Raw genomic sequence first — 56,189 nt, 5'->3', positions numbered from 1 at the left:
GATCATTTAGGTGGGGCGAAAATTTATTTGAAGCGCGAAGACTTGAATCACCTAGGTTCTCATAAATTGAATAACGTCTTGGGGCAAATTCTCTTAGCTAAACGCATGGGCAAAACACGCGTGATTGCTGAAACAGGAGCTGGTCAACATGGTGTGGCTACAGCAGCTGCGGCAGCTAAGTTTGGTATGGCCTGTGATGTCTACATGGGGGCAGAAGACGTGGAGCGCCAACGTCTCAATGTCTTCCGCATGGAAATGATGGGGGCAACCGTCCATGCGGTTGAAACAGGTACTAAGACCTTGAAAGACGCTGTAGATGCTGCTTTTGGAGCATGGATGGCAGATTTAGATGCTTTTTATGTCTTGGGTTCTGCTGTTGGCCCTCACCCTTACCCAACCATTGTGCATGAATTTCAAAAAGTGATCAGTGAAGAGTCTAAACGTCAAATCTTGGAAAAAGAAGGCCGTTTGCCAGACTATGTGATTGCCTGTGTCGGTGGTGGATCCAATGCCATCGGTGCCTTCTCCCAATATGTAGGCGATGAGGAAGTCAAATTGGTCGGTGTTGAAGCAGCTGGTCATGGCTTGGACACAGACCAGCACGCAGCGACCATGACCAAGGGGACTGTAGGAGTTGTCGATGGGATGAAGACCTACGCTGTCTTTGGCGAAGATGGAAAAGTAGCGCCGGTTTACTCGATTTCTGCTGGTTTGGACTACCCAGGAGTTGGACCAGAACATGCCTTCTTTAAAGATTCTGGTCGCGTCGAATATGTGGCAGCGACAGATGATGAAGCGGTTCAAGCTCTTCTTCTCCTCAGTAAGACAGAAGGGATCCTCCCAGCTATTGAAAGCTCCCATGCGATTGCAGAAGCTGTCAAACGTGCTCCACAATTGGACAAGGACAAGATTATTATTATCAATGTCTCTGGACGTGGGGATAAGGACGTGGCTGCCATTGCAGATTATCTAGAAGCGAAAGCTACAAAATAAGAAATCTTATCTGCTTAAAATTGTAAAAAACAGTAAAGCATGATAACTCAGAAAAAGACAGGGAACAAAAGGAATCCGGTCTTTTTCTTTTTTAAAGAGAAAGGCAAGGAGACCAATGAGGGAAGCCCCTTGCATGACTAGGAGGACTTGGACGGCCGAGAGGGTCAAAGAAAAAGTAGCCAGTAAGAGAAAATCCCCTGCTCCAATGCCGATGGAGTAAACAGCTGACAGGACTCCTAGACAGAGAAAGACTCCCATCAAGAGGGTAGGACTGGTGAAAAACAGGCAAAGAGCGTGGAGCACTAGCCAGAGGAGGAGCGGGTACTCCATGGATCGAAAATCATAGATGGCCAAAACGCAACTGCCAAGAAGAACCAGGAGATGAGGAATGGGAAGAAGACCCTGATAGCACAGCAAAAAAAGGAGACCACTCCAGGCTTCAAAGAGGGCATACCAATAAGGAAGAGAGCTCTGGCAGTAGCGGCAACGGAATCGAAAAAGGCATTGCGAAAGAATAGGAATCAAGTCTAGAACTCCCAAGGTCTGTTGACATTGGTCGCAATGGCTTCTTGGACGAATGATGGAGCTTTCTGGAAAACGGTCGATGACGAGACCTAAAAAGGAGGCCATACAGGCGCTGACTGTAAAAAAATAGAAGTTGATCATACTTATAGTATTCGTAAAAAAGATGACTAATGAGGATTAGAAATGAAACAATTTTCTAACTTTTCTTATTTGAGCATTTTCTCTTGCATTTCTTAATTAGAAGGATTATAATATAACTAAATTAGAATAATTCTAAAAAAGGAGAACTCATTTATGACAACAATCAAAAAAGAAGCAGCAAAAGACGTAGCAACATTTGCAACTATTAGCGAAGTAAGCAAGAGCTTAACCGATACAAAAGCAGTTTTGAATCAAGTGGTGGCAGACCTTTATGTCGCTCATATTGCCTTGCACCAAGTACACTGGTATATGCGTGGTCGTGGCTTCCTCGTATGGCATCCAAAAATGGATGAGTACATGGAAAGCTTGGATGCGACTCTTGATGAAGTGAGTGAACGCTTGATTACCTTGGGTGGTGCCCCATACGCTAGCATGGTTGAGTTCTTGGAACATAGCAACATCCAGGAAGAAAAAGGTTCATTCGAACGTTCTATGGAAGAAAATTTGGGACGTGTCCTTTCTATCTTCCGCTACTTGGTAAGTCTTTATCAAAAAGCCTTGGATATCACAGATGCTGAAGGAGATGACGTGACCAACGATATCTTTGTTGGTGCAAAAGCTGAATTGGAAAAACATATCTGGATGATTGCCGCTGAATTAGGACAAGCACCAGGTTTGTAATCTGAAACTAAACAAACGAGCCTTCCTTGCTTGGGAGGCTCTTTTTTTGGAGGAGATTTTTCCTGTAAATAAAACAGGGACCATCTTGAAAATACTTGAAAGATTTGATAGAATAAGCACATGAAAACCCTGTACGATGTTCAACAATTTCTGAAAAAATTTGGAATCATCATTTATGTCGGAAAACGACTTTACGACATTGAATTGATGAAGATTGAATTGAAAAGGATCTATGACGCTGGGCTGATGGAAAAATTAGATTATCTAGAAGCAGAAGCTGTCTTACGTAGAGAACACGCACAGGAATTACGTTATTTAGAAGAGGAAAAAGAAAAGTGAATGTAACAAGTGTTTTAGTATGGTTGATTGTTTTAGGGATGTTTGGCTGGATGGGCTACAATTACTTCCGTATCCGTCGGGCTGCAAAAATTGTGGACAATGTAGAGTTTGAAGAATTGATCCGCAAAGGCCAATTAGTGGACCTGCGTGATCCGAATGAATTCCACGCTAAGCATATTTTGGGAGCTCGAAATATTCCATCTAACCAATTAAAAGTGAGTTTGGCTGCCCTTCGCAAAGATAAGCCAGTCTTGCTCTATGAGAACAGTCGTGGGTCCCGTGTGACCAATGCGGCCCTCTTCTTGAAAAAACAGGGCTATAAAGATATCTATATCTTGTCCTATGGTTTGGATTCTTGGGATGGGAAAGTCAAGACTAGTTAAGATCAAGGAAAATGTTGCTAAAGATGCTTGATGTGTCATAATATGATGATATTAATGTTAAGGGGGATCTAGAAATTGCAAGAAAAGAACAATTCCTCATTTGTTATGGGTATCATATCTATTATTGTTGCCTTTATATTTCCATTGTTAAGTATTATTTTTGGTATTTTAGGTTTGGCCTTAGCTATTTTAAATCAAAACGAGTCTGGACTAGACTATACGACAGAAAAAATTCTCTCTATTGTAGGGATTGTGCTTTCTGTAATTTTCTGTCTCATGTTTATCTCACAACTTTCGGGAATTAATTAAAACAAAAAAAGCTTTAAAACTAAAGCTTTTTTGTTTTATCAACTGTTTTCTATATAGTTTTTAATAATCTGTAATTCATCTTGGTTCAAAGGGCGGTATTGACCTTCTGCTAGGTTAGGGTCTAATGAAAAATCTCCAAATTTGATTCGCTTGAGGCTAGTTACCTTAACACCGACAGAGAGAAGCATCTTTTTCACCTGATGAAATTTCCCTTCAGATAGGGTGACCAGGGCCTGGCTTTCGGTAAGGCTGGAGCTAAGGATTTCGAGTTTAGCGGGCTTGCATGTTGTCCCATCTAAGAAGGTGATTCCTTCTTGAAATTTCTCTATATGAGCGGGTTCGAGAGGGCCATTGACTGTTGCTGCGTATTCTTTTTCGATATGGTATTGGGGATGAAGGAGTTGGAAACCTAGAGGTCCATTGTCTGTAAGTAAGAGCAGACCGGTGGTATCCCGATCTAGTCGACCAATAGGATAGGTCTTGGGGGTCCGGTCTTCTGTTCGGAGGAGGTCAAGCACTGTAGAATGCTGGGCATCCTTGGTAGCTGTCACCAGCCCTTGGGGTTTGTGGAGAAGAAAATAATGATGGGAACAGTCGGTAAGGACCTGATCCTTCCAGCGAACTTCTTGGAGACCTGTATCGACATTTTGGGATAATTTTGTTGCAGCAAGTCCGTCGACCAGAATCTGCCTTTTAGCCAGGCTCTGTTTGATTTCCTTGCGGGGAATTTGGTAGTGGGCCAGTAATTGATCTAATCTCATAAAAGACAGGATAGCATGAAATGGAGAGAATCACAAGTATTCGGAAAAAGGATGAAGAAAAGGGATAAAGAGGTGAAAGATTTTCATGAATAGAGTGGTAAGGAGTGGGAATGGGAAAGAAGGTTTTCGAAAGAAAGCATGAAAACATTTACACTTATCTGAGTTATGCCATTTGCTTAAAATTGTGGTATAATCGTTCAGTTAGAAAATAAATTTTTGAATATAACAGAGGAAATCATGACAAAATTAAGAGAAGATATCCGTAATATCGCGATTATCGCCCACGTCGACCACGGGAAAACAACCCTCGTTGACGAATTATTGAAACAATCTGAAACTCTTGACGCACGTACAGAGTTGGCAGAGCGTGCTATGGACTCAAACGATATCGAAAAAGAGCGTGGAATCACCATCCTTGCGAAAAATACCGCCGTTGCCTACAACGGAACTCGTATCAACATCATGGATACACCAGGACACGCGGACTTCGGTGGAGAAGTTGAGCGTATCATGAAAATGGTTGACGGTGTTGTTTTGGTCGTAGATGCCTACGAAGGAACCATGCCACAGACTCGTTTCGTATTGAAAAAAGCCTTGGAACAAGACCTTGTGCCAATTGTTGTAGTCAACAAAATCGATAAGCCATCTGCTCGTCCAGCAGAAGTAGTAGACGAAGTCTTGGAACTCTTCATCGAGCTTGGTGCGGATGATGACCAGCTTGACTTCCCAGTTGTTTATGCATCAGCGATCAACGGAACATCTTCCTTGTCAGATGATCCAGCAGATCAAGAAAAGACCATGGCGCCAATCTTTGACACCATTATCGACCACATCCCAGCTCCAGTTGATAACTCAGATGAGCCCCTTCAATTCCAAGTGTCTCTTCTTGACTACAATGACTTCGTTGGTCGTATCGGTATCGGACGTGTCTTCCGTGGTACAGTTAAGGTTGGAGACCAAGTTACCCTTTCTAAACTAGACGGTACAACCAAGAACTTCCGTGTTACAAAACTCTTTGGTTTCTTTGGTTTGGAACGTCGTGAAATCCAAGAAGCTAAGGCTGGTGACTTGATTGCCGTATCAGGTATGGAAGACATCTTCGTTGGGGAAACCATCACTCCAACAGATGCAGTTGAAGCTCTTCCAGTTCTTCACATCGACGAACCTACTCTTCAAATGACCTTCTTGGTTAATAACTCACCATTTGCTGGTCGTGAAGGAAAATGGGTGACTTCTCGTAAGGTTGAAGAACGTCTTCAAGCTGAGTTGCAAACAGATGTATCTCTTCGTGTAGACCCAACAGACTCACCAGATAAATGGACCGTTTCAGGACGTGGGGAATTGCACTTGTCAATTCTTATTGAAACGATGCGCCGTGAAGGCTATGAGCTTCAAGTATCTCGTCCAGAAGTTATCGTTAAAGAAATTGACAGTGTGAAGTGCGAGCCATTTGAGCGCGTGCAAATCGATACTCCAGAAGAATACCAAGGATCTGTTATCCAAAGCCTTTCTGAGCGTAAGGGTGAAATGTTGGATATGATTGCAACAGGTAACGGTCAAACTCGTTTGGTCTTCCTTGTTCCTGCGCGTGGTTTGATTGGATACTCAACTGAGTTCTTGTCAATGACACGTGGTTACGGGATCATGAACCATACCTTCGACCAATACTTGCCATTGATTCCAGGAGAAATTGGTGGACGTCACCGTGGTGCCCTTGTTTCTATCGATGCTGGTAAGGCTACAACCTACTCAATCATGTCGATCGAAGAACGTGGTACTATCTTTGTCAACCCAGGTACTGAGGTTTACGAAGGAATGATCATCGGTGAAAACTCTCGTGAAAATGACTTGACTGTTAATATCACGAAGGCAAAACAAATGACTAACGTTCGTTCTGCTACTAAGGACCAAACAGCGGTTATCAAAACTCCTCGTATCTTGACACTTGAAGAATCACTTGAGTTCTTGAACGACGATGAGTACATGGAAGTAACGCCTGAATCTATTCGTTTGCGGAAGCAAATCCTCAACAAGGCAGAGCGCGAAAAAGCAAACAAAAAGAAAAAATCAGCTGCAGCTGAATAAGAAATAAGAAAGGAGTGACAAAATGGTTTATTTAATTATAGGTATTTTGATCCTCCTTTTTTACCTTTTTGCAGCTCCAAAGAGCATTAGAGGAACTCTGAATGTAGTAACCCTGGTCGTATTATTAGTCTCTTTGGTCATCCTGCTCTGCTTAGCGATTTTCCAAATTTTCCAATTGCCATCAGAATTTTTTGTTGGCGCCTTCCTTGCTTTTGTGGGCTACCTAGCCCTCGTTGATATTTCGCGGTTGCCAACCAAGTCTTCTAAACGCTTGGATAAATCAGATTAAACAGGAGAGCGTATCTCCAAAAATAGAGTTGTTGTGATATAAAATCATGGCGACTCTTTTTTTTATGAAAGATGGTGAAGCGGTCATTTTTGTAAGGTGTTACTTCTTTTGCTGTCTTAAGGCTTTTTAAATTGTCTAAAAAAGGGTAAAATAGAAGGTGAACAAATTGGAGAGAAAAAAGCTATGAACGTCATTGAAACATTTAAAAATAAAAAAGTCCTTGTTTTAGGCTTGGCTAAGTCTGGAGAATCTGCAGCTCGACTACTCGATCGCCTAGGAGCTATCGTAACAGTGAATGATGGCAAAGCATTTGAAGAAAATCCTGCAGCTCAAAGCTTGCTGGAAGAAGGGATCAAAGTCGTAACAGGAGGACATCCTCTGGAACTCTTGGATGAAGACTTTGCGGTGATGGTGAAGAACCCTGGAATTCCTTACACGAATCCTATGGTTGAACGGGCTCTTGAAAAAGGCATCCCTGTTTTGACGGAAGTTGAATTGGCCTACCTCATTTCAGAAGCGCCCATCATCGGAATCACTGGTTCAAATGGGAAAACAACTACCACTACCATGATTGGAGAAGTATTGACTGCTGCTGGACAAAATGGTCTCTTGTCTGGGAATATTGGGTTTCCAGCTAGTCAGGTCGCTCAAACAGCGACAGCTAAAGACACATTGGTGATGGAATTATCTTCTTTCCAATTAATGGGGATTGAAGCCTTCCATCCAGAAATCGCAGTCATCACCAATCTCATGCCGACACATTTGGATTACCACGGATCGTTCGAAGGTTATGTAGCTGCAAAATGGGCGATTCAAAAGAATATGACGGCCAAGGATTTTGTGGTACTAAACTTTAATCAGGATCTAGCCAAAGACTTGTCTCAGCAAACACAGGCTACTGTGGTACCATTTTCAACCCAAGAAAAGGTAGACGGAGCTTATTTAGAGGATGGTGTCCTTTACTTCCGAGGTGAAGCCGTTATGCGAGCAGACCAAATCGGAGTACCAGGTAGTCACAATGTAGAAAATGCTTTAGCTACTATTGCAGTGGCCAAACTTCGTGGCATTGACAATCAAACTATCCAAGAAACCTTATCAGCCTTCGGCGGGGTGAAGCATCGCTTGCAGTATGTAGCTGAGATTGAAGGGGTGAAGTTCTACAATGATAGTAAGTCCACCAACATTTTAGCTACTCAAAAAGCCTTATCTGGCTTTGATAACGCTAATGTCATCTTAATCGCTGGTGGCTTGGACCGAGGCAATGAATTTGATGAATTGGTGCCAGACATTACCGGTCTTAAAAAGATGGTCATCCTTGGGGAGTCTGCTGAACGGGTGAAACGGGCAGCGAATCAAGCGGGTGTGACCTATCTAGACGCAACGGATGTGGCAGATGCAACACGCAAAGCTTATGAATTAGCCGAGCCGGGCGATATCGTCTTGCTTAGTCCAGCCAATGCCAGCTGGGACATGTACGCGAATTTTGAAGTCCGGGGCGATGAGTTCCTAAAAACAGTAGAAGAGTTGAAAAAATAATATGAAAAGAATAGTATTCACAGGGGGAGGTACAGTTGGTCACGTGACCTTGAACCTTCTCCTCATCCCTCGCTTTATCGAGGATGGTTGGGAAGTTCATTATATTGGGGACAAGAAGGGGATTGAGCACCAAGAGATTTTGAAGTCTGGCTTGGACATCCATTTCCATTCGATTGCGACAGGCAAGCTCCGCCGTTATTTCTCTTGGCAAAACATGTTGGATATCTTCAAGGTCTTCTGGGGAATTCTCCAATCGATTTGGATCATGCTTCGTGTACGGCCACAGGTTTTGTTTTCTAAAGGAGGCTTCGTTTCAGTTCCTCCGGTAGTGGCTGCGCGACTTTGTTTTGTTCCTGTATTGGTCCATGAATCCGACCGTTCCATGGGCTTGGCCAATAAAATTGCTTATAAGTTTGCAACGAAAATGTTCACAACCTTTGAGCAAGCGAAAGGCCTAGTGAAAGCCCAACATGTAGGAGCTGTCACCAAGGTCAATCAGGAACAAGTTCCAATCCCAGTTGAATTGGAAACAGTTTTTGCTCAATTTGATCCACAGTTGCCAACCCTCCTCTTTGTGGGTGGCTCTGCTGGTGCACGAGTGTTCAATGAGTTTGTCACAAATCATCGAGAAGCCTTGCTGGCAAGCTACAATGTCATTAATTTGACAGGGGACTCCTCCTTGAATGAGCAAGCTCCTCATCTTTATCGAGTAGATTACGTGACAGATCACTATCTTCCTTTGCTCCACCAGGCAGATTTAGTGGTGACTCGTGGAGGTGCCAATACGATTTTTGAACTCTTGGCCATGAATAAGCTCCATATCATCGTTCCTCTAGGAAAAGAAGCTAGTCGGGGAGATCAGATTGAAAATGCTCAATATTTTGTAGAAAAAGGCTATGCAGAAAGCATCGCTGAGCCAGAATTGAGTATGGATCGGTTGCAAGAAACGATGGATAAAATGTTCCAAGGGGCAGAAAGCTATCATCAAGCGATGAAGTCTTCAAATGAATTGCTTTCCTTGGATGAATTTTATAGTCTAGTCCATCAAGAAATTAATAAAAGGAAAAAATGACGGATAAGAAGAACCAAAAAACTCCTAAGGAAGTCACTAAGCTCTCTGAATGGCAGAGACGAAACCAGGAGTATCAAAAGAAAAAACAATTAGAAGAGCAAGAAGAAAAAGAAAAGAAGGCACAAGAAGAGAAGGAAAGACAGGAACTTCTGAATCAAAAAACTCCCTCTGAAGATTCAGAAGCAGATGGGCAAGATGGCGAGTCTGAAGAAGTAGAGGAAGATGAGAATGTAGCCGAGGAAGAAGTGCAAGAAACTCTTCCTGAAGAAACAGAAGAAGATGCTGAGGAAGAAAAAATCATCTACCTAGCAGAACCTTCAGAAGCTATGTTCGAAGAAGAGGAACTGGCGAAGAAGGCTAAAAAGGAAGGTCAAATTGCGAGACGTCATATCTATCGGGCTATTCCTGTTTGGGTTATAAGTACTCTGGTTGCTCTCTTTTCTGCCTATCTTTTAACGCCTCTAGCCAAGCAAAAAATCATCGAATTCTCAGGGAATAAAAATGCGGATCAGGCTTTGTTGTTTGAAAAGAGTCAGATCCAAGATCGGGATTATACCCTGACAACTTTTTTGAATAGGGATCACTATATTGCCAATATGAAGGCGGCGAGTCCGTGGGTCAAAGATATTTCGATGAACTATACCTTTCCTACGACTTTTAAGGTTCAGGTTGAGGAATACCAGGTCTTTGGTTACTATGTGACGGAGGAAGATCACTATCCCATTTTAGAGAATGGAGAGGTCGTGGAGACAGCGGTTGCTACGGATCAGCTTCCTAAGGCTTACCTGGCTGTTCGTTTTTCTGATCGAGAATTGGTCCGACAATTTGTCAAACAGCTGGAGAAAATACCGTCTTCTGTTCGTGATCAAGTTGAGGCAGTGGACTTGACTCCGAGCAAGGTGACTAAGGACTTGGTGACGCTAACCATGAAGGATGGAACCAAGGTTCTAGTGCCGGTTTCTCAAATCAAGCGTAAATTGCCTTATTATAATCAAATTCGCAAGCTGATTGAAGATGACAGTGTCATTGACATGGAAGCGGGGATCTACAGTTACAATACAGAAACAATGGCTACTTTAGCTCAGGAAAAGAAAGAAAAAGAACAAGGGGAGGGAAACAAAACGGAGGAAGCTAATGCTAACTCGTCAGATTCTGATGAGAGTGCAGTCGTAACCGAGCAACACGAAGAAGTTCCCGCTGAGTAAGCCCTTATAAATTATCTGAAATTTATGAAGAAAATATGCCCGTTATGGGCATATTTGTGTTATAATAAAATTTGGATAGTTCTAACTAAATGGAGCTATTAATTGACGTATAGGAAAACAAAAGAGAGAGGACTGGTGTAATGGCTAGAAACGGCTTTTTTACAGGTTTAGATATCGGTACTAGTTCAATAAAAGTATTGGTGGCAGAACATGTCAATGGAGAGATGAATGTAATTGGAGTCAGCAATGCGAAAAGTGCTGGCGTCAAAGATGGAATTATTGTTGATATTGAAGCTGCTTCGAATGCAATTAAAAGTGCAGTAAGCCAAGCAGAAGAAAAAGCAGGAATTTCAATCAATCTTGTTAACGTTGGGTTGCCAGCGAACCTTCTTCAAATTGAAGCGACTCAAGGAATGATTCCTGTAACCAGTGATTCAAAAGAAATTACAGATGCAGATGTTGAAAATGTTGTGAGATCTGCTTTGACAAAGAGTATGACTCCAGATCGTGAAGTCATTACCTTTATTCCAGAAGAGTTCACAGTCGATGGTTTCCAAGGGATTCGCGATCCACGTGGAATGATGGGAATCCGTTTGGAAATGCGTGGACTTTTGTATACTGGTCCTAGAACTGTCCTCCATAATTTACGGAAAACAGTTGAACGTGCTGGTTTGCAAGTTGAAAATATCATTATTTCACCACTCGCAATGATTAAGTCTGTATTAAACGAAGGTGAACGTGAGTTTGGTGCGACCGTCATTGATTTAGGTGGAGGACAAACGACAGTAGCTTCTGTTCGTAATCAAGAACTTCAATTTACAAATATCTATCAAGAAGGTGGCGATTACGTTACTAAGGATATTTCTAAAGTGTTAAAAACTTCTCAAAAATTAGCAGAAGGATTGAAGTTCAATTATGGAGCAGCTTATGTTCCATCGGTTGGAGATGAGGTCTTCCATGTTGAAGTAATCGGTGAAGTAGAACCTGTCCAAGTATCTGAAAAATATTTGGCAGAAATTATTTCAGCTCGGATTAAACATATTTTCGACCAAATCAAACAAGATCTTGAAAGAAGACATTTGCTTGATTTGCCTGGAGGAATTGTCATTATCGGTGGTGGCGCTATTCTCCCTGGTATTGAAGACTTGGCACAAGAAGTCTTTGGTGTAAATGTGAAATTGTACGTTCCAAATCAAATTGGTATCCGTAATCCAGCTTTTGCCCACGTGATTAGCTTGTCTGAATATGCAGGAAATCTAACAGATGTAGATATTCTTGCTCAAGCTGCGGTACATGGCGACCAACGTCTACGTCAGCAACCAGTTCAGTTTGAACGACCAGTACAGCAACCAGTTGTTCCAGCATATGTACCGGAAAAAATTGAGCCTGTAGTTAACATTGAACAAGAACATCCAGTTGAAGAACAAAAACAAGAAGAAAAAACTACCTTTACAGACCGAATGAAGAATTTAATCGGTAATATGTTTGATTAAGGAGTGTAAGTATTTATGACATTTTCATTTGACACAGCAGCGGCACAAGGTGCAGTTATTAAAGTAATCGGTGTCGGTGGTGGTGGCGGTAATGCCATCAACCGCATGATTGACGAAGGAGTTGCTGGTGTAGAATTCATCGCAGCAAACACAGACGTACAAGCACTTTCAAGTGCAAAAGCAGAAACAGTTATCCAATTGGGTCCTAAGTTGACTCGTGGTTTGGGTGCTGGAGGTCAACCTGAGGTTGGTCGTAAAGCCGCAGAAGAAAGTGAAGAAGTATTGACAGAAGCTTTGCAAGGTGCAGACATGGTCTTCATCACTGCAGGGATGGGTGGAGGATCTGGTACAGGTGCTGCACCAGTTATCGCTCGTATTGCTAAAGCTGTTGGTGCTTTGACAGTAGCCGTTGTGACGCGTCCTTTCGGATTTGAAGGAACAAAACGCGGAAACTTTGCAATCGAAGGGATTAATGAACTTCGCGAACATGTGGATACTTTGTTGATTATTTCTAACAACAACTTGTTAGAAATTGTAGATAAGAAAACACCACTTCTCGAAGCATTGAGTGAAGCAGATAATGTCCTTCGCCAAGGGGTTCAAGGAATCACTGACTTGATCACAAGCCCAGGATTGATTAACCTTGACTTCGCTGACGTGAAGACTGTTATGGAAAACAAAGGAAATGCCTTGATGGGTATTGGTGTTGGGAATGGTGAAGAACGTGTCATTGAAGCAGCTCGTAAAGCTATCTACTCACCACTCCTTGAAACAACCATTGACGGTGCTGAAGACGTGATCGTCAACGTTACTGGTGGTTTGGATATGACCTTGATTGAAGCAGAAGAAGCTTCTGAAATTGTGAACCAAGCAGCTGGTCATGGCGTAAACATTTGGCTAGGTACATCCATTGATGAATCAATGAAAGATGAGATTCGCGTAACAGTTGTTGCAACTGGTGTTCGTCAGGATAAGGTGGAAAAAGTTAGTGGAATTGCATCTCATGCACCAAGTTCAGCTCGTTATTATCAAACTGGACCACGTGAACAACGCCCACAAACTCCACAATTTGATCGCAAATTTGATTTGAAGGAAGAAATCGAAATGCCTACTCCTCAATCACGTTCCAAACAAGAAACACCTCGTGGATCTGCGTTTGGAGATTGGGACATTCGTCGTGAAAACATTGTACGTCAGTCTGATACTAGCACTGGTCGTCAAGTTGAACGCTATGTGGATTCTTCTTCAGAAGATGATGAGTTGGAAACACCACCATTTTTCCGTAATCGTTAAAAATGAATCTGATTGAAAATAAAGAGCGTATATTCTCGCAGGTTGCACAAGCAATGGAAACAGCAAACCGCACTGATCAGATGAATGTAATTGCTGTTACTAAGTATGTTGGTATCGACCAAGCTAAGGCTCTGGTTGATACAGGAGTCCGTCATATCGGTGAAAACCGTGTTGATAAATTTCTAGAAAAATACCAAGCTCTAAAAGATGAGGGACTCACCTGGCATTTGATCGGTAGTCTCCAACGTCGTAAAGTGAAAGAAGTTATCAATTTTGTAGATTACTTCCATGCTTTAGATTCTATGAAGCTTGCCCAAGAAATTCAAAAAAGGGCGAGTCACCCAATTAAATGTTTTATCCAAGTCAATATATCTGGAGAAGAAAGTAAGCATGGATTTGCTCCTGAAGAGCTCGATGCTCTTCTTCCAGAAATAGAAGCCTTGGATAACCTACAAATTGTTGGCTTAATGACGATGGCTCCTTTTGAGGCAAGTCAGGACGAGTTGCAAGCCATATTTGCAGCAACTCACCAACTTCAAAAAGAATTACAAAAGAAACAGTTGAAAAATATGCCCTTTACAGAGTTAAGCATGGGAATGAGTCGTGATTATGATGTAGCAATTGCTAACGGTGCGACTTTTGTGCGAATTGGGACCTCATTTTTCAAATAGGAAAGAATTATGTCATTTAAAGATAGATTTGATCGATTGATTGATTATTTTACTGAAGATGGAGATGAGTACGATGTGCAAGAAGCGCCTGCTCAAGCAGTCGGTGCTAGCCAACCTGTATCATCCCCTAAACCAGTACAACCATCATCAAAACCACGTCAAAAAGCTGTGGTAGCTGCCAAGGAGCAGAAACCTACTCCTGTTGCAGCAAGTCGTCCACAAGTATCTTCTACAGCAGTGGTTGAATCAGCTTCATCTCAAAAATCATCTTCTGAAAATATAACTCGACTTCATCAACGTCAACAAGAGTTAGCAAGAAATCGTTCTGCTGCAGATGAGAAAATTACGATTGATGTCCGCTACCCTCGTAAATACGAAGAAGCAACTGAAATTGTTGACCTGTTGTTGGCAAACGAAAGCATTCTCATTGACTTCCAATATATGACTGAAGTTCAAGCGAGAAGATGTTTGGATTATTTGGATGGTGCTCGCTATGTATTAGCTGGGAATCTACGTCGTGTTGCAAGTACTATGTACTTACTAACACCAATCAATGTGGTTGTGAATATCGAAGATATTCGCCTTCCAAATGATGTCGAAGTTGCTGAATACGACTTTGATATGAAACGAAATCGTTAATATGTTTGTCCTACAATTAGTTAGAAATTTCTTTCAGGTTTTTGAGCTAGTATTAATCATCTATGCTTTGCTTAGTTGGTTTCCAAATGCATCAGAATCGGCTTTAGCTAAAATGGTTCAACGGATCGTCGAACCATTTTTGAGCCTATTTAGAAAGATTCCTTTGCAATTTGGTGGGCTAGACTTTACAGTTATGTTTGCCTTACTCGCTCTGTCAGTAGTGGAACGATTTGTCCTTCAATTTTTGGTGCAATTTATATGACCAAGGGATTTTATCAACACTATAGTCAAGAAGACCACGTCTTTATCGATCGAGTTCTAGAATTAGTGGCGCGGGTGGAGCAACAGTATAGTTTTGAACTGACATCCTTTTTAAATCCACATCAGGTTGATATTTTACGTCAAATTGGTGCTCACCACGGTTTGCAGGTGTTCTCAAGTGCAGAAATCTATCCTACAGAATATGCACGAGTGATTCTGGCTCCTAGCTACTATCAGTTAGAGGCATCTGATTTTGAAATTAGCCTGTTAGAAGTTCTCTATCCGGATAAGTTTTATCGGTTAAGTCACTCTCAAGTTTTGGGTTCGCTTCTCCATCAATTAGGCATAGAAAGAAAGTCTTTTGGAGATATTCTAGTTGGACAAGGGAAAATTCATATTTATGTGGATCAACGTTTCTCCTCCTATTTCAAAGAGAATCTTAAGAAGATCGCAAAAGCATCTGTGAAGATTCGTGAGATTGATTGTCGAGAACGAATCTCTGTAGAAGAACCATCCAAGTTCAAAGACCTATTGGTTACTAGTGTACGACTTGATAAACTAGTTGCTTCTACCTTTAAGCTTGCTCGGTCTGTAGCTGTTCAATTAGTTCAGTCTGGCCAGGTAAAGGTAAACTATGCCACAATTGACAATCCTAGTCGGATGATCCAAGTAGCAGATTTAATTAGTGTTCGAAAGTATGGCCGATTTAAAATGCTATCAGAAAATGGCCTATCAAAAAGTGGAAAATATAAATTAACGGTTGAAGTATTTTCCAGTAGAAAATAAGGAGGAACTATGGCACTTACAGCTTTAGAAATCAAAGATAAACGCTTTTATGTAAAATTTAGAGGCTACGATGCTAAAGAAGTTGAAGAGTTTCAAGACATGGTCTACCGAGACTATGAAAAATTAGTTCGTGAAAATCATGAATTGGAAACAAAAATTAGTGCGTTGGAAGAACGCTTGAACTACTTTGACGAAATGAAAGACTCTTTGAGTCAATCAGTATTAATCGCTCAAGATACAGCAGAACGTGTGAAGCATGCAGCAAATGAACGCTCAGAAACAATCGTTCGTCAAGCGGAGCAAGATGCTCATCATTTAGTTGAAGAAGCAAAAGCGAAAGCAAATGAAATTCTCCGTCATGCTACAGACAATGCCAAGAAAGTTGCTGTAGAAACGGAAGAATTGAAGAATAAGACACGTGTCTTCCACCAACGTTTGAAATCAACTATCGAAAGCCAATTGAGCATTATTGATACACCAGAATGGGATGAAATTCTTCGACCAACTGCTATGTATATTCAAACAAGTGATGAAGCTTTCCGTGAAGTAGTCGAAAAAGCATTGGGTGAATCTGTTCATCATCATGCAGGAGATTATAACATTGACTTGACGCGTCAATTTACTCCAGCTGAAATCGAAGAATTGCAAAAACGCATTGAAGTAGCTAACTTAGAATTGGGTGCAACACAAGCGTTTGAAGGATTGAATGAAAAAGTTCAATCTGCTTTAAAAGAAGCAGAAAAAAATCACATAGATCAAGATTCTATCGATGATCTTGTTCTAGATACTCCTCAAGTTGCGGATATCGATGCGCCAGAAGTTGCTGATATTGATGCTCCTGAAGGGGAAGAACAACGGGAATCTGTTTCAATTTTATAATCTGTAAAAACAGTGATCTTATCAAATAGTTTTAGCGAGCAGGTGATGGTGGAAGACCTGTACTTCCTTTGATAAGATTGATCCTTTTACAAATCTTAGTGGTGAAATAAGTAACCACTAACGCTGGTCAGCGTTAGCGACAAAAGAGGAGAAAGAGAGTACTCTCTTTCTTGAATGAAGGTGGTACCACGATTTGTCGTCCTTTTTGGCGAGGTCGTGGTCTTTTATTTTGTATGATTATTTTTTAGAGGAGACACCATGAAACTCAAAGAAACACTGAATTTAGGTAAGACAGAGTTCCCGATGCGGGCTGGTCTGCCTACAAAAGAGCCAGTTTGGCAAAAAGAATGGGAAGAAGCAAAACTTTACCAACGTCGTCAAGAATTGAACCAAGGAAAACCACATTTCACCTTGCATGATGGCCCTCCGTATGCCAACGGGAACATCCACGTAGGACATGCTATGAACAAGATCTCAAAAGATATCATTGTTCGTTCTAAGTCTATGTCAGGCTTTTATGCACCTTACATCCCAGGTTGGGATACGCATGGTTTGCCAATCGAGCAAGTCTTGGCAAAACAAGGTGTTAAACGCAAAGAGATGGACTTGGTTGAGTACTTGAAACTTTGCCGTGACTATGCCCTTTCTCAAGTAGATAAACAACGTGAAGACTTCAAACGTTTGGGTGTTTCTGGGGACTGGGAAAATCCATATGTAACCTTGACGCCTGACTATGAAGCAGCGCAAATCCGTGTCTTCGGTGAAATGGCTAATAAAGGTTATATCTACCGTGGAGCGAAGCCTGTTTACTGGTCATGGTCATCTGAGTCAGCTCTAGCTGAAGCGGAAATTGAATACCATGACTTGGTTTCTACGTCCCTTTACTATGCCAATAAGGTTAAGGACGGAAAAGATGTCCTTGATACAGATACTTACATCGTCGTTTGGACAACAACTCCATTCACCATAACGGCTTCTCGTGGTTTGACTGTTGGTGCAGAAATTGATTACGTCTTGGTGCAACCAGCTGGCGAATCTCGTAAGTTTGTGGTTGCTTCAGAATTGTTGAACAGCTTGTCTGAAAAATTTGGCTGGGCAGATGTTCAAGTGTTGGCTACTTACCGTGGTTCAGAATTGAATCACATCGTGACAGAGCACCCATGGGATACAGCAGTAGATGAACTCGTTATCCTTGGTGACCACGTTACAACTGATTCTGGTACAGGTATCGTCCATACAGCCCCTGGTTTTGGTGAGGATGACTACAATGTCGGTGTTGCCAATGGTCTTGAAGTTGCTGTGACTGTTAACGAACGCGGAATCATGATGGCCAATGCAGGTGCAGAGTTCGAAGGTCAATTCTACGACAAGGTTGTGCCAACGGTTATTGAAAAACTTGGTGATTTACTTCTTGCTCAAGAAGAAATCTCTCACTCATACCCATTTGACTGGCGTACGAAAAAACCAATCATCTGGCGTGCAGTGCCACAATGGTTTGCCTCAGTTTCAAAATTCCGTCAAGAAATCTTGGACGAAATTGAAAAAGTCAAGTTTCATTCAGAATGGGGTAAAGTCCGTCTTTACAACATGATCCGTGACCGTGGTGACTGGGTCATCTCTCGTCAACGTGCTTGGGGTGTGCCACTTCCAATCTTCTATGCAGAAGACGGAACACCAATCATGACAGCTGAAACCATCGAGCATGTAGCCCAACTCTTTGAAGAACATGGTTCCATCATCTGGTGGGAACGTGATGCCAAAGACCTCTTGCCAGAAGGATTTACCCATCCAGGTTCACCAAATGGTGAGTTCAAGAAAGAAACAGACATCATGGATGTATGGTTCGACTCTGGTTCATCATGGAATGGTGTCGTGGTTAATCGCCCCGAACTTAAATATCCAGCAGACCTCTACCTAGAAGGTTCTGACCAATACCGTGGTTGGTTCAACTCATCTCTCATCACATCTGTGGCTAATCATGGTGTTGCACCATACAAACAAATCTTGTCGCAAGGTTTTGCTTTGGACGGTAAAGGTGAGAAGATGTCGAAATCTCTTGGAAACACCATTGCTCCAAGCGATGTTGAAAAACAATTTGGTGCAGAAATCTTACGTCTCTGGGTAACCAGTGTAGACTCAAGTAACGACGTACGTATCTCTATGGATATCTTGAGCCAAGTCTCTGAAACATACCGTAAGATTCGTAATACCCTTCGTTTCTTGATTGCTAACACATCTGATTTTAACCCAGCTGAGGATGCAGTAGCTTACGAAGAACTTCGTTCTGTTGATAAGTATATGACTATCCGCTTTAACCAACTTGTTAAGACCATTCGTGACGCTTATGCAAACTTTGAATTCTTGACGATTTATAAGGCTTTGGTTAACTTTATCAATGTTGATCTGTCAGCCTTCTACCTTGATTTTGCCAAAGATGTTGTCTACATCGAAAGTGCCAAATCTCTTGAACGCCGTCAGATGCAAACAGTCTTCTATGACATCCTTGTGAAAATCACGAAACTCTTGACACCAATTCTTACTCACACTGCTGAAGAAATCTGGTCCTATCTTGAATTTGAAGCAGAAGACTTTGTTCAATTGTCAGAATTGCCAGAAGCACAAACATTTGCGAATCAAGAGGAAATCTTGGATGCCTGGTCAGCCTTTATGGACTTCCGTGGACAAGCTCAAAAGGCTTTGGAAGAAGCACGTAATGAAAAAGTGATCGGTAAATCTCTTGAAGCTCATTTGACAGTTTATCCTAATGAAGTAGTGAAGACTCTTCTTGGAGCAGTAGATAGTAATGTTGCTCAACTCTTGATTGTATCAGAATTGACCATTGCAGAAGGTCCAGCTCCAGAAGGTGCAGTGGCCTTCGAAGATGTTGCCTTCACTGTTAAACGTGCAACTGGTGAAGTTTGTGATCGTTGCCGCCGTATCGATCCAAGTACAGCAGAACGTAGCTACCATGCAACTATCTGCGATCACTGTGCAAGCATCGTCGAAGAAAACTTTGTGGATGCAGTAGCAGAAGGATTTGAATCCAAATAATAAGATGTGAAAAATCGCAGGGAGAAAGTCTCCTTGCGACTTTTCAATAAAGAGGAACTGATGTGGTGCCAGAAGGAATTTAAAGAACTAGAACTGAAAGAGTTTTACGAGATCGTTCAATTGCGTTTAGAGACTTTTGTCGTGGAACAGACAAGAATCTACAATGATCTTGACGCTATTGATCTTAGAGCTATTCACCTTTTTCATCAAGATGAGGAAGGACGCGTAGATGCCTATGCACGTATCTTTGAGACAGGGGCTACGATTCATTTTGGTCGAGTCGCTGTAGCCAAAGATAGTCGTGGCCAAGGACTGGGAAAAGACATGGTAGAGCAGATTTTGGACCTGTGTGAACAGAGATTTCCTGGGCGGACCATTGAAATTGAGGCCCAAGAACAGGTGGTTGGCTTGTATGAAAAGCTAGGTTTTCAAACGGTGAGCGAGCCCTTTATCTTGGCTTCTACCCCTCACGTAAAAATGATCTATCAGAAATAAAGAATCCGTTCATCTCGATAATGAGATGAACGGATTTTTTTTGAAAAAAACAGTAAAGAAAAAAGTAAGGTAGAAGCACCTTACTTAGCAATTGGGAAAGAAATTTCAATTAGTTTATCAGAGTAGAGGGTCTTAATAGCAGATTGGTCAATGATTTGAAGATCAATCTTGCGTTTTAAAAAGAACTCACGAATTTTTTCAACTTCTGTTTCACGAATGGCACGGTGTTTGTTACTAATCAGCAATTCGTAATGAGTAGGAGCTTTGGTAAAGATAACGTCGGTGTTACCAGCTGAATAGACCTCAACAAGGGTAGCATCGGTACTTTCTAATTGACTTTTGACCAGAGTAGCATGACTATTTGTTGTATTCATAAGCTTCATGTGAGATCCTCCTAAGCTCTTTCTCCATTTATTATAGCACTTTTTTTTATTTTGTGAAAGAAGTCGCTTACAATTTTTGGGCAGATTTCCACATTTTGATTCCCCACTTATGACTTCCTCTTTTTAACCTGTCAATGGCTTCATCGATTGGGAACCAAGCAATGTTATTGAAATCCTCTAGAGGTTTTTGAGCTTCTACAAAGTCAGTTACTTCATAGATATAAGCAGGGTTATAGTAGTGGGTGTCGCGGTGACTGGAGTAAAAGTACTCATCTGCTTGGCCATAATACTCGCCGATCGTCGCAGTGAAGCCCAATTCTTCAATCAGTTCGCGCTCTAGTGCCAAGAAATGATCTTCTCCTGCCTCGATTTCACCACCTGGTAGGAACCAAGCTCCATTAGGTGCTTGGACTAGGATGATTTTATCCTTGGCTGGATTTGGAATCACCGCATAGACTCCATAACGATTGACATAGTCAACATTTTCTTCTTTTGTTCCAAAAGTTGCAACAGTCATATTAAAGCTCGCTTCTTATTTTTTTATCATTATAACATAGATGGACATAAAAAGCAGTAGGAGATAAAAATAAGAGAGTGGGACAGAAATCGGTAATTCGATAGAATTCGATTTCGTCGTCCCACCTCCGCACAGTTGAGTAGGGCTGTAAAAGCTGATGAAAGCAGCGTAGTAGAGCCCACTCAACTACTGCGTCTTGCTAGACAATCCAAAGACAATTGAGTGGCTAGGACTTTTGTCCCAGCCACTTTAAATGCGATTATTCAGTTCCTTTTTCTGCCTCGTTAGCAGGTTTGTTCTTTCCTTTAATGCAAATCTTTCCATTGCTGGTCATGACAGCCTTCAGATCTTTTTCACTAGGATTTTCTAAGTAGTAATCTGTAATGGCATCTTCGATATAGTCCTGAATGGTACGACGAAGTGGACGAGCTCCCATTTTTGGATCGTAGCCCAAATCAACCAATTTTTCCTTGACTTTATCGGTAACATCGAGGTGGATATCATTGTGGGCCAGGCGTTGATTGACATCATCGAGCATAAGAGTGACGATTTGAAGGAGGTTTTCTTTAGATAAGGATTTAAATTCAATAATACCATCAAACCGGTTCATGAATTCTGGACTAAAGAAGTTTCCAAGTTCACCTAGGATAGAATTGGTACGTCCTTCACGAGCCGCCCCAAAACCAACGTTAGCCTCGGCTTTTCCAGTTCCCGCATTTGAAGTCATGATGATGATGGTATCTTTGAAGCTTACTGTTCGTCCTTGACCATCTGTCAAGCGACCATCATCCAAGACTTGGAGGAACATATGCATGACATCAGGATGGGCCTTTTCAACCTCATCTAAGAGAATGAGAGAGTAAGGGTTGCGACGCACCTTTTCAGTCAGCTGGCCAGCTTCTTCGTAACCAACATATCCTGGAGGGGCGCCGACCAGTTTAGCAACAGCATGTTTCTCCATGTATTCGCTCATATCAAAGCGAATCATACTATCAGCAGAACCGAAGAGTTCGATAGCCAATTGTTTGGACAACTCTGTCTTCCCGACGCCAGTCGGTCCAACAAAGAGGAAGCTACCGATTGGACGGTTGGGCGTTCCAAGTCCTACCCGATTACGACGGATAGCCTTAGCAATTTTTTCAACAGCCTCATCTTGGCCGATGACATGAGCCTTCAAATCAGCTGCCAAATTGATCAATTGGGATTGTTCTTTTTCTTTCAAATCTCCAACTGGAATATTGGTCTTTTGTTCGACGATGTGTTCGATGGTCTTTTCGCTAATGACTGGCGTATCTTGATCAGTGACCTGTTGCCCTTGCATTTCTTTGTACTTAGCGATTTGGTCACGGAAGTAGGCAGCTTTTTCGAAATCTTCATCACGCGTCGCCTGGGCTTTGAGATTTTCAGCTTCAATTAAGCGTTGGTCAATGACCTTTGGATCGACGAAATTGAGGGTTAAATTCATCTTAGAGCCAGCTTCATCCAAGAGGTCAATGGCCTTGTCGGGCAAGAAGCGGTCTTGGATATAGCGATTGGAGAGGAGTGCTGCAGCTTCGATGGCCCCATCTGTGTAGTGAACGTGGTGGTAGTCCTCATATTTCTTTTGAATCCCTTTGAGGATGGTGATAGTTTCTTCAACCGTTGGCTCATCGACCTTAACGGGTTGCATCCGGCGCTCAAGTGCTGCATCCTTCTCGATAATCCGGTATTCATTAAGTGTTGTCGCACCGACTAATTGCAATTCGCCACGAGCGAGGGCCGGTTTGAGGATATTTCCAGCATCCATGTTGCCGTCTCCAGCAGATCCAGCACCGACGATTTCATGAATTTCGTCGATGAATAAAATCACATCTTCACGGCGACGGATTTCCTCCATTAATTGTTGCATGCGCTCTTCAAATTGGCCTCGGATCCCAGTTCCTTGAACAAGACTAACAACGTCTAAGCGAATAACTTGCTTGCCTTGCAATTTATGAGGGACATCCCCATCGACAATCTTTTGAGCCAGGCCTTCTACGACAGCAGTTTTCCCGACACCAGGTTCACCGATCAAGACAGGGTTGTTTTTGGTACGACGGTTGAGGATTTCGATGACACGGAGAATCTCTTCATCACGACCAATGACCGGATCGATATCGCCACGACGAGCAATTTCTGTGACATTGATTCCGAACTCTTCTAAGAGGCCCTTTGGTTGTTGTTTGGCTTGGGCTCTATTCGGTCCTGAAGAACGTCCGTTCCCATTTGAGCCATAGCCATTTCCTCCACCATAGCCTCCTCCAGATTGGGTCGGAGGGGTTTGAGGTTCTTGCGGAGCCTGGAAGTTGCCCAGTTGATTGAAGAAATCTTCAAAAGGATCCCCCCCTCCGCGATTTTGTTGGTTTAATCCTGCCAGGAGACTATTGTTAGGATCGGTTTTCATAATTTGATAGCAGTTCTGGCAAAGGTCTACTTGTTGTTGGTGACCATTCACATTTGTATAAAGATGAATGGTTGAATCGTTGATTTTACAGTTTTGACAAAGCATTCTCTTACCTCTTTCTCTAGGGTAAAAAGTGTAAAAACTATTGGTCAGAAATAGTCAAACTTTTATAGTTTCATTATAGCAGTATTCTAAAAGTTTGCAAGAATTTAGTATGGAGTTCGGTTTTAGGCATGGAATAAAGAGGAAAAAAGTGGAAAAGTTGATTTTTATTGGAATTTCCTCCTTCTTTTATGATAAAATAGGAGAGTAGAAAGTAAATAGGAGAATCAAAATGGAATCACATTTGGTACGAATTATCAGCCGTTTGGAAGCGATGACGAAAGACGGTGGAAACTTAAAACGTAATTTTGAACGTGAAGGGGTTGTAGTTGCTGAAGTAGCTTACAACTATGATGAAGAAAATGGATCAGTATTTACTCTTCGTGATGTAGAAGCTCGTGAGACCTATACATTCGATAGCATTGACTTAATTGCAATGGAAATCTACGAATTGTTGTACTAAGAAGTATCAATCAAGAGTCTAGAGCATCTAGTCTCTTTTTTGTTGGAAGAAAACTGCTATAGTTTCTTCTTATAACCTTGTCTAATCAAGAAGTGTTAGGAACAGGTTCACAAATCTGATATAATAGAGAAGATATTGAATAGAAAAGAGATTGAGATGACACATGTGATTGATGGGAAGGCCTTGGCAGTAAAATTACAGGGAGAATTGGCTGAAAAAACTGCTCGCTTAAAGGCTGAAACAGGTCAGGTCCCAGGTTTGGTGGTGATTTTGGTGGGAGAAAACCCAGCAAGTCAGGTCTATGTCCGCAATAAAGAACGCTCAGCTCTGGCAGCTGGATTTCGAAGTGAAGTCGTTCGAGTGCCAGAAAGTATTTCCCAAGAAGACTTATTGGCCCTCATTGATTGCTACAATCAGGATCCGCTCTGGCATGGTATTTTGGTCCAGTTGCCTCTACCAGCCCATATCGATGATGAGGCTGTCTTACTAGCCATTGATCCCAATAAGGACGTTGACGGCTTCCACCCTCTCAATATGGGGCATCTTTGGGCAGGTAATCCGGTGATGGTTCCCTCAACTCCTGCTGGGATCATGGAAATGTTCCGGGAATACGATATTGATGTCGAAGGGAAAAATGCAGTCGTCATTGGCCGTTCCAACATCGTTGGAAAACCAATGGCCCAGCTTCTTCTAGCAAAAAATGCAACGGTGACCTTGACCCATTCGCGGACTCATCATTTAGCTAAAATTGCTAGAAAAGCCGATATCTTAGTGGTGGCAATCGGTCGTGCAAAATTTGTTACAGCTGACTTTGTTAAAGAGGGAGCTGTCGTTATTGATGTCGGTATGAACCGTGACGAAAATGGGAAGCTCTGTGGAGATGTGGACTATGAACAGGTAGCTCCTCTAGCGAGCTACATCACTCCAGTACCAGGTGGCGTTGGTCCTATGACGATTACCATGCTCATGTCTCAGACCTATGAGGCAGCTGTTCGGGCCTTGAAAAAATAAACCAGCTTGGATGAAGTCGGGACAGTATTTGTAGCTGTAGAATGATTAGAAAAATTTTGAAGGTTGGAACTTGCTTTCCTGCCTTTTTTTAGTTTAAACGTGATAAAATAAAGAGAGAAAGAAGGAAAGCTTATGCTAAGAGTTGACCAAACATTGCTACAACAAGTTATTGTTAGTCGTCCGTCAGACTCCCACAAGGGAGACTATGGTCGTCTTCTCTTGATTGGAGGAACCTACCCTTACGGGGGAGCTATTATGATGGCTGCCATAGCAGCTGTTCATAGTGGAGCGGGTCTTGTCACGGTTGCGACAGACCAGGAGAATATCCCTGCTCTCCATAGTCAGCTACCTGAAGCTATGGCATTTGCTGTGACTGACCAAGAGTTATTGACTGAGCAAATCGCCAAAGCAGGCGTTGTTTTGTTAGGGCCGGGTCTTAAGGACAATGATCTAGGGACACATCTTGTACAGCTAGTTTTTGACAGGGTTCAGCCTCACCAAGTGCTCATTCTAGATGGCGGAGCTATTAGCCTCTACACGCGCTTAGCTTTGCCTCTTCCTCAAGCGCATCTGGTCTTTACTCCTCATCAAAAAGAATGGGAGGCGATGTCAGGTATAGCGATTGGAGACCAAGGGGAAGAAGCAACAAGGCTGGCTCTATCCCAACTTCCTCCAGCAAGTATTCTGGTCCAAAAGGGACCCCAGACTAAGATTTGGCAACAAGGGCAAGCAGATTATTACCAACTAACAGTTGGTGGTCCTTACCAGGCAACGGGTGGTATGGGCGATACCTTGGCAGGGATGATCGCGGGGTTTGCAGGTCAATTTCCACAGGTTGGGCTCTATGAGCGCGTGGCAGTCGCGACCTACCTTCATTCGGCTATTGCAAATGACTTGAGTAAGGAGGCTTATGTAGTTTTACCGACCACGATTAGTCGAGAAATTCCAAAATGGATGATGGAAATTTGCCTTTCCAACTGCCAATAAAAAATCAAGTCTCAGATGATGAAATCTGGGGCTTTTTCCGTAGGTAGAATCAGATTTTTCCGCTTATTTTTGGTATAATTTATACTAGAATTTTCCGTGTGAAAGGGGAACCATGTCAGAGTATTTATCGGTATCCAGTCTGACCAAATACCTCAAGTTAAAATTTGATAAGGACCCCTATCTGGAGCGGGTCTATTTGACGGGTCAGGTTTCGAATTTTCGGAAGCGTCCCAATCACCAGTATTTCTCTCTAAAGGATGAAAAGGCTGTGATTCAGGCGACTGTCTGGGCTGGAATCTATAAGAGTTTTGGTTTTGAGCTAGAAGAAGGCATGAAGATCAATGTTATTGGTCGCATTCAGCTCTATGAGCCAAGTGGGAGTTATTCCATTGTCATTGAAAAGGCGGAGCCAGATGGTGTGGGCGCTTTAGCCATTCAGTTCGAGCAGTTGAAAAAGAAACTCCAAGAAGAAGGTCTCTTTCAAGAGAAGTTCAAACAGGCCATTCCCCAGTTCTCTAATAAAATTGGGGTCATTACCAGTCAGAGTGGGGCTGTTATTCGCGATATTATTACGACTGTTACTCGGCGTTTTCCTGGTGTGGAGATTCTCCTTTTTCCAACCAAGGTACAAGGAGAGGGGGCAGCTCAAGAAATTGTCGCCAATATCCAGAAAGCCAATGCTCGGACGGACCTAGATGTCTTGATCATCGGTCGTGGTGGTGGGTCCATCGAGGACCTATGGGCCTTTAATGAAGAGCCAGTTGTGCGGGCTATTTTTGAGTCTAGAGTTCCCATTATTTCCAGTGTGGGACATGAGACAGATACCACTCTGGCAGACTTTGTAGCAGATCGGCGGGCAGCCACTCCTACAGCTGCGGCTGAGCTAGCGACGCCTGTGACCAAGTTGGACCTACTCAATCATTTGCAGAAGCAGGAAGGGCGGATGGCAACCGCTATGCGCAACCGCCTAGTATATAATCGGGAGCGACTGCAAAAACTAAGCCAATCGGTCATCTTCCGTCAACCAGAGCGGCTGTATGATTCTTATCTGCAAAAAATAGATCAGATTCAGTTGCGACTGAAACAGGCTGTGTCAGAGTCAGTTACCAGAAATAGCCGCCAGTTACAAGAACTCCGCCATCGATTGGCTTCTCAAGCGCCCCAGCATCAACTTGAGCGCTATCGAGACCAGATTCTCCAAATGGAGCGTTTGATGACCTTGAAAATCAAGGAGCTCTACCAGACAAAAGCAGCAGATGCCAAGCGCCTATCAGAAGCTCTCTTGATGTTGGATACCAGTCGTATCGTGGCTAGAGGATACGCCTTGGTGCAGGCTGGAGATCATGTTCTGGATAGTGTAGATACAATCAAAGAAAAGGATGCCTTGACGCTAGTCATGCGGGATGGGCAAGTAGAAGTAGAGGTAAAGCATGTCGAAAGAAAAGAAATTTGAAGAAAATTTAGCTGATTTGGAAGCTATTGTTCAAAAATTGGAAAGTGGGCAAGTGCCCCTCGAAGAGGCCATCTCAGAGTTTCAGAAAGGAATGAAGCTATCAAAAGACTTGCAAGAAACGCTTGATCAGGCTGAAAAGACCTTGGTCAAGGTTATGCAAGCAGATGGCTCAGAAACGGAACTGGTATGATTTTAGAAGAAAAACTGCAAGGGGTTGAAAAAGAGATTGAAGGCTTCTACGAGGCTAAACAAATCGCTCCCCGCTTGGTAGAATCCATCCTTTATTCAGTCCGTGCAGGGGGCAAACGGATTCGGCCTTTGCTCTTATTGGAATTACTAGAGGCCTTTCATGCTCCAATCCTTGAGGCTCATTTTCAGGTGGCAGCCGCTCTTGAAATGATCCATACGGGAAGCTTGATTCATGATGATTTACCAGCGATGGATAACGATGATTATCGTCGTGGTCAATTGACCAACCACAAAAAATTTGGGGAAGACCTAGCCATCTTAGCAGGAGACTCCCTCTTCTTAGATGCCTTTGGCTGTGTGGCAGAAGCGGATCTTCCAGCTTCTATCCAGGTGCAACTGATCGCCTTATTATCGGATGCTTCAGGGACAGCTGGGATGGTAGCAGGCCAAGTCTTGGATATGGAAGGGGAAGGAGCGAGCCTGACCTTGGACCAGTTGCAAGTCATCCATGCCAATAAGACGGGACGACTGCTAGCATATCCTTTCCAAGCTGCGGGAATCCTCTTAGAGCTTGAGCCAGCTGTTGCGACTCTCTTAGAGGAAATTGGCATCCATTTAGGGTTGGCCTTCCAGATTCGGGATGATATTTTGGATGTGACAGCCGATTTTGCCTCTTTAGGAAAAACCCCTCAGAAGGACCTGCATGCTGAAAAATCAACCTATCCAGCACTACTTGGTCTAGATGGAGCGCAGGCTTATTTGGATCGGGAGTTGGATGCCTGTGAGGACCTGCTCGATCACATCTCTAATCAAGTTTCCTTCGAAGGGACTGGAATCAAGAACATAATAGAAAGACTTAGAATTCATGGTCAAGGAAAGAGTTGACGTACTGGCCTACAAGCAGGGACTATTTGAAACCCGGGAGCAGGCTAAACGCGGTGTGATGGCCGGTTTGGTCGTTGCGGTCCATAATGGCGAACGCTTCGATAAACCAGGTGAAAAAATTGATGAAGCGACTGAATTAAAACTCAAGGGTGAAAAACTCAAATATGTCAGTCGCGGTGGTCTCAAGTTAGAAAAGGCCTTGGACCTTTTTGAGATTAACTTGCAGGATAAGGTCACGCTAGATATTGGTGCCTCAACAGGGGGCTTTACGGATGTCATGCTCCAAAATGGAGCCGCCTTGGTCTATGCAGTGGATGTAGGGACCAATCAGTTGGCTTGGAAACTCCGTCAGGATCCTCGTGTCATCTCGATGGAGCAGTTCAACTTCCGCTATGCGACGTCTGAGGATTTTGAGCATAGACCAAGTTTTGCTAGCATTGATGTTAGTTTTATTTCCCTCAATCTCATCTTACCTGCCCTTCATGGGATTTTACAAGAAGGAGGCCAGGTGGTCGCTCTTGTCAAGCCCCAGTTTGAAGCTGGTCGGGAGCAGATTGGGAAAAATGGGATTATCAAGGATGCTAAGGTCCATCTGTCCGTTTTGGAACAGGTTCAAGGCTTTGCGTTAGAACATGGCTTCTCTATCTTGGGAGTGGATTATTCACCGATTCAAGGGGGCCATGGCAATATTGAATTTTTACTTTATTTAGAAAAAAATACCGGGCAAAATTGTCTCGATCAGCAAGAGTTTGCAGCAGTCGTCGACAAAGCCCACACTGATTTTAAACATGAATAGTAAACAAAACCGATTAGAAAAAATACGCCGCTTTATTCGTGAAAATAAGGTCGGTACTCAGGATGCAATTGTTGAGCATTTGAAAGAAGCAGGGATTTCTGCGACACAAGCGACTGTTTCCCGTGATATTAAAGAGCTAGGGATTATTAAAACACCATTAAAAGGTTCAGCCTATGTCTATGAATTGCCACGCGTCCAACATAGTGGAAAATTAGCAGAAAATAATCTTCAATCGTTTGAACGCATGGGGAGTTTTTTGACCCTCAAGCTTGTCCCAGGGACAGCCTATTTAGTCAAGCGGCATCTGCAGGAAGATTTTGATGCCATCATCTTTAGTATGATTTCAGACGATAATAGTATTTTCATTGTGGCCCGCTCGGAAGAAAAGGCACAGTTTATCGAACAACGATTGATGGAATGGTAGGAGAGAGATGCTATTAGAAATTTCAATTAAAAACTTTGCCATCATTGAAGAAATCGCTCTGAATTTTGAGACGGGGATGACGGTTTTAACCGGTGAAACTGGTGCAGGAAAATCCATCATTATCGATGCTATGAATATGATGCTGGGGAGCCGGGCGACGACTGATGTCATCCGCCACGGTGCTCCTAAGGCTGAGATTGAAGGCCTCTTTGCGATTGATGAAAACCGTGCCCTTCAGCAGCTTTTTGAGGAGCAGGGCTTAGAATGGGCAGAGGAGTTGATTATTCGCAGAGAAATTTTCCAGAATGGTCGGAGTGTCAGTCGCATCAATGGGCAGATGGTTAACCTCTCCGTTCTCAAGGCGGTTGGCCAGCATTTGGTAGATATTCATGGCCAGCACGATCAGGAAGAACTGATGCGGGCTCCATTGCATATCGCTATGCTGGATAGCTTTGGGGAAGATGCTTTTTTTGCGACGAAGAAGGCCTATAGAGAGACTTTTGAGAATTACAAGTCCTTGCGCAAGCAGGTCTTGCAAATCCAAAAAAATAACCAGGAAAACCAAGCTCGCATCGAAATGCTGGAATACCAAATTTCGGAAATCGAGGCGGCTGCCTTGTCCCTGGATGAAGATGTCCAGTTAGAGCAAGAACGGCAACGCCTGCTCAATCATAAGATGATTGCGGATACCCTAAGCAATGCCTACGCTATGCTGGATGCAGAAGACTTCTCCAGTCTTAGCAATGTTCGATCGGCCATGAATGATCTGCAAGGTATCGAAGAGTATGATCCGGAATACAAGACCTTGTCTGACCAACTGGCTGAGACCTACTATACTCTGGAAGATCTGACCAAACGCTTGGAGGATCTGGTAGATGGCTTGGACTTTGACGGCAACCGCTTGATGCAGGTAGAAGCTCGATTAGACCTAATTCACTCGATCACGCGTAAGTACGGCGGTCAAGTAAAGGATGTTCTTGATTATCTGGAGCAAATTAGCAAGGAATATAGCCTATTAACAGGAGGGGGAACCTCCTCTGAAGACTTAGAGAAAGAACTCAAGTCCATGGAAGGTCAGCTGGTTGGCTTGGCTAAAGAACTGAGTCAAGGACGCCATGACTTGGCCCAGCAGCTGGAAGCAGAGATCCAGCAGGAACTAGCGGATCTCTATATGGAAAAAGCCCGTTTCCAAGTGCGTTTTACCCCATCTAAATTTAACCGTGAAGGGAACGAAACGGTTGAGTTTTATATTTCGACCAACCCTGGGGAGGACTTTAAGCCTTTGGTAAAAGTAGCATCAGGTGGGGAATTGTCCCGTCTCATGTTGGCCATCAAGTCAGCCTTTTCCCGCAAAGAAGGCAAGACCAGTATCGTCTTTGACGAGGTGGATACAGGGGTATCTGGTCGGGTCGCTCAAGCCATTGCTTCGAAGATTTATAAGATTGGGCGTTATGGACAGGTGCTAGCCATCTCTCATTTGCCTCAGGTGATTGCAGCAGCCGATTACCAGTTCTTTATCGAAAAAGTAAGTGATGAATTTTCAACGGTTTCGACCGTTCGTTTGCTCAGTCATGAAGAGCGGGTCGAAGAAGTAGCCAAGATGCTAGCTGGTGAAGATGTGACAGAAGCAGCCCGCATGCAGGCAGAACAATTGCTAAAACGGCCGTCCTAAAAAGAAAGGAACTGATATGGGAAGCTATTTCGTAGTCGGAGACATTCATGGAAAAGCAGGTATGCTGGAGGAACTGATGACTCATTGGGATGGTCAGTCCCAGTTGGTTTTTCTCGGAGATCTGATAGACCGTGGAGAAGATAGTCGTAGAGTGATCGAACTGGTCAAAGATGTTGTCGAACAGCAAGGGGCAATCTGTCTTTCTGGGAACCACGAATACATGTTTTTAGCCTGGATTGATAACCCGACCGAACGCTACGACCATTACCGACGAAATGGTGGTGATACCACGATTAACTCTTTGCTTGGTCGTCCCCTCACAGATCCAGTAGATGGCGTGGAGGATGCTCGGCGCGTGCAAGAGACTTGTGGGGACCTAGTTGCTTTCATCCGTTTGCTTCCTTTTGTCTATGAAACAGAACACTATATTTTTGTGCATGCTGGCCTTGACTTAAACTTACCTGATTGGCACGAAACGACGGATTATCAGAAAGTCTGGATCCGCCAACCCTTCCATGAAGCGACCAATCAGACAGGAAAGACCATTGTTTTCGGTCATACTCCCGTCCACTATCTCTTGGATCAAAAGATTGGAACCAAAAAACTCTGGGTGACCGAAGATGGGAAGATTGGTATGGATGGTGGAGCTGTTTATGGTGGCGTCCTCCATGGTATTCTCTTTGATGAAAGTGGAATGAAGGCCGATGTTGCTTTGCTCAATGAGGGATTTGCAGCTATCGATGATTAAGTAAATAGGACTTTGTCCCACAAAAGCCTAGAAAATTTGATATAATAGAATGGATATATCTAAGAAAAGATTGTAGGAATGTTATGTCACAAGTAAAAATTGTTACAGACTCATCCGTAACGATTGAGCCTGAAGTTGTTGAAAAATACGGAATTACCATCGTTCCCCTCTCTGTTATGGTGGATGGTGTCCTCTACTCAGATGCGGAATTAACCGAAGGAGAATTCCTTCAGTTGATGAAATCCAGTAAAAACCTTCCAAAGACTAGTCAACCTCCAGTAGGTGTGTTTGCGGAAACGTTTGAAGGATTGGCTAAAGAAGGTGCGCAAATTATTGCAATCCATATGTCCCATGCCTTATCTGGTACAGTGGAAGCTGCACGTCAAGGAGCTACCTTAGCCAATGCAGATGTAACGGTGATCGATAGTAGCTTTACGGACCAGGCCATGAAGTTCCAAGTGGTAGAAGCAGCGAAACTGGCTCAAGAAGGTGCTAGAGTAGAGGAAATTGTAGCCCGCATTGAAGAGGTCAAGCAAAAATCTAGACTCTACATTGGAGTTTCTACACTGGAAAACCTGGTTAAAGGAGGCCGGATTGGCCGCGTAACTGGTTTATTGAGTTCCCTTTTGAATATTCGGGTTGTAATGGAAATGAAGAACGATGAACTGCAACCGATTGTCAAAGGACGCGGACAGAAGACCTTTAAAAAATGGTTGGACGAGTTGATGCAAGAATTATCCGGTAAAGAAATCGCTGAGATAGGAATTTCCTATGCTGGTGGACCTGACTTTGCTAACCAAATGAAGGCGCAATTACAGCCTTTTGTTGCAACTCCAATCTCTGTTTTAGAAACAGGTTCGATCATTCAAACTCACACTGGTGAAGATGCTTGGGCAGTTCTTGTCCGATTTGCATAGAAGCCCGTCATTAAAGGAATCTATTCCTACATAAAAGTTTATAAAAATAGGTTTAGTACTTGACCTAAAAGCATTTTTTAGATATGATAGAGATGTTAAGGGTAAAACCTAAAAAAATTTGGAGGATTTGTTAAATGGCTAACAAACAAGATTTGATCGCAAAAGTGGCAGAAGCTACAGAATTGACTAAAAAAGACTCAGCAGCAGCAGTAGACGCTGTATTTGCAGCTGTTTCAGAATACCTTTCAAAAGGTGAAAAAGTTCAATTGATCGGTTTCGGTAACTTCGAAGTTCGTGAACGTGCAGCTCGTAAAGGTCGCAACCCACAAACTGGTAAAGAAATCAAAATCGCTGCTTCTAAAGTTCCAGCATTCAAAGCTGGTAAAGCTCTTAAAGACGCAGTTAAATAATTGTGATTATAAAAGTTCCTTCTAGCTTGCTAGAAGGGATTTTTTGTTTTGGAGTCCTTTCTAGACAGGGCCTATAAATAGGAGTATAATAGAAAAAAGTGAGAAATGGAGGGTGGACCATGAGATGGATTGTTGGAATCTTTGTTCTGCTCATGATTAAGCCGATTATTTATCTATTGAAAGGTCTTTGGTTTATTGCGGAACTTTTCTTTATGTTCCTCTTTGTCAAAGTCTTACTAGGAACTATGAGATGGATCCTTAATTGGGGAAGTTAAGAATAGAAAACAAAAGAGAGTGGGACAGAAATCGGTAATTCGTTAGAATTCGATTTCGTCGTCCCACCTCCGCACAGTTGAGTAGGGCTTTAAAAGCTGATGAAATCAGCGTAGTAGAGCCCACTCAACCACTGCGTCTTGCTCGACAATCCAAAGACAATTGAGAGGCTAGGACTTTTGTCCCAGCCTCTTTTCTTATTTACAAACATTCTAATTAGGCAAATTTTGGTATTCGTGATATAATAGTTTTTAAGAAGAGACAGAAAGGGGAAAGACCATGCTAGCTTGTTTAAGGCTCGATTCCGTTCAACAAGAAAAAGTGGAAGATGTATTGCAACACTTGCGCGAAAAATCTGTACGAATTACAGAGACGCGTCGTGCGGTCCTTTCTTATCTTGTCAAAAGTCAGGAACATCCGAGTGCCGATGCCATCTACCAAGATTTGAAACCTGCCTTTCCCAATATGAGTCTAGCAACCGTTTATAACAATCTTAAGGTCCTCATTGAAGAAGGCTTTGTCTCTGAAATAAAAGTACGCAATGATACCACGACCTACTTTGACTTTATGGGACACGATCATTTGAATTTGATTTGTGAGTCTTGTGGGAAGATTGACGATATTGATATCGAAGTTCCAGACGTGAGAGCAGAAGCGAGAGAAAAAAGTGGCTACGTCATTACCAAGTGCCAAACTACAGTTTATGGCCTTTGTCCGGAATGCCAGAAGAAGCAATTGTAAGCAAACCTCTTTTTAGAGGTTTTTTGTTTAGTCTGGCTTGTGGAAAGAGGGTGGAAGAGGCAGGATTTAGAACTTGGTGAGAGCGACTTGTAAATGTCCATGAAAAAGAATTGATAAAATTTTCACGAAATCTTCGATCTAGCTCTGTTAAGACTAGATTTTTCCCTCAAAATCTAGTAGAATAGAATAGAATAGATAAACGAGGGGAACCTCGGAAAATAAAAGGAGATCCATCAAATGGTAAAATTGGTTTTTGCTCGCCACGGTGAGTCTGAATGGAACAAAGCTAACCTTTTCACTGGTTGGGCTGATGTTGATTTGTCTGAAAAAGGTACACAACAAGCGATCGACGCTGGTAAATTGATCAAAGAAGCTGGTATCGAATTTGACCAAGCTTACACTTCAGTATTGAAACGTGCGATCAAAACTACTAACTTGGCTCTTGAAGCTGCTGACCAATTGTGGGTTCCAGTTGAAAAATCATGGCGCTTGAACGAACGTCACTACGGTGGTTTGACTGGTAAAAACAAAGCAGAAGCTGCTGAACAATTTGGTGATGAACAAGTTCACATCTGGCGTCGTTCATACGATGTATTGCCTCCTGCAATGGACCGTGATGATGAACACTCAGCACACACTGACCGTCGTTACGCTTCACTTGACGATTCAGTGATTCCAGATGCTGAAAACTTGAAAGTTACTTTGGAACGTGCACTTCCATTCTGGGAAGATAAAATCGCTCCAGCACTTAAAGATGGTAAAAATGTATTCGTAGGAGCTCACGGTAACTCAATCCGTGCCCTTGTAAAACACATCAAACAATTGTCAGACGACGAAATCATGGATGTGGAAATCCCTAACTTCCCACCATTGGTATTCGAATTTGACGAAAAATTGAACGTAGTGTCTGAATACTATCTTGGGAAATAAAAAGATCCGGGGGACCTTTTTATCCCGAGCCTGAAAACGAAAAAGCGAGGCTTATCCAGTGGATATTTTTATCCCGAGCCTAGAAATGCAAAAGCGAGGCAATTCTAGCGGGATTCGTTATCAATAATAGAAAGCTGACTTCGGTCAGCTTTTTTGCTTGTCTTCCTTAGATCCTAGCTGGTTTTGGGTTTTCAGGGCCTCCTAAAAATGATATAATGGGGTGTTAGTATATAAGGTTTCATTAGCCTTGAAAGGAAAAGAAAATGACAAAATCATTCTACATCACAACCCCTATCTATTACCCATCTGGTAAATTGCATATTGGTTCAGCTTATACAACCATTGCCTGTGACGTCTTAGCTCGTTACAAGCGCATGATGAACTACGATGTGTTCTACCTGACTGGTCTTGATGAGCACGGTCAAAAGATCCAGCAAAAAGCAGAAGAAGCTGGGATTACGCCGCAAGCTTATGTAGATGGGATGGCCGTTGGAGTGAAAGAACTCTGGCAATTACTCGATATCTCATACGATAAATTCATCCGTACGACAGACGATTACCATGAAAAAGTGGTGGCTCAGGTCTTTGAACGTTTGCTTGCGCAAGACGACATCTACCTGGGTGAGTACTCTGGCTGGTATTCAGTCTCTGATGAAGAGTTCTTTACAGAAAGCCAATTGGCTGAGGTATTCCGTGATGAGAATGGCAAGGTCATCGGTGGGGTAGCCCCATCAGGACACGAAGTAGAATGGGTTTCTGAAGAATCTTACTTCCTTCGCCTCAGCAAATACCAAGACCGCTTGGTTGAATTTTTCAAATCTCAACCGGATTTCATCACGCCAGATGGCCGTCTCAATGAAATGTTGAAAAACTTCATCGAGCCAGGCTTGGAAGACTTGGCGGTATCTCGGACCACCTTTACCTGGGGTGTACAGGTTCCATCCAATCCTAGACACGTTGTCTACGTTTGGTTTGATGCCCTTCTTAACTATGTGACAGCTCTTGGATATGGTCAAGAAGATCATGAAAACTTTGATAAGTTCTGGAACGGAACCGTCTTCCACATGGTCGGAAAAGACATCCTTCGTTTCCACTCCATCTACTGGCCAATCCTTCTCATGATGTTGGATATCAAATTGCCAGAACGTTTGATTGGCCATGGTTGGTTTGTCATGAAAGACGGCAAGATGTCTAAGTCTAAAGGGAATGTCATCTACCCAGAAATGTTGGTGGAACGCTTCGGCTTGGATCCACTTCGTTACTACCTCATGCGCAGTTTGCCAGTTGGTTCTGATGGTACCTTCACACCAGAAGATTATGTGGCTCGCATCAACTATGAATTGGCCAATGACCTTGGAAACCTCCTTAACCGGACGGTAGCCATGATCAATAAATACTTTGGTGGCCAAGTTCCAGCTTATGTCGAAAATGTCACTGCATTTGATGCTGATTTGGCTAAGGTAGTTGAAGAAAACATCGCTGAATACCACAAGCAAATGAATGCGGTTGATTACCCACGCGCTTTGGAAGCCGTATGGAACATCATCTCTCGGACCAACAAGTACATCGATGAGACAGCGCCTTGGGTCCTCGCTAAAGAAGATGGTGACAAGGAACAATTGGCAGCGGTCATGGCTCACTTGGCAGCTAGCCTTCGTGTCATGGCTCACTTGATCCAACCATTCATGATGAACACCTCAAACGCCATCATGGAACAACTTGGCTTGGGCTTGGACTTTGATCTTGAAAACTTGAACTTAGCAGGATTCCCTGAAAATGTCACAGTAGTTGCCAAAGGAACTCCAATCTTCCCACGTCTGGACATGGAAGAAGAAATTGCCTACATCCAATCTCAAATGACTGCTGGGAAACCACAAGAAAAAGAATGGATTCCAGAAGAAGTGGAACTCAAGTCTGAAAAAGATGAGATCAAATTTGAAGACTTTGACAAAGTTGAAATCCGTGTAGCAGAAGTCAAAGAAGTGGAACGCGTCGAAGGATCAGACAAATTGCTTCGCTTCCGCCTAGATGCAGGAGATGGCGAAGACCGTCAAATCCTTTCTGGTATCGCGAAATTCTATCCAAATGAACAAGAATTGGTCGGCAAGAAACTCCAAATCGTGGCCAACCTCAAACCACGTAAAATGATGAAGAAATATGTCAGCCAAGGCATGATTCTTTCCGCAGAATACGGAGATCAATTAACAGTCTTAACTGTTGATCCATCTGTACCAAATGGAAGCATCATTGGCTAAACGATAGACATAGATGAAAAGCACTCCAGCGGGAGTGCTTTTCTTATGACGATACATGTCCTATTCATCTGGCCGGTATTCCAGGATATCTCCAGGCTGGCAGTCTAGTTCTTTGCAGATGGCTTCAAGGGTGGTGAAGCGGATGGCTTTGGCCTTGCCTGTTTTGAGGATGGAGAGGTTGGCTGTGGTGATGCCGATTTTGTCTGCTAGCTCATTGGATTTCATCTTTCGCTTGGCCAGCATGACATCTAAATTGACGATAATCATGGCACCCTCCTTAAATGGTTAGCTCATTTTCTTCTGCGATTTCAATCCCTCTCTCTAAAATCTTGCCAAGGGCCCAGACAATTGGGACGGCAAGGAGAAGTCCCGTATTAAAGGTCAATCGGAAGGTGAAGGGAAGGAGATAAGCATTGCCACTGGTTTCAAGTGTGCCAGACATAAAGGACAAGACCAAGAGGATCTTCCAAGCCCGGTTACAAAGATCAATGTTGGAGTGAGAAAAGATCTTTTCTTGGTAGAGATTTTGGAGGAAGCTACGAATGGTGATGAGAAGAAATATATAAATAGCACTGGAGGCTAATGGAAAGAGCAATTGCCAGAGGGGGTGCGGATGTTTGGGGAAGAGCTGGATGCCGTTCACATCAAAGGACAAGCGTCCAGATTGAACGATCTCCTTAAACACTCCCATCCGGGAAAGCAGGTGGACGACCAGTGCGGCCACGGTCATAAAGCCACAGAAGTAAATGAAAGCCGTTAAGACTTCAATGACATCTTTTAAGGTTTTTGAGTTTTTCATCGCAAGCCTCCTTGAAGTTTATTTATTTTTCACTTATAGTATACTCCTTATAAAAAATAAGTCAACAAAAAAGTATCGAAAAACGATAAAAAGTTTATGAAATTCAGTCAAAGTTTGCTTTAAATAGAATTTAAGGTATACTATTAGGTAACTACCATTTCAAGGAGGTATTGAAATGATCAAAAAATTAGATAAGAAATATCTTTGGATGATCATCGCTTTTGTGAGTGCAGTAGTTCTAATCGGAGGAGTCTATCTCTACTCTAGCTCTAATATTCAACCGGATCATCAAAAAGAGTTCAATCAGACCTCGAAGACCTCGTCTTCATCTAAGGAAAAAGCCATCGATCTATCTGGTGAATATGTCTCTAGTGCGCGTGATAAGGCCAAGATTCAAAAAGATGGGAAATCTTGGAAGATTGATTACGAGACAGAAGATGGTCCTGTATCAGCAACTTTCTCAACGGATTTCAAAGTAGAAGGAGCCAATAAAGTTTCTACTAGTCAGATGAAAAAGTCAGATGGAAATAAGGATTTCACCATCACTGTGCGTATCTTTAAATACAAAACAGATAAAGCCCCCCTTATTACGGTAACCATGTCAGACAAAGACCCCGATCATGAGATGGTCTTTGCCAATCGGAAGGATTTCTTTAAATCGACGAATCCAGATGATGCAGTATTGGATGGGGATTTGACAACCTTCGCGGGAAGCTATTCCAATGAATCTATTGAACAGCAGATTGCGGATTCTGGCTTTAAGTTGTATGGCTATAGTCCAGAAGATTATTATAATCACCGGACTACTGTCTTCCCTTCTATCTACTCTGATCAGGATAAGGGATGGAGCTTCTGGAGTGGAGCTAGCAATGTCCAATTTGTCCTTAATAAAGATAAGAAACCTAAGAAAGCTGGATCGACCTATCAGGTTTACTTTGTCCAAGCTGGTACAAGTGGAGAAACTCCTGGTCAAGAATTGATTGTCACTTTGATTCCTGAAAATGTTCAAGGTCCGGATGGTGTCGTGTCGCCTTTGAGACGTATCTTCTACCATCAAGCCTCCTTCCAAGCCTACCAAGACAAATGGTGGGAAGCCTACCCAGAGCCTAAGAAGGACGCAGACCTTGATATTGCGGCCATCAATAGTGGAGATTTCTCAAGTCTAGCAGGGACATGGCGCAATGCCAAAGGCCAGGAGATGGTCATCCAAGAAGATGGAACTGTGAAAGGTCAAGGAAGATTAAAAGCAGTGCCAAACTCTGATAAGACAAGTAAAGTCCCTTATGTAGATCTACGTGTGGGAGAAACAGGAGTGGCAGTTGGCCTCTTTAAGATTGGTTTTGAAAATCCTGATGGAGACCAGTCAGATAAGAGCAAACCTCGCTTGGTTGTTACTCAATCTGCAGGCAACTACCCAGCGGATCAATACTTCTATCGCCAATAAGAAGCGAAAACCCAGGAACTATAATTTCCTGGTTTTTGTTTTACTTTAATGAATTCTCTTTCTATAAAAAAATTCGTTTACACCATTGGATGTAAACGATATTATTACATTTTATAGAATAGAGTTGAAATTGTCAATCTTTGTGCTCAAGAAGCAGAGGTGAGGAGGACTCGACTGCTTGTTTTCGCTTGAAAAATGCAGCCATTTGAACCAGGATACGGGGAACTGTTTGCCATTTTTTCCAAGCTTGGACACGGGTGTCGATGAGTTGCTTGGCTAGACGTTCCAGCATTTCCCTTTCTGTAGGATCTAGGTCTTGAGCATTTTGAAAGATGTCTTTGATCTTGGAGAAATTTTTCAAGTTCCTCAAATCATTAATTGAAGTGATGCCTGCGTCCAGAAAAATGCCAAAAAAGGTATCAAAGAACTTCTTGCGCTCATCCGCCGATGTTTCGCGAACCCACTGCTTTAGGGTCTCGTCGGTCTGCTGACTATCGGGATTGGTTTGATCTAGTGTCACAAATCCATCCTTTTCAACCATCCAAGTAAAGGCGTCATGCTGGGCAAAGCCACCAAAGGCTCGACTTTTAACAATCGTAGCAGGCTCTGGGACTTCCAGCATCATGCCGACGATGGATCCTTGTGGGACAAAGCGATGAATGAGGTGTGCGATTCGTTGGTATCCCTCTGTTTTGATAATGGACTTGTTGAGACCTGGAGCGTCGTAACAGTAAATGGCATGGACTTGTTCGGACAGCTGATCAGGAAGGTAGGAGCAGGCATAGGTTGCGAGATTGCCCCCTTTGGAGTGACCGGCTACTAAGAAGCGCCCTTTAGGAAATTCCTTCATGACGTTTTGTAGGTAGCTGGCTGCGCGCCTCTGAGCTGGGACATGGTCCATATAGGTCATATGGAAGTCTTCCTTCCAGCCGATCAAGGTGTCATCCGTCCCCCTGAAGACAACTAAATAAACATCCATGGTAAGACGATAGGTCATAGCCGCAAACTGCTTCTGAACATCGGGGTCATATTCGTTGACATAGTTGAGGAGTTTGAGATTCTTAAAGCGTTTGGATGTAGCTAGGACATCGACTATTTTCAGGTGTTGGTCTGTCACGATGAAATCTGTGGTTCGATCGACTAGCTCTGCTGCATCAGATAAGCGGACTTCAATATTGGTCGTATCCCCTTGGGGCACGATCCGATCAAAAGGAAGATAAGTCAGCTCTGTCAGTGCCAGGACATCGAGTTCCTTAAAAGGGCGATCGTAGATGGAATCATAGGTGACATAGTCTAGATAATCAAAAATCGTGGACATGAGATTCTCCTTTGTATCTGTATGTTCAGTATAGCATAAAATACCTGAAAAGCCCCTCAGTAAAAATAGGAAATTGACGAAAGGAGTTACCTGTAAGTTGAGATGGCGAAAAATATGTATGCTCCTTGGATAATTTGATATAATGAAAGGGTAATACTCTAGTAAGAAAGAGCAGGAAAGAGCATGCACAAAATTCTTCTTGTCGAAGATGATGAAACCATTCGCCAACAAGTGAAGAAAATCATGGAGCAGTGGGGCTTTGAAGTTATTGCAGTTGATGACTTTATGGATGTATTGGGGACCTTCGTCCAGACCAATCCTCATCTGATTCTGATGGATATTGGCCTTCCTCTTTATAATGGCTACCATTGGTGCCAGGAGATTCGTAAAGTGTCTAAGGTCCCTATCATGTTTTTATCCTCACGAGATCAAGCTATGGACATCGTCATGGCTATCAATATGGGAGGAGATGACTATGTGACCAAGCCATTTGATCCCAATGTCCTTCTGGCAAAAATTCAGGGTCTCCTTCGCCGCTCTTATGAGTTTGGAACTGATCAAGATTTGTTAGAACACCGGGGCGCCATCCTCAATCTCAAATCCATGGATCTGGTCTACGAGGGAGAGGTGGTTAATTTGACCAAAAATGAATTTCAAATTCTTCGTATCCTTTTTGAAAAAGCTGGAAGTGTAGTGGCTCGGGATGATCTAATGAAGGAATTGTGGAACAGTGATTTCTTTATTGATGATAACACCCTCTCGGTCAATGTAGCTAGACTTCGGAAGAAACTCGAAGAAGCAGGACTGGAACATTTTATCGAAACGAAAAAAGGGATAGGATACGGGTTGAGCAATGGATAATCGATTCTTATTTGTCAAACACTATCTGATTTCTCACCGTCGCTATCTCTATTTGATTGGTTTACTCCTTTCATCCCTGGTCTTGTTTGCCTATATATTCGAAGGCTACCGCAATTTTCTCCTTTACCTAACAGGAATTTTGGCTTTTTTGAGTCTTCTTCTGGTCATTTGGGATGCAGTGGCTGGGTATCAGGCCTGTCGGAAGGAAGTGCTCTATGGGGAGGGACTACCTGAGACCCCTCTAGAACTGGTCTTGAGTCAGAAACTAGCAACCAGTCAGCAAGCCCAACGTGAGCAAACAACGGTGAGTCTAGAGACCTACAATGACCTGATGGATTACTATACCCTCTGGGTCCACCAGATTAAGACGCCCATTGCGGCCAGTCAACTCTTGGTTAAAAATATAGAAGACAGCGACCTGAGACAACAAATGGAGCAGGAGCTCTTTAAGATTGATTCCTATGCCAATGTGGTCCTCCAGTATCTGAGACTCGAAAGCTTTCACGATGATTTGGTGCTTAAGCGTGTTCCACTCGAAGAGCTGGTCAAAGAAGTGGTGCGAAAGTATGCGATCTTCTTTATTCAAAAGGGCTTGACGGTGGATCTGCATGACTTAGATGTTGCCGTCATTACCGATCGCAAGTGGCTCTTGGTCATCATCGAGCAATTGTTGTCTAATAGCCTTAAGTATACCAGCACTGGCGGGATTGAGATCTATTTCAAAGACCAGACCCTTTTTATGAAAGATAGTGGGATTGGAATTAAGGATAGCGATATACTCCGTGTCTTTGAGCGGGGATTCTCCGGCTACAATGGGCATTTGACCCAGCAATCTTCTGGACTAGGCCTCTATCTGTCTAAAAAGATTGCCGATCAGCTAGGGCACCAACTCCAGATGACGTCTCAAGTCGGCCAAGGGACGACTGTTGCTATACGTTTTGAAGAGAAGAAATTGGTCATGGATTAGGGGAATTCGTCGGTACTAATGATTCTCTCCCTAAGCTTCTCTTTTATTTGAAAATGACAAAAATGTAAGATTTAATTTTAAAAATGAAAGGTTAGGTTATGGTGACCACCTTTTATTTTTTATACAATAGTCTCATCAAATGAAGGAGGTCAAGAAAATGAAACTCTTGAAATGGATGAAAGAACCCAAAAAGATTAAGAAATCAAATAAGAAAACCGATTTGGAAAAGGCGGAATTTGGTCGCCAAGTCCTACAACAAACCCAAGAATTTTTCTTGATCTACTAGTAAAAGGAGAAAAATATGTCATTACTAGACGTTCAACACATCAAAAAAATCTACAAAACCCGCTTTCAAGGGACGCAGGTCGAAGCATTGAAAGATATTCACTTCACTGTTGAAAAAGGGGAGTACGTCGCCATCATGGGGGAATCAGGGTCCGGGAAATCAACCCTCCTCAATATCCTAGCCATGCTGGATCAGCCGACGGAAGGGCGGGTCTACCTCAACGGTACCGATACTTCAACTATCAAGAACAAGGATGCGTCCAGCTTCCGTCGAGAAAAACTAGGCTTTGTTTTTCAAGATTTTAATCTGCTGGATACCTTGTCTGTCAAGGACAATATCCTCTTACCTTTGGTCCTTTCTCGCAGACCCGTCAAGGAAATGATGAGCAAGGTAGATAGCGTCAGTCGGGAGTTGGGCATTCACCAACTTCTAGAGAAATATCCTTACGAAATCTCTGGTGGGCAAAAACAACGGGTGGCCGTAGCACGGGCCATCATCACCTCACCTGAAATCCTCCTTGCTGATGAGCCAACAGGGGCGTTGGATTCCAAGTCTTCGGCGGCTTTACTAGATGTCTTTGAAGATATCAACACCATGGGGCAAACCATCCTCATGGTGACCCACTCAACCGCAGCAGCAGCTCGGGCCAAGCGTGTGCTCTTTATCAAGGACGGAATTCTTTACAATCAAATCTTCCGCGGGGAGAAAACCGAGCGTCAGATGTTCCAAGAAATCTCGGATACCTTGACGGTCATGGCAAGTGAGGTGGAGTAGATGTTTCGATTAACCACTAAATTAGCTTGCTCCAATCTGATCAAGAACCGCAGGCTCTATTATCCCTTTGCGATTGCGGTCATTCTCGCAGTGACCATCGCCTACCTCTTTGACTCCCTGACCTTTAATCCCCATATTCACGAGCTTCGTGGGGGCTCTTCTATACTCTTCACCCTAGGCTTGGGACTGTTTGTGGTCAACGCTGCGGGGGCCATCATTGTGCTCTATGCCAATAGCTTCGTCATGAAAAACCGCTCCAAGGAGCTGGGGATCTACAGCATGCTTGGCCTTGAAAAACGCCATCTCATCAGCATGATTTTCAAGGAACTCTTGATCTTTGGCTTTTTGACTATCTCAAGCGGTGTCTTGATTGGAGCCCTCTTTGACAAGCTGATTTTTGCCTTTCTCTTGAAACTCATGAAGATGAAGGTCCAGCTAGTATCCACCTTCCAACCTGGGATTGTCATCTTGGTCTTTGTCACCTTTGGTCTCATCTTTGGCCTCCTAGTTTTTCTCAACGCTTGGCGCATTCTCCGTTTGAATGCTCTGCAGTTGACGCGTGAGAAAGCCAGTGGTGAAAAGAAAGCCCGCTTCTTGTGGCCTCAGACCATCCTGGGCTTAGCCTCTCTCGGTTTTGGCTACTACCTAGCTTTGTCTGTCAAAGACCCCATGTCTGCGATTTTGATCTTCTTTCTAGCCGTTATCCTGGTTATGATCGGGACCTACCTGCTCTTTAATGCTGGGATCACCGTCTTCTTGCACCTACTCAAGAAAAAGAAGGTCTATTATTACCAACCCAACAACATGATTTCGGTCTCTAACCTCATCTATCGCATGAAGAAAAATGCAGTGGGCCTTGCGACCATTGCCATCCTCTCAACCATGGTATTGGTGACCATCTCCTCTGCAACCAACATCTATATCGGTGGTGAAACGATCAAGAAAATCATGAATCCACATGATTTCTCCATTCAAGGAAAAGGGGTAGACCTGGAGCAAATCAACCAGAAATTTGATGAGTTTGCTTCTGAGCACCAGCTTGAGATCAAAAATCGTGACCTGATGAACTATGCTACCTTTGGGGTCGAATCACAAAAGGGCACAGACTTCACAGTCTATCCTGATGATGAACACGATGTCAGACCGAGAACAGTCTTTCTGGTCTTTGATGCAGCTAGCTATGAGCAGATGACAGGAGAACACGTCGATCTGACCGGCAACCAAGTCATCCTCTTTGCCCACAACAAGGCTCTGAAAGGGCAAAAGCAGTTTACTATTAATGGGCAAGACTTTCAAGTCAAGGAAGAAGTGACCAAGGATTTTATCACCGATCATGTCCCAAACATCTTCAATATGCTGACAGAGGATTTCAATTACCTGATCGTGCCTGACCTTTCAGCCTTTGTCGCTCAGTTTCCGAACCTTGCTGTCGTTACTCAAATCTATGGTGGTTTCAATGTCAATGTTGACGAAGACCAGCAACTCAAGCTGGCAGCTAGTTATGACAAGATGATCGATGAACTGAGTAGCCAACAGGGACAAGGAACTTTTGTCTATGGAGGCAATCGAGCATATAATGTGAGAGAAATGAATAGCCTCTTTGGTGGCATCTTCTTTATTGGTATTTTCTTGTCATTGATCTTTATGGTCGGAACAGTCATCGTCATCTACTACAAGCAAATCTCAGAAGGCTATGAAGACCGTGACCGCTTCGTTATCCTCCAACAGGTGGGACTTGATGAAGATGAAGTCAAACGGACCATCAACCGTCAAGTGCGAACCGTCTTCTTCCTTCCCCTTATCTTTGCCTTTGTCCACCTGGCCTTTGCCTACCATATGATCCGCCTTATTCTTAAAGTGCTCGGTGTCATCAATAGTAGCCAAGTCCTCATCGTCACCCTCAGTGTCTGTGCCGTCTTTCTCATCACCTACCTAATCGTCTTTTGGATCACCTCTCGTAGTTATCGCAAGATTGTGCAGATTTAGGAAAAGAAACTCAAATTAAATTAGAAACTTTCCTTAGGTGAGTACGGACGTCAGCGAACTTCGAAGAAGTTCCATGACTAATTATTGAGCCTAAGGTCTCAATAATTCCGAGTGCCTGAAACATAATTATTTCAGGCACTTTTCTCACAGCGGAAAGTTTCAATATACTCTAATAATAATCAGATATTATTTGGATATTTTTGCACAATAATCCAGCATAGGTTATTCAAAGAAAAGAATTGTCAATTTTTTTAGCTTGCTCATAGCGGGCTTTTTTGTACGAAAACCGACTGCGATTGTTTTTGTTTTTCAAAGGGATACACAAAAAAGACTGAACCCGTAGAGTTCAGTCTCAGAACGTAGACAAACGTCATTTTTGGCGTTTGTCTTTTTGTTGTATTTTTAAAATTATTTGCTTTATCATCTGTTATTCTATCTAAAAATCGGATTTAGAACAAAATAAAAAGGGATATTCGCTACCCATTTCACCAGTTTTTTGATATTTAAACATGCCAAAGTAAGCCCAACCTTATCTTCCATTTTGGACTTTCCTTTCTCTCTAGTGTATCTCAAATTATGGTACTCCTTAGCCGTCCCAAAGAGTCGTTCAATGGTTTCTTTACGCTTCTGATAAAGCTCCTTCATTCCTCTTTGGTGGAGAATCTCTTCACAACATTCAAGATCATCTTTCCATATATGTCTCGTAATTACTTTTTGGTGGTTTTGACTTTGGGTACAAACGGATAATAGGGGACAAGAAGCACATGTTTTTGGATTACTCTTATACTCACGATAGCCTTCTCGTGTCGTCGTGCGATAGCTTAACACTTGGTTCTCTGGACAGAGGTAACAGTCATAGAAAGTATCATAGACAAAATCATTGGGTCTTAAGTTCCCCCTTACTCCCTTTGGACGAGTATAAGGAAAGACAGGGATGATGTTACGTTCTAATAAATAATGAGCGATAGCTGGGGTCTTATAGCCTGAATCCGCAATAATGTAGTGTGGGGAGAAGGGTTCTAACTTTGAAAAAAGAGCAGGGAAGGCCTGACTATCATGGACATTTCCTGCCTCAACCGTATAAGCTAAGGCCCAACCATGCTTATCACAAGCTACTTGGGCAGAATAGGCAAATACCTCCTTGTGTTCACCCTTGTGGAACCAACCACTCTCGGGATCTGTCGTTGAGATTTTCTTTTCTTTAGCCTCGCTTTCTTTTGCGGGCTTTAAGGACTTTTTTTCGTGTTTTCTCCTATCTAAATCAATCTCAACTTCCAACCGGTCACTCATAAATTTAGCTTGTTGCTCTACCATTTCCTTACGATACTTGTGGCTGTTAGCTGCCGCTTTAATATGGGTTCCATCCACAAATAGTTCAGAGGGATCAATTAAACCAGCAAATAAAGCCTGATTGAGTACTTGTGAGAATATCTCAGAAATCAGTTCTTTATCTTGAAAACGGCGACTGTAATTCTTTCCGTATGTAGTAAAATGAGGGACCTTATCATCTAAAGTTAGGCCAAGAAACCAACGATAGGCCACGTTTACTTCAATGTCTTTAATGGTTTGGCGCATGGAGCGAATGCCATAAAAGCATTGAATCAAAGGGATTTTGACTAACATGACAGAATCGAGACTCGGACGACCATTATCGGGGCTATAGGTATCTTCCACCAAGTCATAGATAAAGTCAAAATCAACCTCTTTATCCACTTGTCGAAGAAAGTGATCCTCAGGGACTAATTCATCTATCGTATAGAAGCCATATTGGCGTCGATTATAATCTGGTTTTTCTTTGTGAAACATAGCGAACACCTCACAAACTATTCTTACCTCTATTATACGACTTTACACAAATAAAAGCCCTTAGAAACTTATGGTCTAAGGACTTTGTCTTCAATCTGAGACTGAACCCGTAGAGTTCAGTCTTTGTTCACTTTCTATTAAAGTGATGTAAGGAAAGTCAATCCCCCTAGGATGACACCTGCCGAATTCGGAATGATCAAAATCCAGTCTTTTTTAGGTTCCTTTGTCCAACCATAAATGACCCAGATCAAGCAAGAAATAGCAGCTGACAAGGGTTGGAAAGGTTGGGCCTTATTTCCCTGTAAATTAGCAATAATTTGTGGGATGTAGGCAATGAAAACGATAATCCCAATAAAGGCACCGATCGAGCCAACGATTTTGTTGATTTTTTGTTTATTCATAAAATTTTACCTCTGTGTATCAAAATAGCATAAGTAGGAAGAAAATGCAATTAATTTGCATGCTACGCAAAATGAAAACGATCACATTTGCAAAAGAATTAGACAAAGTGTCAAAAAATGGCAACTAGAGAGAAAATTCACTCGAAAAGAAATCCATCTTCCTGCAAAATCACAAGATTGTGACACTTTACAGTTTAGTAACAGTTGAAAAAAGTACTTGAATTTTAAGAGGGCAAGCGTTAGAATAGTGCGTACTTAAAAAACGAAAGGTATCATGAAAATGAATGAAAAACAAATGAAAATTCTTGGTTGGGTTGCGACCTTTATGTCTGTGATGATGTATGTCTCTTACTTCCCACAAATTATAGATAATCTCGCTGGTCACAAAGGAAACTTTATTCAACCTCTTGTCGCAGCCATCAACTGTAGTCTTTGGGTCTATTATGGACTTTTCAAAAAAGAACGCGATATCCCACTTGCTGCAGCTAATGCACCAGGGATCATCTTTGGTTTGATCACAGCGATCACAGCTTTATAAGAAGAAACTAGCTCCCGCAAGGAAGCTAGTTTTTTAATACCTTACAGAAATGTAAGAAATCAGGGTAAAAATGAAAGGTTAGCTTATTGTAGATCTCTTTCCAAATCGTTACAATAGAGATGTAAGAAGTTCTATTAATATCAATCATATAACTAGATGGAAATGGAGAATGAAAATGGCCTTATTAGATGTACAACATGTGAAAAAAATTTACAAAACCCGCTTTCAAGGAACGCAGGTTGAAGCCCTAAAAGATATCCACTTCACGGTTGAAAAAGGGGAATACGTCGCCATCATGGGGGAATCAGGGTCCGGGAAATCGACCCTCCTCAATATCCTGGCCATGCTGGACCAGCCGACAGAAGGACGGGTCTACCTCAACGGTACCGATACTTCAACTATCAAGAACAAGGATGCGTCCAGCTTCCGTCGGGAAAAACTAGGCTTTGTCTTTCAAGATTTCAATCTGCTGGATACCTTGTCTGTCAAAGACAATATCCTCTTGCCTCTGGTCCTTTCTCGCAGACCGGTCAAGGAAATGATGACTAAGGTGGATGGTGTCAGTCGGGAGTTGGGCATTCACCAGCTCTTAGAAAAATACCCTTACGAGATATCTGGTGGGCAAAAGCAACGGGTGGCTGTAGCACGGGCCATTATCACCTCACCTGAAATTCTCCTCGCTGATGAGCCAACAGGGGCGCTGGATTCCAAGTCTTCGGCTGCTTTGCTAGATGTCTTTGAAGATATTAATAGCATGGGGCAAACTATCCTCATGGTGACCCACTCAACCGCAGCCGCAGCGAGGGCCAAGCGCGTGCTCTTCATTAAGGACGGGATCCTTTACAACCAGATCTTCCGCGGGGAAAAAACAGAACGTCAGATGTTCCAAGAAATCTCGGATACTTTGACGGTTATGGCGGGTAAGGAGGATAGCGATGTTTAAATTATCGAGTAAATTAGCCTTTTCTAACCTCAAACAAAATCGCAAGCTCTATTACCCCTTTGCCTTGGCTGTTATTTTAACGACCATGATCCTTTATAGTTTTATCGCCTTGGCATCAACCCCTCATTTAGAGGATTCTTACGGAGGGGGGGCGGCGAGAACTGTTCTTGGTTTTGGTAGTTTCGTCGTCCAGCTGGTCGTCATCATTTTGGTGGCTTATGCCAATGGCTATGTCATGAAAAATCGTTCCAAAGAACTGGGCTTGTACAGTGTTCTGGGGATGGAGAAGAAGCATCTCCTCGTCATGACCTTATGGGAATTGCTCTCCTTCTATGTCCTCACAGTTGGAGTAGGACTGGGCTTGGGACTCTTGTTTGATCGCTTGATTTTTGCCTTGCTCCTAAAATGTATGGGGCTACCAGTCGTCATTCAATCAACCTTCCAGATAGGGGCTGTTCTAGACACTTTACTTGGGTTAGCCTTAGCTTTTGGCCTCATTCTCTTGTTGAATTCTTTCCGCCTCTTGCGCTACAGTTCCCTCCACCTCATGCAACAGAAAAAAGCAGGAGAGAAGAAGGGACGCTTCTTGCTGGTCCAAACTCTTTTAGGACTTGGGCTCTTAGGAATTGCGTTTTATATAGCGCTAACCGTTGAGCGTCCGGTAGCGGCTGTTCAAGGATTCTTTATTGCTGTCATTTTGGTCATTCTGGCGACTTATCTCTTATTCAACGCAGGCTCCATTACCTTCTTAAGATTTCTCAAAGGTCGGAAATCCTACTATTACAAGCCAGAGAATTTTATATCCGTCTCTAACTTAATAGCTCGGATGCGAAAAAATGCAGCGGGCCTTGCGACCATTAGTATTCTTTCCACCATGGTCTTGGTCACCTTAACTGGGTCACTCAATATCTTTATTGGAGGGCAGAACTACCTAGATACTGTTTACCCTTCTGATTACATGATTAGTGTGGGGCACATGCCTTCAGATGCTGAAACAGAACCGGTTATCAAGGATGTTCAAGCCCAAATTAAGAAAACAGCCGATGCGACAAATCTATCAGATTATCAGGTGGCACAGACAACATACTGGTCGGCTGAAATTCGAAAGATTGATGGAAGGAGCTTAGAGGTTTATGAACAAGCTGGTCAGGAGATGAAGACAGAGGGAACCGTCTACTTTTTTGATCAGGCGACTTACGAGCAACTGACGGGTCAAAAAGTTGAGCTTGAGGAAAATGAAATCCTAGCCTATGGGTATCAGTATCCTGGAAGATTAGACGCACAATTAGAAATCAATGGGAAGACCTTTACGATTAAACAAAAACTGGATTCCAATTTTATCCAAGGGAAGATCCCACAAAACGCCCTGTTTCAACACCAAATGGGCTTGTACCTTGTCCTCCCTGATTTGAACCAACTGGGTCTAAAAGTTGATAAGAATTTAGAATTCTCTATTAATGCCAAAAATAAAGACAACAAAGATTTTACTGGTGGCGTGACCAAAGAGCTGTATTCGACAGACAAAATGAGTCAATATGGTGCGACTTATTTTGGTGGATATGAACGATACAGCATAGAGAAAGAGTGGCGTGAAACAGCAGGGACTCTCCTCTTTATTGGGATTTTCCTATCGGTCATCTTTCTATTGGCTACGGTTCTCGTGATTTACTACAAACAGATTTCAGAGGGTCATGAGGATCGGGATAATTTTGTGATCTTGCAACAAGTAGGATTGGACCAAAAGCAAACCGGCACCACCATTCGAAAACAAATTCTCACCGTCTTTTTCCTTCCATTATTCTTCTCCTTCTTGTACCTAGGAGTAGCCTACAAGATGATCGCAAAAATCGTTGCCATCCTAGGAGCGACCAATGCGGGCTTGGTCCTTCAAACAACTCTTTCCATCTGCGCTGTCTTTTTCATCTCTTATGTCCTCGTCTTTCTTCTAACTTCTAGAAGTTATCGGAAGATTGTCGTGAGATAGCGTTTGAATCTATATAAGATTAGAAATGGAAAAGATGATAAGTGGATAACCCGTTTTCTTACTTAGAACAAGCTAAGTGTTGCGGAAAGTTTCAAGGATAGGTTTTTCCTTAATCAAAAACACCGAGGATTAGATCCTCGGTGTTTTGACGTCAACCATTATTTCACGTGTTTTTCAAGTTCGTCTTGCGCTTTTTTATTGGATTTTTCTTTTTCTTTCAACCAATTCTTATACGCTTTGTCGTAGTCGGCAGTTGTGACAACATCACTTTGTAATTCCATGTACTTGTAGTAGCTAGAACCATCTTTGATACCGATCAAGGAGAAGGCTTTTGTAAATGGTTTGATCTTCGTGATCGAAGGAACAGCACCCTTAGAGTAGACAGGAAGTGCAAAGGCATTGTCTGTCAACCAAGCTTGGGCAACAGCATATTTTTCATAACGAGTTTTGGTATCCAATTGTTCAGCATTGGCATCATCCAATAGTTGTTTGTACTCGTTCAAACCAAGTTTTTCAATTAGGGCTTGGTCAGTCGCCGGATTGATTCCCATACCTGCTAAGGCTGAACCATCGACTGGATTGAAGATATCCAAGTAAGTGGATGGGTCTTGGAAGTCAGGGCCCCATCCAGCGATATCCATATCAAAGTCTTTTTGATCTGGTGTTTGGGCGAAGTAGGTTGCGTTGTCCGCATCTTCCGTAGACAATTTCTGAACATCCACGACGACATTTTCTTTTCCTAATGTTTTTTCGATGGAGTCTTTCATTGAATCAGCTTGTTGCACAATGCTAGCAGAAGACTGGTCAACCACATAGTCGATGTGGATTGGGAATTGAACACCTTGTGCTTGGAGCTCTTCTTTGGCTTTGGCAAATTGTGCTTTGGCCTTGTCCGCATTGAACATGCTATCTTGCGCATCAGCTAGGCTGACATCCTTCCAATCATCTCCTGTTGCAGCAAGTTTTTCTTCGACAACGCTACCGAAGTCTTTGTTGTCTACTTGCACAAATGTTGGAGGTACAAGAAGCGTACGAAGGGTTTTGCTAGCGCCATCTTTCCCGTTTGATTGGGCACTTAGTGAAGTACGATCAAGGGCAAAGTTGATGGCTTGACGGAAGTTTTTGTTTTGAAGAGCTGTTTTTGTTTGGTTCTTCTGGTCGTCTGTTGTCTTCTCGGTATGACCGTAGTTTTGACGGTTTACGTTGAAGTAGACATAGTAGACAGTCGCATCTTGCGGTGAATAGACGATATTGTCCTTGAATTTTTTCTCAATGGTGCTATAGGTTGAGCTCGTTGGGAAGAGACGCGCTGTGGTCAAGTTGCCATCAGAGAAGTTACGAGCTAGGTAGTCTTGGTCAGAACCATCGAAGTAGGTCAATTTGATATTTTCAATCTTCACATTGTCTTTATCATAGTAGTTCTCATTTTTAGTAAACTCCATCAAAGATTTTGAAGTGAAGGATTTCAAGTAGTAAGGACCGTTGTAAAGGATTCCAGAAGGTTTGACGCTACCGAAGTCTTTTCCTGCAGACTCAAGAAATTTTTCATTGACTGGCATCATGGTCGAAGTCGTCAATTTAGAATTCCAGAAGGACTCAGGTTGAGCCAAGGTGTATTGGAGGGTATGGTCATCAACGGCTTTCACTCCAACTTTAGAGAAGTCCGTATTTTTACCAGTGACATAGTCATCCAGGCCAGCTACGGAGTTTTGAACTAAGTAGAGGGCATCAGACTTGTTGTCTGCTACATATTTCAGAGAAGTGACGAAGTCCTGTGCAGTGACATCTGCATATTCGTTCCCTTCTGAGTCATACCATTTTGCATCTTTACGGAGTTTATAAGTGTAGGTTAGTCCGTCTTTAGAAACAGACCAATCTTCCGCTAGTGCAGGGACGAGATTACCATATTGGTCATTTTCAAACAATCCATCAACCAAGTTAGTTGTAACGTCACTTGTTGTAGAACGGTTTGAAAGGAGGTAGTTCAAAGAATCTGGATCAGTACTAAACACGTATGAGTATGTGTTTGTCTGAGAAGATTTTGAAGATGATCCACATGAAGCAAGGAACAGGGCTGAAGCAACCGTGACACCTGCTAGGAAAGCTAGTTTAGATTTTTTCATCACTTATCTCCTTTAATAAATATTTTGTATCATTATACACCTTTTTTTATAAAAAGCAACTAATTTTATAAAAATTTTGTATATTTAGTCATATTGTTCGGATTTATTGAGTTTTATTCAAGATTATCACTATTATGCTTTACAAACTAGTTTGGATGAAGTATACTAATAGTGAAAGGACTAGTATGTAAAACAAACTAGTTAAAAAGAAGAGTGTATAGAAAGGGGGAGAAGGATGAAAGAATCGCAATTGCTCAAGGGTGTTCTGGAAGGTTGTGTTCTAGAAATTATTTCAAAGAAATCTATTTATGGCTATGAATTGATCCAAAGCCTTAAGGAAACCGGCTTTGATAAGATTGTTGCGGGGACCGTTTATCCCTTGCTTCAGAAGTTAGAGAAGCAGGGAGTCATAGTAGGAGAGATGAGGCCCTCTCCGGATGGACCTGATCGCAAATATTTCTCTCTAACCAAGGAAGGAAGAGAGCGACTAGAGGAATTTTGGAACCAGTGGCAGGATCTGGTCATTAAAGTAGAACGCGTGAAAAAGGAGGGGAAAGAATGATCGAAGATTATACAGAAAAAATGTCTGATGAACTGAATCATCTAAACAAGGACAATCAAGCCTATATGAAAAAAATGATAGCTTATATCGGAGTGAAGTCCTATTTTTATGATGATGAGCTACTGGGTGAACAGCTCTACAATATGGTTTGCGATTTAAAGGTTGCTGAGAGAGACGGGATTGGTGCGATGGACTACTACGGAAAGGATCCAAGGGCCATGATGGACCAAGTTCTCTCGGAGTTACCTAGGCGCAGGCTAGGTTCTTTTGTGGGGTTATTCTTGATTCTTGGAACGATTTTCGTTGGCATGCGGTTTGTAATGGATTTTGCCTGGATGATGCCACTGGTGATTGCTCCCTTAACATATCTGCTAGATCTACTCATTTTCGTAGTGTTGAGTCAATTCATGATGTGGCTTTGGTCCAAACAGAGCTATGGGGAAATCAAGTGGCCTTGGGCTCTTATCATCAGTGTGATTAGCTTGATCCTGTCTCCTAGGATAGAGCGCGTGTTTTCTGACCATTTGAGTCTGAATCGAAGTATCCTTTTGCCAGATGGTTGGGCGATTGTTCTTGCATTTCTGGTTCTTCTTGGATTTACGATCATGACCTATAGAAATCAGGGACGGCTCGCTGTTAGCCTACTGGTCATGGGAGTGACTTTCTTTGTAACTGGATGCTGTGTTCGCTTTGTGAATCCAGGAACGGCCAATTCATTACGCTGGCTACTCCCTCTGATAGGACTAGTCTTGTCCTTCATTGTATTTAGTCTCCAAAGAAAGGGGGAAACACCATGACATCAGCTATTTATTATGAAGAAACGCAGGCTTTGGTTCAAACCTTTAGCCAGGAGGATCAAGCTTATTTCCAAGATCTCTGGGATTATTTCAATTTTGCCGGCTTCTTATATGAGGAGAAAGCACTAAGAGAGCAGGTCTATAATCTAGCGCTAGATTTTTCGCAAGCAAGCGGTGATGGATTGACAGCCAAGGACTATTTTGGACAGGATCCAAAGGGAATGGCAGACCAAATCTTAGAGAACATGCCTAAAGAATCCACGCGATCTGTTCTAAAATATGGTGCAATCGTCTCAGGAATTGTGATTTTTTATCGCCTCTTAAGTGATTTTGCTTCGCAAGCAGTCCTGGTTCTCAAGCCCCTCGTCTATCTAACGGATAGTATTTTAGGACTTTTAGCCGTTGGGTTGCTATTCTATCTACTTCGTCGCCTCATTTTTGCAGAAGAGAAGTCAAAAAAAGCAATCTATGTAGCAGTCGTTCTCGTTCTGGGGATCTATTTTATCAGTGAAATAGTTGGGGTCCGTTTCTTGCCAGCTTTTGCCTGGTTGACGGTACCGAATCCATGGGATACTTTCCTGATGACAGGGGCTTCTGCAGGTCTTATCCTGTGGCAATGGAAAGAAGAGTTTGCTCGTGCCTTCATCTTTCCTATTCTGTCCTTCTTAGTAGTGGGATTCTTGCATCGCTGGACTTTGGCACAAGGAATTCAGAATCCTAGTATGACTGTCCTCCTGCCAACAGCCATCATTGTTTTTGGGCTAGTTATATACTATTGGTTTACCATTCGGGCCTTGAAAAAGAACAAGACAGAAAATGGTGAATAGAGTGAAGAGGGGGAGGAAGCTCCCCTTTTTTGTTGAAAAACAACGAGCAAGCATGATTTTTGTTATAATGAAAGGGAGTATGAATCAAAGGAGAAGATGATGACATTTGAAGAAATCTTGCCTGGACTAAAGGCAAAAAAGAAATATGTGCGAACTGGTTGGGGCGGTGCTGAGAACTATGTCCAGCTTTTCGATACCATCGAGCAAAACGGGGTTGCCCTTGAAGTGACGCCTTATTTTCTCATTAACGTATCTGGTGAAGGCGAAGGCTTTTCCATGTGGAGCCCAACCCCTTGTGATGTCTTAGC

The 56,189-nt window shown here is 42.8% G+C and carries 59 protein-coding genes and 1 other annotated feature (2 of these 60 running past the window's edge); of the genes, 48 read left to right on the top strand and 11 right to left on the bottom strand.

The features are described from left to right. Positions 1 to 993: the 3' portion of a tryptophan synthase subunit beta gene (gene trpB, locus HMPREF9421_RS09425; protein ID WP_006596797.1), read on the top strand. Its footprint begins 195 nt before the window's first position; only the last 993 of its 1,188 coding nucleotides appear in the window; the start codon falls outside the window, past its left edge; it ends in the stop codon at positions 991 to 993. Positions 994 to 999: 6 nt separating this feature from the next. On the opposite strand, the gene HMPREF9421_RS09420 is transcribed toward trpB, so the two are convergent. Further along, positions 1,000 to 1,659, bottom strand: coding sequence for a prepilin peptidase (locus HMPREF9421_RS09420; protein ID WP_006596796.1), 660 nt, complete (start codon positions 1,657 to 1,659; stop codon positions 1,000 to 1,002). A 153-nt stretch (positions 1,660 to 1,812) separates the two neighbouring features. Between HMPREF9421_RS09420 and HMPREF9421_RS09415 the strand changes: the two genes are divergently transcribed. The 4 genes from HMPREF9421_RS09415 to HMPREF9421_RS09400 all read left to right on the top strand — a co-directional run bounded on the left by HMPREF9421_RS09415 (position 1,813) and on the right by HMPREF9421_RS09400 (position 3,371). Next, a complete protein-coding gene (locus HMPREF9421_RS09415) occupies positions 1,813 to 2,340 on the top strand; it encodes a Dps family protein (protein WP_006596795.1) in 528 nt (175 codons plus the stop codon). Between the two features lie 120 nt (positions 2,341 to 2,460). Then, positions 2,461 to 2,679, top strand: a complete 219-nt coding sequence (locus tag HMPREF9421_RS09410) for a YqgQ family protein (RefSeq protein WP_006596794.1) — start codon at positions 2,461 to 2,463, stop codon at positions 2,677 to 2,679. A 38-nt stretch (positions 2,680 to 2,717) separates the two neighbouring features. After that, positions 2,718 to 3,062: a rhodanese-like domain-containing protein gene (locus HMPREF9421_RS09405; RefSeq protein ID WP_042507500.1), complete on the top strand. Its 345-nt coding sequence runs from the start codon at positions 2,718 to 2,720 to the stop codon at positions 3,060 to 3,062. Between the two features lie 75 nt (positions 3,063 to 3,137). After that, positions 3,138 to 3,371, top strand: a complete 234-nt coding sequence (locus HMPREF9421_RS09400; protein ID WP_006597131.1) for a hypothetical protein — start codon at positions 3,138 to 3,140, stop codon at positions 3,369 to 3,371. Positions 3,372 to 3,409: 38 nt separating this feature from the next. Here the strand turns inward: HMPREF9421_RS09400 and HMPREF9421_RS09395 are convergent, their stop codons facing one another. After that, a complete protein-coding gene (locus HMPREF9421_RS09395) occupies positions 3,410 to 4,132 on the bottom strand; it encodes a 16S rRNA pseudouridine(516) synthase (protein ID WP_006596791.1) in 723 nt (240 codons plus the stop codon). Between the two features lie 237 nt (positions 4,133 to 4,369). Here HMPREF9421_RS09395 and typA point away from each other — a divergent pair, with 237 nt between their 5' ends. From typA to HMPREF9421_RS09325, 14 genes are all read left to right on the top strand, one after another. Beyond that, the gene (typA, locus tag HMPREF9421_RS09390; RefSeq protein WP_006596790.1) at positions 4,370 to 6,217 is read left to right on the top strand and encodes a translational GTPase TypA; all 1,848 of its coding nucleotides are present in this window, start codon (positions 4,370 to 4,372) and stop codon (positions 6,215 to 6,217) included. Between the two features lie 22 nt (positions 6,218 to 6,239). Beyond that, on the top strand, positions 6,240 to 6,506 hold the full coding sequence (locus HMPREF9421_RS09385) for a DUF3165 family protein (RefSeq protein WP_006596789.1): 267 nt from the start codon (positions 6,240 to 6,242) through the stop codon (positions 6,504 to 6,506). A 183-nt stretch (positions 6,507 to 6,689) separates the two neighbouring features. Then, complete coding sequence (murD, locus tag HMPREF9421_RS09380) at positions 6,690 to 8,042, top strand: UDP-N-acetylmuramoyl-L-alanine--D-glutamate ligase (RefSeq protein ID WP_006596788.1); 1,353 nt, start codon at positions 6,690 to 6,692, stop codon at positions 8,040 to 8,042. A 1-nt stretch (position 8,043) separates the two neighbouring features. Further along, positions 8,044 to 9,114, top strand: a complete 1,071-nt coding sequence (locus tag HMPREF9421_RS09375) for a UDP-N-acetylglucosamine--N-acetylmuramyl-(pentapeptide) pyrophosphoryl-undecaprenol N-acetylglucosamine transferase (protein ID WP_006596787.1) — start codon at positions 8,044 to 8,046, stop codon at positions 9,112 to 9,114. Further along, positions 9,111 to 10,319: a cell division protein FtsQ/DivIB gene (locus HMPREF9421_RS09370; protein WP_006596786.1), complete on the top strand. Its 1,209-nt coding sequence runs from the start codon at positions 9,111 to 9,113 to the stop codon at positions 10,317 to 10,319. The genes HMPREF9421_RS09375 and HMPREF9421_RS09370 overlap by 4 nt, the downstream gene beginning before the upstream one ends. Positions 10,320 to 10,459: 140 nt before the next feature. Further along, entirely contained in the window at positions 10,460 to 11,812 is a 1,353-nt protein-coding gene (gene ftsA / locus HMPREF9421_RS09365; RefSeq protein WP_006596785.1) for a cell division protein FtsA, read from the top strand. 15 nt (positions 11,813 to 11,827) lie between these two features. After that, on the top strand, positions 11,828 to 13,105 hold the full coding sequence (gene ftsZ, locus HMPREF9421_RS09360) for a cell division protein FtsZ (RefSeq protein ID WP_006596784.1): 1,278 nt from the start codon (positions 11,828 to 11,830) through the stop codon (positions 13,103 to 13,105). Between the two features lie 2 nt (positions 13,106 to 13,107). Further along, positions 13,108 to 13,776, top strand: coding sequence for a YggS family pyridoxal phosphate-dependent enzyme (locus tag HMPREF9421_RS09355; protein ID WP_006596783.1), 669 nt, complete (start codon positions 13,108 to 13,110; stop codon positions 13,774 to 13,776). Between the two features lie 9 nt (positions 13,777 to 13,785). Next, entirely contained in the window at positions 13,786 to 14,415 is a 630-nt protein-coding gene (gene sepF / locus HMPREF9421_RS09350) for a cell division protein SepF (RefSeq protein WP_006596782.1), read from the top strand. Position 14,416: 1 nt separating this feature from the next. Continuing rightward, a complete protein-coding gene (locus tag HMPREF9421_RS09345) occupies positions 14,417 to 14,677 on the top strand; it encodes a YggT family protein (protein WP_006596781.1) in 261 nt (86 codons plus the stop codon). Then, a complete protein-coding gene (locus HMPREF9421_RS09340; protein ID WP_006596780.1) occupies positions 14,674 to 15,462 on the top strand; it encodes a YlmH family RNA-binding protein in 789 nt (262 codons plus the stop codon). Before HMPREF9421_RS09345 ends, HMPREF9421_RS09340 begins: the two co-directional genes overlap by 4 nt. A 9-nt stretch (positions 15,463 to 15,471) precedes the next feature. After that, a complete protein-coding gene (locus HMPREF9421_RS09335) occupies positions 15,472 to 16,341 on the top strand; it encodes a DivIVA domain-containing protein (RefSeq protein WP_006596779.1) in 870 nt (289 codons plus the stop codon). Further along, positions 16,332 to 16,548, top strand: a binding site (T-box leader). It overlaps the preceding gene by 10 nt. A gap of 51 nt (positions 16,549 to 16,599) precedes the next feature. After that, positions 16,600 to 19,392 carry an isoleucine--tRNA ligase gene (gene ileS, locus HMPREF9421_RS09330; RefSeq protein ID WP_006596778.1) on the top strand — a complete coding sequence of 931 codons (2,793 nt, stop codon included), beginning with the start codon at positions 16,600 to 16,602 and terminating at the stop codon, positions 19,390 to 19,392. 60 nt (positions 19,393 to 19,452) lie between these two features. Beyond that, entirely contained in the window at positions 19,453 to 19,887 is a 435-nt protein-coding gene (locus tag HMPREF9421_RS09325) for a GNAT family N-acetyltransferase (RefSeq protein WP_006597133.1), read from the top strand. 80 nt (positions 19,888 to 19,967) lie between these two features. Here HMPREF9421_RS09325 and HMPREF9421_RS09320 read toward each other — a convergent pair whose 3' ends face one another. The 3 genes from HMPREF9421_RS09320 to HMPREF9421_RS09310 all read right to left on the bottom strand — a co-directional run bounded on the left by HMPREF9421_RS09320 (position 19,968) and on the right by HMPREF9421_RS09310 (position 23,314). Beyond that, positions 19,968 to 20,270 (bottom strand): DUF1827 family protein, encoded by a 303-nt coding sequence (locus HMPREF9421_RS09320; RefSeq protein ID WP_006596776.1) that lies wholly within the window; start codon positions 20,268 to 20,270, stop codon positions 19,968 to 19,970. 67 nt (positions 20,271 to 20,337) lie between these two features. After that, the gene (locus HMPREF9421_RS09315; RefSeq protein ID WP_006596775.1) at positions 20,338 to 20,787 is read right to left on the bottom strand and encodes an NUDIX hydrolase; all 450 of its coding nucleotides are present in this window, start codon (positions 20,785 to 20,787) and stop codon (positions 20,338 to 20,340) included. A 259-nt stretch (positions 20,788 to 21,046) separates the two neighbouring features. After that, complete coding sequence (locus tag HMPREF9421_RS09310; protein WP_006596774.1) at positions 21,047 to 23,314, bottom strand: ATP-dependent Clp protease ATP-binding subunit; 2,268 nt, start codon at positions 23,312 to 23,314, stop codon at positions 21,047 to 21,049. Between the two features lie 229 nt (positions 23,315 to 23,543). Here HMPREF9421_RS09310 and HMPREF9421_RS09305 point away from each other — a divergent pair, with 229 nt between their 5' ends. From HMPREF9421_RS09305 to metG, 16 genes are all read left to right on the top strand, one after another. Then, complete coding sequence (locus HMPREF9421_RS09305; protein ID WP_006596773.1) at positions 23,544 to 23,774, top strand: DUF1797 family protein; 231 nt, start codon at positions 23,544 to 23,546, stop codon at positions 23,772 to 23,774. Between the two features lie 156 nt (positions 23,775 to 23,930). Beyond that, positions 23,931 to 24,785, top strand: coding sequence for a bifunctional methylenetetrahydrofolate dehydrogenase/methenyltetrahydrofolate cyclohydrolase (locus HMPREF9421_RS09300; RefSeq protein WP_006596772.1), 855 nt, complete (start codon positions 23,931 to 23,933; stop codon positions 24,783 to 24,785). Between the two features lie 132 nt (positions 24,786 to 24,917). Further along, positions 24,918 to 25,772: an NAD(P)H-hydrate dehydratase gene (locus HMPREF9421_RS09295; protein ID WP_006596771.1), complete on the top strand. Its 855-nt coding sequence runs from the start codon at positions 24,918 to 24,920 to the stop codon at positions 25,770 to 25,772. A 112-nt stretch (positions 25,773 to 25,884) separates the two neighbouring features. Next, the gene (gene xseA / locus HMPREF9421_RS09290) at positions 25,885 to 27,225 is read left to right on the top strand and encodes an exodeoxyribonuclease VII large subunit (protein WP_006596770.1); all 1,341 of its coding nucleotides are present in this window, start codon (positions 25,885 to 25,887) and stop codon (positions 27,223 to 27,225) included. Next, complete coding sequence (locus HMPREF9421_RS09285; RefSeq protein ID WP_006596769.1) at positions 27,203 to 27,415, top strand: exodeoxyribonuclease VII small subunit; 213 nt, start codon at positions 27,203 to 27,205, stop codon at positions 27,413 to 27,415. The genes xseA and HMPREF9421_RS09285 overlap by 23 nt, the downstream gene beginning before the upstream one ends. Continuing rightward, complete coding sequence (locus tag HMPREF9421_RS09280) at positions 27,412 to 28,299, top strand: polyprenyl synthetase family protein (protein WP_006596768.1); 888 nt, start codon at positions 27,412 to 27,414, stop codon at positions 28,297 to 28,299. Before HMPREF9421_RS09285 ends, HMPREF9421_RS09280 begins: the two co-directional genes overlap by 4 nt. Next, positions 28,280 to 29,095 carry a TlyA family RNA methyltransferase gene (locus tag HMPREF9421_RS09275; RefSeq protein WP_006596767.1) on the top strand — a complete coding sequence of 272 codons (816 nt, stop codon included), beginning with the start codon at positions 28,280 to 28,282 and terminating at the stop codon, positions 29,093 to 29,095. Before HMPREF9421_RS09280 ends, HMPREF9421_RS09275 begins: the two co-directional genes overlap by 20 nt. Continuing rightward, a complete protein-coding gene (locus HMPREF9421_RS09270; protein WP_006596766.1) occupies positions 29,088 to 29,519 on the top strand; it encodes an arginine repressor in 432 nt (143 codons plus the stop codon). Before HMPREF9421_RS09275 ends, HMPREF9421_RS09270 begins: the two co-directional genes overlap by 8 nt. Before the next feature lie 7 nt (positions 29,520 to 29,526). Continuing rightward, positions 29,527 to 31,191, top strand: a complete 1,665-nt coding sequence (gene recN, locus HMPREF9421_RS09265; protein ID WP_006596765.1) for a DNA repair protein RecN — start codon at positions 29,527 to 29,529, stop codon at positions 31,189 to 31,191. Between the two features lie 16 nt (positions 31,192 to 31,207). Next, complete coding sequence (locus tag HMPREF9421_RS09260; RefSeq protein WP_006596764.1) at positions 31,208 to 31,939, top strand: metallophosphoesterase; 732 nt, start codon at positions 31,208 to 31,210, stop codon at positions 31,937 to 31,939. 83 nt (positions 31,940 to 32,022) lie between these two features. Further along, the gene (locus tag HMPREF9421_RS09255) at positions 32,023 to 32,856 is read left to right on the top strand and encodes a DegV family protein (RefSeq protein WP_006596763.1); all 834 of its coding nucleotides are present in this window, start codon (positions 32,023 to 32,025) and stop codon (positions 32,854 to 32,856) included. A gap of 134 nt (positions 32,857 to 32,990) precedes the next feature. Beyond that, a complete protein-coding gene (locus tag HMPREF9421_RS09250) occupies positions 32,991 to 33,266 on the top strand; it encodes an HU family DNA-binding protein (protein ID WP_006596762.1) in 276 nt (91 codons plus the stop codon). A 119-nt stretch (positions 33,267 to 33,385) separates the two neighbouring features. Next, entirely contained in the window at positions 33,386 to 33,541 is a 156-nt protein-coding gene (locus HMPREF9421_RS10985) for a hypothetical protein (protein WP_006596761.1), read from the top strand. 277 nt (positions 33,542 to 33,818) lie between these two features. Next, complete coding sequence (locus HMPREF9421_RS09245; protein WP_006596759.1) at positions 33,819 to 34,280, top strand: Fur family transcriptional regulator; 462 nt, start codon at positions 33,819 to 33,821, stop codon at positions 34,278 to 34,280. 237 nt (positions 34,281 to 34,517) lie between these two features. Continuing rightward, positions 34,518 to 35,210 (top strand): phosphoglycerate mutase, encoded by a 693-nt coding sequence (locus HMPREF9421_RS09240; protein WP_006596758.1) that lies wholly within the window; start codon positions 34,518 to 34,520, stop codon positions 35,208 to 35,210. A gap of 263 nt (positions 35,211 to 35,473) precedes the next feature. Further along, complete coding sequence (gene metG, locus HMPREF9421_RS09235) at positions 35,474 to 37,465, top strand: methionine--tRNA ligase (protein ID WP_006596757.1); 1,992 nt, start codon at positions 35,474 to 35,476, stop codon at positions 37,463 to 37,465. Positions 37,466 to 37,525: 60 nt separating this feature from the next. Here metG and HMPREF9421_RS09230 read toward each other — a convergent pair whose 3' ends face one another. Together HMPREF9421_RS09230 and HMPREF9421_RS09225 are read right to left on the bottom strand one after the other, a co-directional pair. Beyond that, positions 37,526 to 37,732: a helix-turn-helix domain-containing protein gene (locus HMPREF9421_RS09230; protein ID WP_003006064.1), complete on the bottom strand. Its 207-nt coding sequence runs from the start codon at positions 37,730 to 37,732 to the stop codon at positions 37,526 to 37,528. Positions 37,733 to 37,742: 10 nt separating this feature from the next. Further along, a complete protein-coding gene (locus HMPREF9421_RS09225; protein ID WP_006596756.1) occupies positions 37,743 to 38,264 on the bottom strand; it encodes a DUF2975 domain-containing protein in 522 nt (173 codons plus the stop codon). A gap of 175 nt (positions 38,265 to 38,439) precedes the next feature. On the opposite strand from HMPREF9421_RS09225, the gene HMPREF9421_RS09220 reads away from it, so the two are divergent. Beyond that, positions 38,440 to 39,708 (top strand): DUF6287 domain-containing protein, encoded by a 1,269-nt coding sequence (locus HMPREF9421_RS09220; protein ID WP_006596755.1) that lies wholly within the window; start codon positions 38,440 to 38,442, stop codon positions 39,706 to 39,708. Positions 39,709 to 39,841: 133 nt separating this feature from the next. On the opposite strand, the gene HMPREF9421_RS09215 is transcribed toward HMPREF9421_RS09220, so the two are convergent. Further along, the gene (locus HMPREF9421_RS09215) at positions 39,842 to 41,026 is read right to left on the bottom strand and encodes a DUF2974 domain-containing protein (RefSeq protein ID WP_006596754.1); all 1,185 of its coding nucleotides are present in this window, start codon (positions 41,024 to 41,026) and stop codon (positions 39,842 to 39,844) included. Positions 41,027 to 41,209: 183 nt separating this feature from the next. On the opposite strand from HMPREF9421_RS09215, the gene HMPREF9421_RS09210 reads away from it, so the two are divergent. The 5 genes from HMPREF9421_RS09210 to HMPREF9421_RS09195 all read left to right on the top strand — a co-directional run bounded on the left by HMPREF9421_RS09210 (position 41,210) and on the right by HMPREF9421_RS09195 (position 45,900). Next, the gene (locus tag HMPREF9421_RS09210; RefSeq protein ID WP_006596753.1) at positions 41,210 to 41,887 is read left to right on the top strand and encodes a response regulator transcription factor; all 678 of its coding nucleotides are present in this window, start codon (positions 41,210 to 41,212) and stop codon (positions 41,885 to 41,887) included. Next, positions 41,880 to 42,854 (top strand): sensor histidine kinase, encoded by a 975-nt coding sequence (locus tag HMPREF9421_RS09205; RefSeq protein ID WP_006596752.1) that lies wholly within the window; start codon positions 41,880 to 41,882, stop codon positions 42,852 to 42,854. The genes HMPREF9421_RS09210 and HMPREF9421_RS09205 overlap by 8 nt, the downstream gene beginning before the upstream one ends. Before the next feature lie 157 nt (positions 42,855 to 43,011). Next, positions 43,012 to 43,140, top strand: a complete 129-nt coding sequence (locus HMPREF9421_RS11110) for a hypothetical protein (protein WP_006597135.1) — start codon at positions 43,012 to 43,014, stop codon at positions 43,138 to 43,140. Between the two features lie 15 nt (positions 43,141 to 43,155). Continuing rightward, positions 43,156 to 43,914, top strand: a complete 759-nt coding sequence (locus HMPREF9421_RS09200) for an ABC transporter ATP-binding protein (protein WP_006596750.1) — start codon at positions 43,156 to 43,158, stop codon at positions 43,912 to 43,914. After that, positions 43,915 to 45,900: an FtsX-like permease family protein gene (locus HMPREF9421_RS09195; protein ID WP_006596749.1), complete on the top strand. Its 1,986-nt coding sequence runs from the start codon at positions 43,915 to 43,917 to the stop codon at positions 45,898 to 45,900. A gap of 432 nt (positions 45,901 to 46,332) precedes the next feature. Here HMPREF9421_RS09195 and HMPREF9421_RS09190 read toward each other — a convergent pair whose 3' ends face one another. After that, positions 46,333 to 47,706, bottom strand: a complete 1,374-nt coding sequence (locus tag HMPREF9421_RS09190; RefSeq protein ID WP_006596748.1) for an IS1182 family transposase — start codon at positions 47,704 to 47,706, stop codon at positions 46,333 to 46,335. Positions 47,707 to 47,843: 137 nt separating this feature from the next. Next, the gene (locus tag HMPREF9421_RS09185) at positions 47,844 to 48,107 is read right to left on the bottom strand and encodes a SemiSWEET family transporter (RefSeq protein ID WP_006596747.1); all 264 of its coding nucleotides are present in this window, start codon (positions 48,105 to 48,107) and stop codon (positions 47,844 to 47,846) included. A 280-nt stretch (positions 48,108 to 48,387) separates the two neighbouring features. Between HMPREF9421_RS09185 and HMPREF9421_RS09180 the strand changes: the two genes are divergently transcribed. The 3 genes from HMPREF9421_RS09180 (at position 48,388) to HMPREF9421_RS09170 (ending at position 51,572) form a co-directional block, all read left to right on the top strand. Further along, positions 48,388 to 48,645 (top strand): SemiSWEET family transporter, encoded by a 258-nt coding sequence (locus HMPREF9421_RS09180; RefSeq protein WP_040803284.1) that lies wholly within the window; start codon positions 48,388 to 48,390, stop codon positions 48,643 to 48,645. Between the two features lie 175 nt (positions 48,646 to 48,820). Beyond that, complete coding sequence (locus HMPREF9421_RS09175; protein WP_006597128.1) at positions 48,821 to 49,588, top strand: ABC transporter ATP-binding protein; 768 nt, start codon at positions 48,821 to 48,823, stop codon at positions 49,586 to 49,588. Further along, a complete protein-coding gene (locus tag HMPREF9421_RS09170; protein WP_006596743.1) occupies positions 49,581 to 51,572 on the top strand; it encodes an FtsX-like permease family protein in 1,992 nt (663 codons plus the stop codon). The genes HMPREF9421_RS09175 and HMPREF9421_RS09170 overlap by 8 nt, the downstream gene beginning before the upstream one ends. A 158-nt stretch (positions 51,573 to 51,730) precedes the next feature. Here the strand turns inward: HMPREF9421_RS09170 and HMPREF9421_RS09165 are convergent, their stop codons facing one another. After that, entirely contained in the window at positions 51,731 to 53,695 is a 1,965-nt protein-coding gene (locus HMPREF9421_RS09165; RefSeq protein WP_006596742.1) for a peptide ABC transporter substrate-binding protein, read from the bottom strand. Between the two features lie 235 nt (positions 53,696 to 53,930). Here HMPREF9421_RS09165 and HMPREF9421_RS09160 point away from each other — a divergent pair, with 235 nt between their 5' ends. From HMPREF9421_RS09160 to HMPREF9421_RS09145, 4 genes are all read left to right on the top strand, one after another. Beyond that, positions 53,931 to 54,257: a PadR family transcriptional regulator gene (locus tag HMPREF9421_RS09160; RefSeq protein ID WP_006596741.1), complete on the top strand. Its 327-nt coding sequence runs from the start codon at positions 53,931 to 53,933 to the stop codon at positions 54,255 to 54,257. Further along, on the top strand, positions 54,254 to 55,054 hold the full coding sequence (locus tag HMPREF9421_RS09155; RefSeq protein ID WP_006596740.1) for a hypothetical protein: 801 nt from the start codon (positions 54,254 to 54,256) through the stop codon (positions 55,052 to 55,054). The genes HMPREF9421_RS09160 and HMPREF9421_RS09155 overlap by 4 nt, the downstream gene beginning before the upstream one ends. Next, positions 55,051 to 55,881: a hypothetical protein gene (locus HMPREF9421_RS09150; protein WP_006596739.1), complete on the top strand. Its 831-nt coding sequence runs from the start codon at positions 55,051 to 55,053 to the stop codon at positions 55,879 to 55,881. Before HMPREF9421_RS09155 ends, HMPREF9421_RS09150 begins: the two co-directional genes overlap by 4 nt. A gap of 99 nt (positions 55,882 to 55,980) precedes the next feature. Further along, on the top strand, positions 55,981 to 56,189 hold the 5' portion of the coding sequence (locus HMPREF9421_RS09145; RefSeq protein ID WP_000141913.1) for a DUF2829 domain-containing protein. 28 nt of this gene lie beyond the right edge of the window; only the first 209 of its 237 coding nucleotides appear in the window; it begins with the start codon at positions 55,981 to 55,983; its stop codon lies off the right edge, out of view.

The organism is Streptococcus australis ATCC 700641 (assembly GCF_000186465.1).
Lineage (GTDB): Bacteria > Bacillota > Bacilli > Lactobacillales > Streptococcaceae > Streptococcus > Streptococcus australis.
This window is presented reverse-complemented; position numbering and strand designations above follow the sequence as displayed.

Coding starts and splice junctions, on each gene's coding strand:
- HMPREF9421_RS09255 (WP_006596763.1), top strand. CDS start 32,023: ATGTCACAAGTAAAAATTGTTACAGACTCATCCGTAACGATTGAGCCT.
- HMPREF9421_RS09165 (WP_006596742.1), bottom strand. CDS start 53,695: ATGAAAAAATCTAAACTAGCTTTCCTAGCAGGTGTCACGGTTGCTTCA.
- HMPREF9421_RS09195 (WP_006596749.1), top strand. CDS start 43,915: ATGTTTCGATTAACCACTAAATTAGCTTGCTCCAATCTGATCAAGAAC.
- HMPREF9421_RS09305 (WP_006596773.1), top strand. CDS start 23,544: ATGGAATCACATTTGGTACGAATTATCAGCCGTTTGGAAGCGATGACG.
- HMPREF9421_RS09270 (WP_006596766.1), top strand. CDS start 29,088: ATGAATAGTAAACAAAACCGATTAGAAAAAATACGCCGCTTTATTCGT.
- HMPREF9421_RS09210 (WP_006596753.1), top strand. CDS start 41,210: ATGCACAAAATTCTTCTTGTCGAAGATGATGAAACCATTCGCCAACAA.
- HMPREF9421_RS09170 (WP_006596743.1), top strand. CDS start 49,581: ATGTTTAAATTATCGAGTAAATTAGCCTTTTCTAACCTCAAACAAAAT.
- HMPREF9421_RS09205 (WP_006596752.1), top strand. CDS start 41,880: ATGGATAATCGATTCTTATTTGTCAAACACTATCTGATTTCTCACCGT.
- HMPREF9421_RS09225 (WP_006596756.1), bottom strand. CDS start 38,264: ATGAAAAACTCAAAAACCTTAAAAGATGTCATTGAAGTCTTAACGGCT.
- HMPREF9421_RS09245 (WP_006596759.1), top strand. CDS start 33,819: ATGCTAGCTTGTTTAAGGCTCGATTCCGTTCAACAAGAAAAAGTGGAA.
- HMPREF9421_RS09180 (WP_040803284.1), top strand. CDS start 48,388: ATGAATGAAAAACAAATGAAAATTCTTGGTTGGGTTGCGACCTTTATG.
- HMPREF9421_RS10985 (WP_006596761.1), top strand. CDS start 33,386: ATGAGATGGATTGTTGGAATCTTTGTTCTGCTCATGATTAAGCCGATT.
- HMPREF9421_RS09155 (WP_006596740.1), top strand. CDS start 54,254: ATGATCGAAGATTATACAGAAAAAATGTCTGATGAACTGAATCATCTA.
- HMPREF9421_RS09320 (WP_006596776.1), bottom strand. CDS start 20,270: ATGAAGCTTATGAATACAACAAATAGTCATGCTACTCTGGTCAAAAGT.
- HMPREF9421_RS09415 (WP_006596795.1), top strand. CDS start 1,813: ATGACAACAATCAAAAAAGAAGCAGCAAAAGACGTAGCAACATTTGCA.
- ileS (WP_006596778.1), top strand. CDS start 16,600: ATGAAACTCAAAGAAACACTGAATTTAGGTAAGACAGAGTTCCCGATG.
- metG (WP_006596757.1), top strand. CDS start 35,474: ATGACAAAATCATTCTACATCACAACCCCTATCTATTACCCATCTGGT.
- HMPREF9421_RS11110 (WP_006597135.1), top strand. CDS start 43,012: ATGAAACTCTTGAAATGGATGAAAGAACCCAAAAAGATTAAGAAATCA.
- HMPREF9421_RS09175 (WP_006597128.1), top strand. CDS start 48,821: ATGGCCTTATTAGATGTACAACATGTGAAAAAAATTTACAAAACCCGC.
- ftsZ (WP_006596784.1), top strand. CDS start 11,828: ATGACATTTTCATTTGACACAGCAGCGGCACAAGGTGCAGTTATTAAA.
- HMPREF9421_RS09310 (WP_006596774.1), bottom strand. CDS start 23,314: ATGCTTTGTCAAAACTGTAAAATCAACGATTCAACCATTCATCTTTAT.
- HMPREF9421_RS09340 (WP_006596780.1), top strand. CDS start 14,674: ATGACCAAGGGATTTTATCAACACTATAGTCAAGAAGACCACGTCTTT.
- HMPREF9421_RS09395 (WP_006596791.1), bottom strand. CDS start 4,132: ATGAGATTAGATCAATTACTGGCCCACTACCAAATTCCCCGCAAGGAA.
- HMPREF9421_RS09260 (WP_006596764.1), top strand. CDS start 31,208: ATGGGAAGCTATTTCGTAGTCGGAGACATTCATGGAAAAGCAGGTATG.
- HMPREF9421_RS09315 (WP_006596775.1), bottom strand. CDS start 20,787: ATGACTGTTGCAACTTTTGGAACAAAAGAAGAAAATGTTGACTATGTC.
- HMPREF9421_RS09345 (WP_006596781.1), top strand. CDS start 14,417: ATGTTTGTCCTACAATTAGTTAGAAATTTCTTTCAGGTTTTTGAGCTA.
- HMPREF9421_RS09420 (WP_006596796.1), bottom strand. CDS start 1,659: ATGATCAACTTCTATTTTTTTACAGTCAGCGCCTGTATGGCCTCCTTT.
- HMPREF9421_RS09190 (WP_006596748.1), bottom strand. CDS start 47,706: ATGTTTCACAAAGAAAAACCAGATTATAATCGACGCCAATATGGCTTC.
- typA (WP_006596790.1), top strand. CDS start 4,370: ATGACAAAATTAAGAGAAGATATCCGTAATATCGCGATTATCGCCCAC.
- HMPREF9421_RS09185 (WP_006596747.1), bottom strand. CDS start 48,107: ATGAATAAACAAAAAATCAACAAAATCGTTGGCTCGATCGGTGCCTTT.
- HMPREF9421_RS09385 (WP_006596789.1), top strand. CDS start 6,240: ATGGTTTATTTAATTATAGGTATTTTGATCCTCCTTTTTTACCTTTTT.
- HMPREF9421_RS09215 (WP_006596754.1), bottom strand. CDS start 41,026: ATGTCCACGATTTTTGATTATCTAGACTATGTCACCTATGATTCCATC.
- HMPREF9421_RS09355 (WP_006596783.1), top strand. CDS start 13,108: ATGAATCTGATTGAAAATAAAGAGCGTATATTCTCGCAGGTTGCACAA.
- HMPREF9421_RS09200 (WP_006596750.1), top strand. CDS start 43,156: ATGTCATTACTAGACGTTCAACACATCAAAAAAATCTACAAAACCCGC.
- HMPREF9421_RS09295 (WP_006596771.1), top strand. CDS start 24,918: ATGCTAAGAGTTGACCAAACATTGCTACAACAAGTTATTGTTAGTCGT.
- HMPREF9421_RS09405 (WP_042507500.1), top strand. CDS start 2,718: ATGTTTGGCTGGATGGGCTACAATTACTTCCGTATCCGTCGGGCTGCA.
- HMPREF9421_RS09220 (WP_006596755.1), top strand. CDS start 38,440: ATGATCAAAAAATTAGATAAGAAATATCTTTGGATGATCATCGCTTTT.
- HMPREF9421_RS09160 (WP_006596741.1), top strand. CDS start 53,931: ATGAAAGAATCGCAATTGCTCAAGGGTGTTCTGGAAGGTTGTGTTCTA.
- HMPREF9421_RS09275 (WP_006596767.1), top strand. CDS start 28,280: ATGGTCAAGGAAAGAGTTGACGTACTGGCCTACAAGCAGGGACTATTT.
- HMPREF9421_RS09285 (WP_006596769.1), top strand. CDS start 27,203: ATGTCGAAAGAAAAGAAATTTGAAGAAAATTTAGCTGATTTGGAAGCT.
- HMPREF9421_RS09410 (WP_006596794.1), top strand. CDS start 2,461: ATGAAAACCCTGTACGATGTTCAACAATTTCTGAAAAAATTTGGAATC.
- HMPREF9421_RS09325 (WP_006597133.1), top strand. CDS start 19,453: ATGTGGTGCCAGAAGGAATTTAAAGAACTAGAACTGAAAGAGTTTTAC.
- HMPREF9421_RS09240 (WP_006596758.1), top strand. CDS start 34,518: ATGGTAAAATTGGTTTTTGCTCGCCACGGTGAGTCTGAATGGAACAAA.
- xseA (WP_006596770.1), top strand. CDS start 25,885: ATGTCAGAGTATTTATCGGTATCCAGTCTGACCAAATACCTCAAGTTA.
- sepF (WP_006596782.1), top strand. CDS start 13,786: ATGTCATTTAAAGATAGATTTGATCGATTGATTGATTATTTTACTGAA.
- HMPREF9421_RS09375 (WP_006596787.1), top strand. CDS start 8,044: ATGAAAAGAATAGTATTCACAGGGGGAGGTACAGTTGGTCACGTGACC.
- recN (WP_006596765.1), top strand. CDS start 29,527: ATGCTATTAGAAATTTCAATTAAAAACTTTGCCATCATTGAAGAAATC.
- ftsA (WP_006596785.1), top strand. CDS start 10,460: ATGGCTAGAAACGGCTTTTTTACAGGTTTAGATATCGGTACTAGTTCA.
- HMPREF9421_RS09280 (WP_006596768.1), top strand. CDS start 27,412: ATGATTTTAGAAGAAAAACTGCAAGGGGTTGAAAAAGAGATTGAAGGC.
- HMPREF9421_RS09250 (WP_006596762.1), top strand. CDS start 32,991: ATGGCTAACAAACAAGATTTGATCGCAAAAGTGGCAGAAGCTACAGAA.
- HMPREF9421_RS09335 (WP_006596779.1), top strand. CDS start 15,472: ATGGCACTTACAGCTTTAGAAATCAAAGATAAACGCTTTTATGTAAAA.
- murD (WP_006596788.1), top strand. CDS start 6,690: ATGAACGTCATTGAAACATTTAAAAATAAAAAAGTCCTTGTTTTAGGC.
- HMPREF9421_RS09150 (WP_006596739.1), top strand. CDS start 55,051: ATGACATCAGCTATTTATTATGAAGAAACGCAGGCTTTGGTTCAAACC.
- HMPREF9421_RS09300 (WP_006596772.1), top strand. CDS start 23,931: ATGACACATGTGATTGATGGGAAGGCCTTGGCAGTAAAATTACAGGGA.
- HMPREF9421_RS09230 (WP_003006064.1), bottom strand. CDS start 37,732: ATGATTATCGTCAATTTAGATGTCATGCTGGCCAAGCGAAAGATGAAA.
- HMPREF9421_RS09370 (WP_006596786.1), top strand. CDS start 9,111: ATGACGGATAAGAAGAACCAAAAAACTCCTAAGGAAGTCACTAAGCTC.